This is a genomic window from Botrimarina sp., assembly GCF_040219535.1.
Lineage (GTDB): Bacteria > Planctomycetota > Planctomycetia > Pirellulales > Lacipirellulaceae > Botrimarina.
The window spans coordinates 1-57,671 of the sequence record NZ_JAVJSH010000024.1 but is presented as its reverse complement, the minus strand read 5'-3'; the positions used below and the strand labels follow the sequence as shown (position 1 = coordinate 57,671).

General features: G+C 70.2%; 41 protein-coding genes and 2 rRNA genes (1 of these 43 running past the window's edge). 22 read left to right on the top strand and 21 right to left on the bottom strand.

Features of this window, described 5'->3' with window-relative positions; translation table 11 throughout:
• On the bottom strand, positions 1 to 6,854 hold the 5' portion of the coding sequence (locus RIC11_RS14160) for an SDR family NAD(P)-dependent oxidoreductase (RefSeq protein ID WP_350212389.1). The gene continues 1,894 nt to the left of window position 1, outside the view; the window shows 6,854 of its 8,748 coding nt (coding positions 1-6,854); its start codon is at positions 6,852 to 6,854; its stop codon lies off the left edge, out of view.
• Positions 6,855 to 7,108: 254 nt separating this feature from the next.
• On the opposite strand from RIC11_RS14160, the gene RIC11_RS14155 reads away from it, so the two are divergent.
• Genes RIC11_RS14155 through RIC11_RS14135 form a run of 5 tightly spaced genes read left to right on the top strand, consistent with a single transcriptional unit; the run spans position 7,109 to position 14,974 of the window.
• Complete coding sequence (locus RIC11_RS14155; protein ID WP_350212386.1) at positions 7,109 to 7,870, top strand: 4'-phosphopantetheinyl transferase superfamily protein; 762 nt, start codon at positions 7,109 to 7,111, stop codon at positions 7,868 to 7,870.
• Positions 7,867 to 9,276, top strand: coding sequence for a hypothetical protein (locus RIC11_RS14150; protein WP_350212384.1), 1,410 nt, complete (start codon positions 7,867 to 7,869; stop codon positions 9,274 to 9,276). The genes RIC11_RS14155 and RIC11_RS14150 overlap by 4 nt, the downstream gene beginning before the upstream one ends.
• Before the next feature lie 34 nt (positions 9,277 to 9,310).
• On the top strand, positions 9,311 to 11,620 hold the full coding sequence (locus RIC11_RS14145) for an efflux RND transporter permease subunit (RefSeq protein ID WP_350212382.1): 2,310 nt from the start codon (positions 9,311 to 9,313) through the stop codon (positions 11,618 to 11,620).
• Positions 11,617 to 13,173 carry a hypothetical protein gene (locus tag RIC11_RS14140; protein ID WP_350212380.1) on the top strand — a complete coding sequence of 519 codons (1,557 nt, stop codon included), beginning with the start codon at positions 11,617 to 11,619 and terminating at the stop codon, positions 13,171 to 13,173. The genes RIC11_RS14145 and RIC11_RS14140 overlap by 4 nt, the downstream gene beginning before the upstream one ends.
• Complete coding sequence (locus RIC11_RS14135) at positions 13,148 to 14,974, top strand: hypothetical protein (protein ID WP_350212378.1); 1,827 nt, start codon at positions 13,148 to 13,150, stop codon at positions 14,972 to 14,974. Before RIC11_RS14140 ends, RIC11_RS14135 begins: the two co-directional genes overlap by 26 nt.
• Positions 14,975 to 14,992: 18 nt before the next feature.
• On the opposite strand, the gene RIC11_RS14130 is transcribed toward RIC11_RS14135, so the two are convergent.
• The 4 genes from RIC11_RS14130 to RIC11_RS14115 are packed head-to-tail and all read right to left on the bottom strand — an operon-like array spanning position 14,993 to position 19,496.
• Positions 14,993 to 16,609, bottom strand: a complete 1,617-nt coding sequence (locus RIC11_RS14130) for a DUF1668 domain-containing protein (protein WP_350212376.1) — start codon at positions 16,607 to 16,609, stop codon at positions 14,993 to 14,995.
• A gap of 20 nt (positions 16,610 to 16,629) precedes the next feature.
• On the bottom strand, positions 16,630 to 17,532 hold the full coding sequence (locus tag RIC11_RS14125) for a DUF1559 family PulG-like putative transporter (RefSeq protein ID WP_350212374.1): 903 nt from the start codon (positions 17,530 to 17,532) through the stop codon (positions 16,630 to 16,632).
• Positions 17,529 to 18,785, bottom strand: coding sequence for a hypothetical protein (locus RIC11_RS14120; protein WP_350212372.1), 1,257 nt, complete (start codon positions 18,783 to 18,785; stop codon positions 17,529 to 17,531). Before RIC11_RS14120 ends, RIC11_RS14125 begins: the two co-directional genes overlap by 4 nt.
• Positions 18,786 to 18,824: 39 nt before the next feature.
• Positions 18,825 to 19,496, bottom strand: coding sequence for a hypothetical protein (locus RIC11_RS14115; RefSeq protein ID WP_350212370.1), 672 nt, complete (start codon positions 19,494 to 19,496; stop codon positions 18,825 to 18,827).
• 423 nt (positions 19,497 to 19,919) lie between these two features.
• Between RIC11_RS14115 and hemP the strand changes: the two genes are divergently transcribed.
• Positions 19,920 to 20,129, top strand: a complete 210-nt coding sequence (hemP, locus tag RIC11_RS14110) for a hemin uptake protein HemP (protein ID WP_350212368.1) — start codon at positions 19,920 to 19,922, stop codon at positions 20,127 to 20,129.
• A gap of 41 nt (positions 20,130 to 20,170) precedes the next feature.
• Here the strand turns inward: hemP and RIC11_RS14105 are convergent, their stop codons facing one another.
• Positions 20,171 to 21,409 (bottom strand): acetate/propionate family kinase, encoded by a 1,239-nt coding sequence (locus RIC11_RS14105; RefSeq protein ID WP_350212365.1) that lies wholly within the window; start codon positions 21,407 to 21,409, stop codon positions 20,171 to 20,173.
• Positions 21,406 to 23,508 (bottom strand): phosphate acetyltransferase, encoded by a 2,103-nt coding sequence (gene pta / locus RIC11_RS14100; RefSeq protein ID WP_350212363.1) that lies wholly within the window; start codon positions 23,506 to 23,508, stop codon positions 21,406 to 21,408. The genes RIC11_RS14105 and pta overlap by 4 nt, the downstream gene beginning before the upstream one ends.
• Positions 23,509 to 23,674: 166 nt before the next feature.
• Between pta and RIC11_RS14095 the strand changes: the two genes are divergently transcribed.
• The 3 genes from RIC11_RS14095 to RIC11_RS14085 all read left to right on the top strand — a co-directional run bounded on the left by RIC11_RS14095 (position 23,675) and on the right by RIC11_RS14085 (position 26,093).
• A complete protein-coding gene (locus RIC11_RS14095) occupies positions 23,675 to 24,676 on the top strand; it encodes a sugar phosphate isomerase/epimerase family protein (protein WP_350212361.1) in 1,002 nt (333 codons plus the stop codon).
• Between the two features lie 85 nt (positions 24,677 to 24,761).
• Positions 24,762 to 25,838 carry a Gfo/Idh/MocA family protein gene (locus RIC11_RS14090; RefSeq protein ID WP_350212359.1) on the top strand — a complete coding sequence of 359 codons (1,077 nt, stop codon included), beginning with the start codon at positions 24,762 to 24,764 and terminating at the stop codon, positions 25,836 to 25,838.
• Between the two features lie 63 nt (positions 25,839 to 25,901).
• On the top strand, positions 25,902 to 26,093 hold the full coding sequence (locus tag RIC11_RS14085; RefSeq protein WP_350212357.1) for a hypothetical protein: 192 nt from the start codon (positions 25,902 to 25,904) through the stop codon (positions 26,091 to 26,093).
• Positions 26,094 to 26,157: 64 nt separating this feature from the next.
• On the opposite strand, the gene RIC11_RS14080 is transcribed toward RIC11_RS14085, so the two are convergent.
• Positions 26,158 to 27,867, bottom strand: coding sequence for a divalent metal cation transporter (locus RIC11_RS14080; protein WP_350212355.1), 1,710 nt, complete (start codon positions 27,865 to 27,867; stop codon positions 26,158 to 26,160).
• A gap of 118 nt (positions 27,868 to 27,985) precedes the next feature.
• Here RIC11_RS14080 and RIC11_RS14075 point away from each other — a divergent pair, with 118 nt between their 5' ends.
• The gene (locus RIC11_RS14075) at positions 27,986 to 28,828 is read left to right on the top strand and encodes a sugar phosphate isomerase/epimerase family protein (RefSeq protein WP_350212352.1); all 843 of its coding nucleotides are present in this window, start codon (positions 27,986 to 27,988) and stop codon (positions 28,826 to 28,828) included.
• Positions 28,829 to 28,917: 89 nt separating this feature from the next.
• The gene (locus RIC11_RS14070; RefSeq protein WP_350212350.1) at positions 28,918 to 29,751 is read left to right on the top strand and encodes a substrate-binding domain-containing protein; all 834 of its coding nucleotides are present in this window, start codon (positions 28,918 to 28,920) and stop codon (positions 29,749 to 29,751) included.
• On the opposite strand, the gene RIC11_RS14065 is transcribed toward RIC11_RS14070, so the two are convergent.
• Positions 29,717 to 31,021 (bottom strand): nickel-dependent putative hexonate epimerase, encoded by a 1,305-nt coding sequence (locus tag RIC11_RS14065; protein WP_350212347.1) that lies wholly within the window; start codon positions 31,019 to 31,021, stop codon positions 29,717 to 29,719. The genes RIC11_RS14070 and RIC11_RS14065 overlap by 35 nt on opposite strands.
• Positions 31,022 to 31,160: 139 nt before the next feature.
• Here RIC11_RS14065 and RIC11_RS14060 point away from each other — a divergent pair, with 139 nt between their 5' ends.
• Entirely contained in the window at positions 31,161 to 31,967 is an 807-nt protein-coding gene (locus tag RIC11_RS14060) for an SDR family oxidoreductase (protein WP_350212339.1), read from the top strand.
• Positions 31,968 to 31,971: 4 nt separating this feature from the next.
• On the opposite strand, the gene RIC11_RS14055 is transcribed toward RIC11_RS14060, so the two are convergent.
• The 8 genes from RIC11_RS14055 to RIC11_RS14020 all read right to left on the bottom strand — a co-directional run bounded on the left by RIC11_RS14055 (position 31,972) and on the right by RIC11_RS14020 (position 40,690).
• A complete protein-coding gene (locus RIC11_RS14055; protein WP_350212337.1) occupies positions 31,972 to 32,403 on the bottom strand; it encodes a TadE/TadG family type IV pilus assembly protein in 432 nt (143 codons plus the stop codon).
• A gap of 46 nt (positions 32,404 to 32,449) precedes the next feature.
• Positions 32,450 to 33,616, bottom strand: a complete 1,167-nt coding sequence (locus RIC11_RS14050) for a pilus assembly protein TadG-related protein (protein ID WP_350212335.1) — start codon at positions 33,614 to 33,616, stop codon at positions 32,450 to 32,452.
• 82 nt (positions 33,617 to 33,698) lie between these two features.
• Complete coding sequence (locus tag RIC11_RS14045) at positions 33,699 to 34,343, bottom strand: hypothetical protein (protein WP_350212333.1); 645 nt, start codon at positions 34,341 to 34,343, stop codon at positions 33,699 to 33,701.
• Between the two features lie 156 nt (positions 34,344 to 34,499).
• Entirely contained in the window at positions 34,500 to 34,976 is a 477-nt protein-coding gene (locus tag RIC11_RS14040) for a hypothetical protein (RefSeq protein WP_350212331.1), read from the bottom strand.
• Between the two features lie 187 nt (positions 34,977 to 35,163).
• Positions 35,164 to 36,612, bottom strand: a complete 1,449-nt coding sequence (locus tag RIC11_RS14035) for a Gfo/Idh/MocA family protein (protein WP_350212329.1) — start codon at positions 36,610 to 36,612, stop codon at positions 35,164 to 35,166.
• A 186-nt stretch (positions 36,613 to 36,798) separates the two neighbouring features.
• Positions 36,799 to 38,295 (bottom strand): DnaA ATPase domain-containing protein, encoded by a 1,497-nt coding sequence (locus tag RIC11_RS14030; protein ID WP_350212327.1) that lies wholly within the window; start codon positions 38,293 to 38,295, stop codon positions 36,799 to 36,801.
• 458 nt (positions 38,296 to 38,753) lie between these two features.
• Positions 38,754 to 39,695, bottom strand: coding sequence for a GNAT family N-acetyltransferase (locus RIC11_RS14025; RefSeq protein WP_350212325.1), 942 nt, complete (start codon positions 39,693 to 39,695; stop codon positions 38,754 to 38,756).
• 23 nt (positions 39,696 to 39,718) lie between these two features.
• Positions 39,719 to 40,690 (bottom strand): DUF6690 family protein, encoded by a 972-nt coding sequence (locus tag RIC11_RS14020; protein WP_350212323.1) that lies wholly within the window; start codon positions 40,688 to 40,690, stop codon positions 39,719 to 39,721.
• A gap of 164 nt (positions 40,691 to 40,854) precedes the next feature.
• Between RIC11_RS14020 and RIC11_RS14015 the strand changes: the two genes are divergently transcribed.
• The 7 genes from RIC11_RS14015 to RIC11_RS13985 all read left to right on the top strand — a co-directional run bounded on the left by RIC11_RS14015 (position 40,855) and on the right by RIC11_RS13985 (position 49,850).
• Positions 40,855 to 42,084, top strand: a complete 1,230-nt coding sequence (locus tag RIC11_RS14015; protein ID WP_350212321.1) for a THUMP-like domain-containing protein — start codon at positions 40,855 to 40,857, stop codon at positions 42,082 to 42,084.
• 54 nt (positions 42,085 to 42,138) lie between these two features.
• Complete coding sequence (locus tag RIC11_RS14010) at positions 42,139 to 43,002, top strand: sugar phosphate isomerase/epimerase family protein (protein WP_350212319.1); 864 nt, start codon at positions 42,139 to 42,141, stop codon at positions 43,000 to 43,002.
• A complete protein-coding gene (locus tag RIC11_RS14005; protein WP_350212317.1) occupies positions 42,986 to 43,915 on the top strand; it encodes a UbiA family prenyltransferase in 930 nt (309 codons plus the stop codon). Before RIC11_RS14010 ends, RIC11_RS14005 begins: the two co-directional genes overlap by 17 nt.
• Before the next feature lie 927 nt (positions 43,916 to 44,842).
• Positions 44,843 to 46,093: a hypothetical protein gene (locus tag RIC11_RS14000; protein WP_350212315.1), complete on the top strand. Its 1,251-nt coding sequence runs from the start codon at positions 44,843 to 44,845 to the stop codon at positions 46,091 to 46,093.
• 280 nt (positions 46,094 to 46,373) lie between these two features.
• On the top strand, positions 46,374 to 47,222 hold the full coding sequence (locus tag RIC11_RS13995) for a sugar phosphate isomerase/epimerase family protein (protein WP_350212313.1): 849 nt from the start codon (positions 46,374 to 46,376) through the stop codon (positions 47,220 to 47,222).
• A 65-nt stretch (positions 47,223 to 47,287) separates the two neighbouring features.
• A complete protein-coding gene (locus tag RIC11_RS13990) occupies positions 47,288 to 48,661 on the top strand; it encodes an alkaline phosphatase family protein (RefSeq protein ID WP_350212310.1) in 1,374 nt (457 codons plus the stop codon).
• A gap of 136 nt (positions 48,662 to 48,797) precedes the next feature.
• The gene (locus tag RIC11_RS13985) at positions 48,798 to 49,850 is read left to right on the top strand and encodes a RelA/SpoT-related domain-containing protein (protein WP_350212308.1); all 1,053 of its coding nucleotides are present in this window, start codon (positions 48,798 to 48,800) and stop codon (positions 49,848 to 49,850) included.
• Positions 49,851 to 49,933: 83 nt separating this feature from the next.
• Here RIC11_RS13985 and RIC11_RS13980 read toward each other — a convergent pair whose 3' ends face one another.
• Together RIC11_RS13980 and RIC11_RS13975 are read right to left on the bottom strand one after the other, a co-directional pair.
• Complete coding sequence (locus tag RIC11_RS13980; RefSeq protein ID WP_350212306.1) at positions 49,934 to 51,820, bottom strand: sodium:solute symporter; 1,887 nt, start codon at positions 51,818 to 51,820, stop codon at positions 49,934 to 49,936.
• A gap of 87 nt (positions 51,821 to 51,907) precedes the next feature.
• A complete protein-coding gene (locus tag RIC11_RS13975; protein WP_350212304.1) occupies positions 51,908 to 52,459 on the bottom strand; it encodes an ATP-dependent zinc protease family protein in 552 nt (183 codons plus the stop codon).
• Between the two features lie 299 nt (positions 52,460 to 52,758).
• Between RIC11_RS13975 and RIC11_RS13970 the strand changes: the two genes are divergently transcribed.
• The 3 genes from RIC11_RS13970 (at position 52,759) to RIC11_RS13960 (ending at position 55,987) form a co-directional block, all read left to right on the top strand.
• Complete coding sequence (locus tag RIC11_RS13970; protein ID WP_350212302.1) at positions 52,759 to 54,363, top strand: 7TM domain-containing protein; 1,605 nt, start codon at positions 52,759 to 52,761, stop codon at positions 54,361 to 54,363.
• Positions 54,364 to 54,413: 50 nt separating this feature from the next.
• Positions 54,414 to 55,415 (top strand): alpha-L-glutamate ligase-like protein, encoded by a 1,002-nt coding sequence (locus RIC11_RS13965; protein ID WP_350212300.1) that lies wholly within the window; start codon positions 54,414 to 54,416, stop codon positions 55,413 to 55,415.
• Between the two features lie 368 nt (positions 55,416 to 55,783).
• Positions 55,784 to 55,987, top strand: a complete 204-nt coding sequence (locus RIC11_RS13960; protein ID WP_350212298.1) for a hypothetical protein — start codon at positions 55,784 to 55,786, stop codon at positions 55,985 to 55,987.
• 164 nt (positions 55,988 to 56,151) lie between these two features.
• Here the strand turns inward: RIC11_RS13960 and rrf are convergent.
• Positions 56,152 to 56,260, bottom strand: a 5S ribosomal RNA gene (rrf, locus tag RIC11_RS13955).
• Between the two features lie 182 nt (positions 56,261 to 56,442).
• Positions 56,443 to 57,671 (bottom strand): 23S ribosomal RNA (locus RIC11_RS13950); the annotation flags it as partial.

The following is a 57,671-nucleotide window of genomic DNA, read 5'->3' as shown; positions in this document are numbered from 1 at the left end:
TCGTAGGCGGCCTCGACCTCATCGCAGGGGCCGGTGGCCTCCGCGATGACGGCCTCGGCGAGCGCCTCGGGGGGCACGTCCGCCGGGGCGTCGACGACCTTTACCCGGAGCCTATCGCGCTGTGCGCCGCCGTGCTCGGAGTGGACCGCCTTGAGCACGCCGGCGAGGCCGGCGCCTTCGATGGCGTCGGCCCCGCTGTTGAAGCCGAAGTCGCCGCCCAGCGACGTGACCCCGACGACCACGCTCTGGGAAAGCACGCCTTCAGTGCTCGCGCGCTTCAGCCAAGCGCTGAGCAGCCGGTAGGGCCCGATGAGGCCGATCTCGGACCGCTCGCGCCAAACCCCGGTGTCGTCGACGCGGCGGGCGGCCTCGTCGCGCGGCGAGAGCAAGAACACGTGGGTCGGCGGCCGCCCGCGGAACGCGCGGTCGACGATCCGCTCGGCCTGGGCGTTGTCTTGCGTGCCGTCGAGGCGGCGGTGGTGGGCGACGCTCACCCCCGCACGACGGAGCCGCTTGGCGAGCGCGTCGGCGTCGGGGTTGTCGCCGACAACCAGCGCCCTGCCGGTGATCCGGGCCGGGTCGCCCGGGTTGGCGGGGCCGTCGACCAGCCGGAGCGCCATGCGGCGGATCGCGGCGTCGGCGGCGGTTTCTCCTCCGCCGTCGCCGTCGCGGTCTGCGGCGTGGTCCGAAGCGGTGTCCACAGCGGCGTGCGTAGCGCTGCCGGGCGCGGGCTGGGCGGGGCGTGCGGGCCGCGGAGCGTCGGCGGGCTGCGCTTCGGGCGTGCGGTCGACGTAGAAGATGTTGTAAACGTCGCGACCGATGAGGAGCGTCTCGACCGAGCGGTCGCCGGCGGTGAGCTCGTCGAGGGCGTGGCGCACGCCGTCGGCCGGCGAGATCGACGACAGCTTGCCGAGCACCGAGTTGCCCGCCGACTCGGGCCGAGCGGCCATGCCGACCTCGGCCCAGGGGCCCCAGTCGAAGCACGTGACCGCGCACCCGGGGCGATCGCGTTGCAGCCGCGCGAGGAGCTTCGCGAGCAGCTCGTTGGCCATCGCGTAGTCGGCCTGGCCGGGGCAGCCGACGCGTCCGGTCACCGACCCAAAGCCGATGAAGTGCGTCAGCGGGTCGTCGCGCGTGAGCTCGATCAGCGAAGCGGCCGCGGCCGCTTTCACCGCGATCGTTCGTGCGACGACCGCCGGGTCCTTGGTCTCCAGCCGCGTCGAGACCTCCACGCCCGCGCCATGCAGCACGCCGGTGATCGGCCCGCTGCGGGCGCGGATCTCGTCGAGGGTCTTACGCAGCGCGTCGTGGTGGCTCACGTCGCAGGCGTGGTAGGTCGACTCGATCCCGGCGAGCTCTAGCTGGCGGAGCGACTCGGCGAACTCGATCGCGCGCGACGCGCTGCGCCACGCGGCGTGGGGCGACTCGCCGGCCGACTTGGCGCGTTGCATGACCTGTTTGGCGAGCGCTTTGGTCTGCGACGGATCGAGGCCGAGCCACTCCGGCGGGCAGTCGGGCGCGGGGCTGCTGCCGATCAGGCACAGCCGCAGGCCGTAGCGCTCAGCGATCTCTCGCGCGACCAGCGCGGTGATGCCCCGCGCGCCGCCGGTGACGACCCACGTTCCCCGCGGCGCCTGCCGTGATGCGGCGGGCGAAGCCGCGACCGCCACGGGGCGGACGACGAAGCGTCGCTCGCCCGCGTAGCCGACTTCCAGTTCGTACGGCGCGGGGCGCTGGGCCTCGGCGAGCAGCAGCTCGGCGACGCGCTCGGGCGGTTGCTCGCCGGAGAAGTCGACGAGCGTCGTTTGGAACGCGAAGTCGGTCGGCACGCCGGCCTCGTGGACGAGCGCCTTGCCGAGCGCGGCGATCGCCGCGCCCTCGACGCTCGGCGCCTGGCCGCTGAAGCCGAAATCGCCGCCCAGGCGCGTCGCGGCCAGGACTCGGCCCTTGGCGAGCAGGTCGGCTTGTTTGATCCGCTGCAGCCACCGCCCGGCGATAGCGAGGGGCGCCTCCATGCCGGCGGGCTGGCGTTCGGCCCAGCCGGTTCGCCCGTCGCCGACGACGGCCCGGTCGTCCATCGCGGTCATCAGGCAGAGCGTGGTCGGCGGGCTGTCGCCGATCAGGCGGTCGAGCTCCGCCAACGCCGGTTCGACCGCTTGGTAGTTCTCCAGCCGGAGGGGCTCTCCGCCTAGTCGCTGGATGTGCTGGCAGAGGGCCGCCGCGACGGGATTGTCGCCGACGACCAGGTAACGGCCTTCCAGCCGCTCGAGTGGCTGCTGAGGTTCGAGTGGCTTCTCGAGCACGTGGGGCAGGAAGCGTTCGCAGCTCCGGCCGGGTTCGGCTGTGGCCCGGCAACGCCGGCGGAAGTCGTTGGCGTCGATCGTGCGGAAGCGGCTCGGGTCGACCTGGCCCGGCTGCGTCGGCCGCTGGGCGCGCTGGCGCATGTGGGGGGGCGGCTTGGCGGCGTCGCGGACCGGGAGCGAATGCTCGATGGCCGCCAACACCGACGCCGCGCCCCGCCCCGCGTCGAGCCGCTCGCAGTAAGCGAGCAGCGCTTCCTCGGCCACTCCCGCCCCCGCGGCGATGGCCCGCACCGCGGTGGTTTGCTTGTCCGAGAGCGTGCCGATCGGCGGCGAGTCGCCGCGGCGCGCGACGAACCGACGCAGCCGCTGGCGGATCGCGTCGCGGCGCTGGCGGCCCCATGCCTGGAGGCTGCCGTCGACGGGGGCCGCAGTCGGTGGGGCGTGAGTGGTCGCCGCTGGATCGTCGAGGCGATAGCCGTTCGCCTCCAAGCACGCCCGGACCGCGAGCAGCTGCGCGACGCCCTCCTGCCGCGGCTGGTCCGCGGCGATCGCGATGGCGCGTTGGGCCCGGGGGCGCCTGGCGTGCAGACCGGTCAGCACGTTGCGGGGGCCGCACTCGACCAACGCGGTCACGCCGTCGTCGAGCAGGCGCGACACGAGCTCGACGTAGCGCACCTGCTCGGTGAGCTGCGCCACGAGGTTCTCTGTCACCTCGCTCGGGCTCTGCACGTACTCGCCCGACACGCTGCTCAGCAGCGGGACGGTGGGCGCCGACGTGGCGATGCCCGCCAAGCCCTCGGCCAACGGCGCCCGGACGTCGGCCAGCAGCGGCGTGTGGAACGGCCGGTTGACCGCCAGTCGTTTGGTCGCGATCCCTTCGTCCCGGAGCAGCCGCTCCGCTAACTCGACGCCGCGGGGCGTGCCGCCGATGACGGTTTGGTCAGGCGCGTTCGCGTTGGCGACGAACGCCTGCCCGTCGGTCCGGTCGCACACACGCTGGGCGACGCCCGCGTCGGCCGCCGCGGAGAGCATCCCGCCCGCGATGTGGGAGCACGCGCAGATGGCGTCGCAGCGGGCCTTGGTCGCCCGCGCCGCCTCGCGGAACGTCCACGCGCCGGCGGCGTACAGAGCGGCGAACTCGCCGAAGCTGTGCCCGGCCACACGGTCGGGGCGCACGCCGATCGCTGCCAGGCTCCGCAGCACGATCGTGTCCGCTACCAGCAGCGAGAGCTGCGTCCGGAACACGTCGACGCCGAGCTGCTCGGCGCCCTCGATCGAGAGGTCGGACCAGCACGGGTAACCGAGCTCGGCGAGTGTCGAGTCGAGTTCTTCGACGATCCGTTGCGCCGGCTCGAAGCCTTGCACCAGTGAGCCGAGCATGCCGCCGTGCTGCGAGCCTTGCCCCGGGAAGAGGAAGGCGATCTGAGCGGGCTGGGCCGTCGGCGGCGCGTAGAAGACGCCTTTTCGCGCCAGGGGGTCGGCTGGCGCCGCCGCGTCGCTCGACGCGAACAGTTGGAGCTTGTCCGCCAGCTCGGCGGGCGAAGCGGCCACGACCGCCAGGCGATGCCCGCGCGTCGGCTCACCCCACGCGCTGTGGCTTTCGTAGGCGGCCGACGGATCCGCGGCGGCCGAGTTCGCCAGCCCGACCAGCGCGTCGCGGCTCGGTGCTTCGAGCCGCACGATCCGCCACGGGAGGCTGGCCTCGCGCCATGCGAGCGACGGGCGTCCCGTCGACGAGGCTGGCTCCTCGGACGACGCGACCCGCTGGCCCCGCTCCACCACCAAGTGGTAAGCCGAGCCGCACGAGTCCCAAGCCGACACGCCGGCCAGCAGGGGCGCCCCCGGCTGCGGCTCGGGCAACCGCGCGGGCTGACGGAGCGCGGCGAGCCGCTCGTCGATCGGCTCGGCGAGGCCCGGCTGGGCCAGCGCGGTCTTCTCGTCGAGCTGCGTGATCGCCCGCAGCAGCGAAGCGGCGCCCGACGCGCCGCCGAGCGAGCCGAACTGAGTCGACGCCACGCCGAGCCGGGGCCCGCGGCCGTAGGCGGCCTCGGTAGCGGCGAGCTCCTCGCGGACGACGTGTTGCGGCGCCGCGGAGAGTTCGACCAGCGCGACGCCGTCGCTCTTGACCTGCGTGCCCCGCCACGCGCGCCGGATCGCTTGGTCGAACGCGTCGCGCGGAGCGGCGGCGAACCCGGCGCCGACGCCGTGGATCACCGCGCGGATCGGATCGCCGTCGCGCTGCGCGTCGGCCAGGCGCTTCATGACCAGGACCGCGGCCCCTTCGCCGGGCGCCTGGCCGCTGCAGCGACGGTCGAGCGTCGAGGCGAGGGCGTGGGGGGCCGGGTCGTCGGGAGCCATGCCGCCGGGGGCGAGCGGTTCAGGAGCCAGGTCGCCGGTCTCGCGGATCCGCTGGTAGGTCGTCGGGCCCATAGCGCGGCTGCCGATCGCGCACAGGACCATCGAGCAAGACCGCTCACGCAGCGCGTTCGCTGCTTGGGCGACCGCCGCGAGGGCGACCGTGTCGCCGCTGTCGATCGTGGTGGCGCCACCGCCCAGGTCGAGGGTTTTGGTCAGGCGGCTGCAAAGCGAGCTGGGCGTGAAGCTGCCGGTGTCGTCGAGCAAAGCAGGCATCCGCTCCAGCACGGCCGCTACGAACGCGTCGAGCGCGGCTTCGCCTTCGGCGTCGGCGAGCAGGCCGCGCTCGTTGAGAACGCCGCGCAACTCCCGCCGCAGGTGGGGCAGGCGGAAGCCGACGCTCAGTTGCGAAGAGAAATCCGATTCGAACCGGGCCCCGACCACCACGCCCGTGTTCGCCCGATCGAGCCGGTCGTCGGTGTAGCCGGCGTGGGCGAGCGCGGCGTCGCAGCAATCCAGGAGCATGAACTGCAGCGGGTTGGCCGTGGCGAGGGCCTTCGGTGCGATACGCCGCTTGCGCCAGTCGTACTCGAATCCCTCGACGTAGCCGCCGCGCACCGCGCGGAGCGACCCATCGCCGGCGCCCGCTCGCAAGCGAGCCTCGGGCGTGGGGCCGGTGGCGTCGGCCCCGATAGCCATCAGGTCGGCCAGCGCGCTCCAGGTTCTGGCGCCCGGCGCGAGGGCGCCGATGCCGACGACGGCGACCGGCTCGTGAGCCGGCTCCGGCGGCGGTGCGGCCGTGCGCCGCGGCTGGGGCTCGTACTCGGTCAAGACGACGTGCGCGTTCAACCCGCCGATGCCGAACGCGTTGACCGCCGCCGTCAGGGGCCGCCCCTCGGGGTCTTCCGGGAGCGGCGTGTTCTCGGTCGGCACGCGCAGCCCCGCGGCGCGCCAATCGACGTGCCGGTTGAGCGGCTCGCACGCGATCTGCATCGGCGCGGTGCGGTGCTCGAGCACCAGCGCCGCCTTGACCAGTCCGGCCAGTCCCGCCGGTTCGAGCACGTGCCCGATGTTCGCCTTGACGCTGCCCAGCAGCAGCGGCCCGCGCGACCGGTCTCGCCCGCCGAACGCGGCGGCGATCGCTTCGAGTTCGGTCTGGTCGCCTCGTGCGGTGGACGTCGCGTGGGCTTCTAGGTAGGCGACCCGATTGCGGTCCACGCCCCCCCGATAGGCCCGGTCCATCGCCAGGACCTGCCCTTCCATGCGGGGCGCCCACAGGCTCTTGCCTCGGCCATCGGACGAGACGCCGATCCCGCTAACAACACAGCGGATCGGGTCGCCGTCCGCCAGGGCGCGGTCGAGCGTCTTGACGAGGATTGCCACGTAGCCCTCGGCCGAGACAAGGCCGTCGGCGTCGTCGCAGAAGGGCCGGCTCTGGCCCGACTCGGACCCGGCTTGAGCCGATGAAAAGATCAGCAACCCGTCGGACGAGCAGAACGACGCGCCGCCGACGACCGCCATGTCGATCGCCCCCAGGCGCAGGTCGGCCGCCGCCAGGGCGAGCGCCTTGAGCGACGAGCTGCAGGCGGCGTCGAGCACCATCGACGGCCCCGTCAGGCCGAGCGACTCCGAGACCGCGTTGGCCGTCGCGTGGAACGCCACGCCCAGCGTGGCGCCGGCTCGGATACGCGGCCGGCCGCGGCGAACCCGCCCGGCCAACTCGGCCACGACGGCGTTTGTCTCGGCGCCCAGGCGGCTCGTGATCGCCGGGACGTCGTGCACGCAATCGGCGGCCACGTCGGCGAGCGACGAGAACGCGATCTCGGTCGCCAACCGACCCGAGGCGTTGTTGCCCAGGTAGACGCCCGTGTTGCGCGGCGTCAGGGCAAACGGGTCGAGCCCCGCGTGGCGACAAGCCTCCGCGGCGACTTGGCACATCGCCAAGTGCCCGACGTCCACGTGCGGCATCAACCGCGCGGGGAAGTTGCACCGCGACGGGTCGAACGCCGGGTAGTCGACGGTCCCGGCCGTGTCGATGTAGGTCTTGCCGAGCTGGTTCTTACGCGGGTCGAAATAGAGGTCGCGGTCGAGTCGATCCGGACCCAGCTTCCCGATCGCGCACCGCCCTTCGACCAGCAGCCTCCAGTACGCTTCCAAGCCGTCCGCCCCCGGCAGCCGGCAGGCCATGCCGATCACTGCAAGAGGCTGTTGGGAAACCGAACCGGTATCCATAGAGGTCAGGCAGAATAGCTTGGAGGACGCTCTTCGCCGGCTTGGCTCAGCGACCGAACGCGGCCGCTTGGACGGCTGCCCGGCGCCGCTTCAACCAAGCCGAACGGGGGGGCGCCAGCATGCGAGAAAGGGAAATCTAGACAGATAGGGGCGAGTGGTATAGCGTGCCTGGGCGAATTGCGGAGAAAAGGCTGACTTTTCCAACAGCGGTTTTAAAGGTGACAAGCAGCGAACCGAGCGAGGCGGGGTTCCGCGCCGAAGTCCGCCTCGTCGATGGCGGCGAGGTCGCGATCGGCCGCTACGCCCTGCCCGCCGCCGCACAGCTCGGCCCGCTCGTCGACCAATGGCTGAGCCCCGAGGAAGCGAGCGTGCTCGGGCGCCTCCGCAGCCCGGTCGCGGCCCGGGCGTGGCTCGGCGGCCGTGTCGCGATCAAACAAGCGCTGGTTTGGTGCGGGCGAGTCGACGTCGCGGATGCCCATCGGGTCTCGATACGCTCGAGGACGAGCGGCGGAAAGCGCGACCGCCCTACGGCGTGGCTCGACGCGACGCCGCTCGAGGCGTCGCTGTCGCTCACGCACGATGAGCAAATGGCGATCGCCGCGATCGGCGCCGGGTCGGCCACCGTCGGAGTCGACACGGTCCGGATCGCCGACGCGACCGCCTCGGTCGAAGCCGCCTGGTTCACGCCGGCCGAAAAGCGGTTGTGCTCGGGCCGTCGGACGCGACGGGCCATCGTCTGGGCCGTGAAAGAGGCCGCTTACAAAGCGATTCAACGCGGAGAACCCTTCCGGCCTCTGCGGCTGGAGGCTTCGCTCGAAGCCCACGGTCATTGGCGCTGCGCCTGCGATACCGGAGAACGGATGCCCGTCGACGTTTGGCGACCCGGCCCGGGCCGAGTCGCTGCGTTGGCGAGGGCCCGCCCGGCCGACGCGGCGGCCCCTCGGCCCCGTGAAACGCTACTCGCCGCAGGCGATCGATGAACCGACGCGCCGCGAGCCCCCTGCCCTTGCCGTTGACTCCGTTCGAAGCCTACATGGTGCGGGACGACCGGCCGGGCTACCCGATGGTGTTCCCGTTTGGGTTTCGTTTCCGTGGCGAGATCCAGCGCGCGGCGCTCCAAGCGGCTTGGTCCGACACCGTGGCCGAGGAGCCGCTGCTCTCGGCTCGTGTCGAACGGCGGCACAGCGGCTGGCGGTGGGTCGAAGCAAACGAGCCCCCGCCGCTCCAGTGGCGCGACCTCCCAGAAGCCCCGCCCGATGGCCGAGGGCGCGTGCCTGTCCAGCCGATCGACCTGCGGACGGGCCCGGCGGCGCGGCTCGTGGTCGAAGCGGCCCCGGGCGGCGCGACCGTCATCGGCTACTTCCACCACGCAGCGGCCGACGGCCTCGGCGCGAAGCGCGTGCTCTGCGACCTGTTCGCGCGGTACGGGCAAATCACCGGCGACCCCGAGGGCCTGCAAACGCCGCCGCCCGACCCGGCCAAGCTGGCCCGGAGGGCCGACGTGCGTGTCGCTCCGCCCGAGCCGGTGTCGTCGCTTCAGGTGGCGAAGACTCTCGGCGCCGAGACTTACAAGTGGCTCGCGCGACGCCCGCAGCCGCTCGCGTCGGCACGCGCGATCGAGCCGGGCGGGACGAGCGTGACGCTGTGGCGCCGGCTTCCCGAGGGGGTGCTCCCTGCGTTGAGGGGTCGGGCGGCCGACCTCGGCGTGACCGTCAACGACTTGCTCTTGCGCGACCTGCTCCGGCTGCTCGCCGAGCGGATCTCTGCGAGTGGCGCCGGCCCGGGCAGTTGGCTGCGGGTGCTGGTTCCGACCGACCTGCGGCGGCGATGGCACGCCGGCTGCCCGGCGGCCAACATCTTTGGGTACGCGTTCCTCACACGCAGCCTCTCGCAATGCGGCCCGAGCAGACACGCACTGCTGGGGGACGGATCGCTGGAGGACGGATTGCTGACGGGAATTTCCGAAGAGATGCGTACGGTCAAGTACTGGTCGCTCGGCACGATCTTCCTCGATGCTCTGAAGCTATTCCACGCGGTCCCCGGCCTCTTGGCGGCGACCGCGTCGCCACGCTTGTGCCACGCGACCAGCGTGCTGTCGAACGTGGGGGCGTTGCACGTGGGAGTGCGGCAGGCTCGCTTCCGCCGCGACCGGACGATCCGCGTCGGGGGACTCGTCTTGCAAGACGTGTTCGCGGCGCCGCCGGTGCGTCCCGGCACGGCGGCGAGCTTCTTAGTCGCCTTGCACGCGGGCGGCTTCAATCTCTGCATGGGCTTCGACCCGAACGCGCTCGCCGACGACGAGGCGAACGGGCTGCTCGACGCCTACGCGGAGCGCCTCCGCGCGACGGCGGGCTCGGGCGCCGCCGCCCACCGGGCGATCGCCTGACCGCCTCTCGTTTGTCCCTCATCAGCCGCGGGTGATGCCGGAAACTCCCCCAAAAGCCGCCGACGCGCCCGACCCCGGCATCGCGCTTGGCCGCGTGCGGTGGCTGCTCCGCCGTCGGTGGCTGATCGTCGCGTTGCTGCTGGTGAGCCTGCCGCCGGCGATCTACGGGGCGGCCGGCGCGTGGTCGAGCATCCGCAACGACGTCAACGACTGGCTCCCGGAGCACCTGCCGGCGACCCAGAGCCTGATGCGGTTTGTGCGGCTGTTCGGCAGCGACGAGCTGCTGATGATCAGCTGGGACGGGGCGTCGCTGGACGACCCGCGCCTGGCCGAATTCCGGCGGGAGCTGCTCCGGCCGGAGCCCTCGGCGGAGGGACCCGCGCCGCTGTTCCGCAGCGTGCTGACCGGCGCCGAGATGCTCGCTTTCTACCAGTCGGCGCCGCTGTCGATGGACCGCCCCGCGGCGCTCGACCGGATGCGCCGCTGGATCCTCGCGCCGGACTCGGAAGAAACGTGCCTGGTCGCGTTCGTTTCGCGGCGCGGGGTCGAGGACCGCGAGGCCGCGGTCGACCTGGTCTACGACACGGCCGACCGGGTCGACGGATTGTCGCGCGCCGACCTGATCGTCGCCGGGCCGACCATCGACAGCGTGGCGATCGACCGGGCCAGCCGGCGGAATCTGGGTGCGTTGAACCTGGCATCGTTCGGGGTCTGCCTGTTGATCCTCGTGCTTTGTCAGCGTCACTGGCGCGTCGCGGGGCTGGTCTTCTCGGTGGCGCTCTTCAACGAGCTGGTGTCGATGGCGATGATCTACTTCATCGGCGGCCACCTCGACTCCGTGCTGCTGCTCGCGGCGAACCTGACGTTCGTGTTGTCGATCTCGGTCGGCGTGCACCTGGTGAACTACTACCGCGACGCGCTCCGCACCCACCCCGTCGCCGACGCGCCCGCCTGGGCGTTGAGCGTTGCGCTCAAGCCGACGGTGCTGGCGACGCTAACCACGGCGATCGGGCTCGCGTCGCTCCAGATCAGCGAGACGCGTCCCATCTCGCGATTCGGGTTCTTCGGCGCGTTGTCGGTCGTCGTCGCGGCGACGAGCACCATGATCCTCGTCGCCGCGCACTTCGCGATCTGGCCCCTCAAGGCCGACCAGGCCCGCCCGCAGCACGGCCGCGGGGTCGAGTCGATCGTCGCCGCGCTGCACAAGGGGAGGTGGGCCATCTTGCTAGCGACGCTCGTCGGGCTTCTCGCCGGCGGCGTCGGCGTGCAGCGGCTGAAGACCTCGGTGGGGCTGCACGAGCTGATCGCCGCGGACGACCGGGTCGTGCTCGACTACGAGCGGCTCGAAGAGAAGATCGGCCCGCTCACGCCGCTCGAGGTGGTGCTCGTCACGCCCAGCGTCGACGCGCGGGGGATGCTCGAGCAGTTCCGCGCGGTCGCCGCCGTGCACGACGCGCTTTCCGGGCTCGACCCCGGGTTCGCCGTGATCAGCACACGCACCTTCTCGCCCCCTCCCCCGCCCCCGAGCGGCGGGTTGCTGCAGGCGGCGAAGTCGGCGGTTTTTCGCCGAACGTTGCTCGAGAACCAGGACCGCCTGGCCGAGCTCGGCTTCCTGCTGGTCACCCCGGAACACCACTACTGGCGGGTCACGGTTCGGTGCCCCGCGACACGCAGCCTCGACTTCGGACCGATCATCCAAAGCGTGGAGTCGACCGTCGAATCAGTCGTTGCTGAGCACGCCGATGCAGCGGTGTCCGAGGTCTTGGTCGGCGGCGGCGTGCCCCTTGTTCACCAGACCCAGCAGCAGATGCTCCGCGACCTGATCGACAGCTTCGGCTTGGCCTTCGGGCTGGTCGGCGTGACGCTGATGGGCATCTTCCGCAGCTTCGCGTGCGGGTTGATCGGGATGATCCCAAACCTTCTGCCGTGTGCGCTGGCCTTCGGCGGGATGGGGTTCTTGGGGATACCGGTGGAGCTCGGAACGATCCTCACCGCGAGCGCTGCGCTGGGCATCGCCGTGGACGACACGATGCACTTCGTCACCTGGTTCCGACACGCCGGCACGGCCGGCGGGGGCGCCGCGGCGGCCGATATCGCCGAAGCCTACCGCCGCTGCGCGCCGGCGATGGTCCAAACCACCCTCGTGACGGGGCTGGGGCTGCTCGTGTTCTACTTCAGCGGGTTTTTGCCGATCTCGAAGTTCGGCCTCTGCATGTTCTCGCTGCTCGCGCTGGCCCTGATGGCCGACTTGGTTGTCTTGCCCGCTATCCTGTTGACCCCCCTGGGCCGGGCGTTCTCCCGCCCCCCTGACCGAGTCGACGAACGACGCGTTACCGACCCATGATCCGAACCTCAGCAATAGCCCTGGCGTGCCTCGCGTCGGCGGCCGCGCACGGCGAGTCTCCCGGCGACTGGCGTCTGGTGTCCGGCGCACGGGTGACCGACGTGCGCGCCGCTTTGGCCGCCTACCGAGCTGACGAGCCATCGGCGCCAGACTTGGCCGAGCAGTTCGGCGTGGACGCCCAAACGCTCGGCCGTTTAGCCAATGGCCGCGCCGAACGGCTCGAATTCGTTGGGCCGGCGGGCCAATCGGCCGGCGTGATGCGTGTGGCCCTGAGCGGCGACGGGCCTGCCAACCAGTTGCTCCAAGCAGAGGGACCGATCGTTCCCCTGCCCGGTCGCGCCGACCGCTTCGGCATGCGGCGCGACGGCTGGCTGTACCTCGGCGCCCATCGCGAACCGATAGCCGCGGCCGCGAGGGTCGAAGCAATCGGAATCTCGGAATGCTTGTCGCGCGCCCTCCCGCCCATCGAGCAGGAGACCGACGGCTGGTCGACGGCCTTCTGGGCCGACCTGTGGACGGGCCTGGAGAGGCTCGCCGCAGGGCCGACCGCTAGCGAGCGGCAACGCGAAGCCCTCGCCCACGCTCTGCGACACGGGCTCACTTCGATCGAAGCGGTTGCCGGCGCGGCCCGCTTCCCCGAGGGCGACCTAGCGACCGGGTCGGCGTTCGTGCTCGCCCCCAAGCCGCGCCCGCACTCGCTCGCCCTCCTCACGACCTCACCAACCGACGACCTGGCCGCGCCCGCTTGGCTCGCCGGAGCGGCTGAAGAGATCGTCTTGCTGCACGCCGACGTGCCGGCCGCGTTCCGCCGCATGGACCGGGTGTTCGACGACCTGCTGGCCGAAGGGATCGACGGCACCTACCGCGAACTCCTCACCGACTTGGCCGACGAGCAGGGATTGGGCGTCGATCTGGAGTCGGACCTGTACCCGCTGCTCGGCCCGAGGGTGTTCATCGCCCGGGGGCCCTACACGACCGACGCCCAGGGCCGCTCGCAAGCGCCGGCCCTGTTCGTGTTCCAGACCGACCACGCCGACGACGTCGCGCAAGTTTTCCGGCGGCTGATGGCGCCCGACGAGGGGGTGACGTTCCTCGAATGGCCCGGCCGGGGCGAGGGGTGGCGCGTCGACTCCGACGAGGGGCCGCAGCCCTGCCTGGCCACGGTCGACGGCTTCGCGGTGTACGCGACCGACGTCGGTTTGCTCGACAGCGCAATCGACGAGCCCTCTCGGGAGAAACGCGAGCGCTACGAGCAACTGAACTTGCGGCTCCGAGGCCTTGCCGGGCGCCACCGCCCGTCGATCGCGGTCGTGCGGCTCGCCAAGGCGTCGGACCTGGCGGGATCCGCACGCGCGGCGCAGCGGCACGCCGCCGAGGCCTTCTTCGAGGGCCCGGCGTTGCTCGAGGGCTACCGCCATGAGGGGCCGCTCGCGCTGCTCCAATCAATCACCAACTCGATCGCCGACCCGATTATCTTGGGGTTCGAAGCGACCGACGGATGGGAATTTCGCGCCGCAGGGACCCTCGATGCCGACCCCACGACGAGCAACTAGAGCCGCCGCGCTGTGGTCGCTGCTGCTGACTTCCGCGCTATCAGCCCCAGCCTTCGGCCATCCGATCCCGACCGGAGCGGAGGTCGCGCAGCAGGACTTCACCCCGGCGACCGATGAGGCGGTTGAACGGTCGATCACCGAGCTCCGGCAAGCGATGCGGCGCGTCGCCGACGTGACGGGGGGCGAGACCGCCCGCGGCGCGGCGTGGCGGACCTACTTGGAATGGGACCACCTGGACGACCGGCTCTCCCCGGCCGGCTTGGGCGAGCCGCACCTGTGGTTGCGCGCGTTGCGGATCGCTTCGGGCCCCGGGCCGGGGTTCGACTCGAAGGAGTTTGCCGCTTACCGCGACGCGCTGCGGCGCCTTGCTGCGCTGGCGCGGGTCCGGTCCGCTAGCGACCCGCATTCCGCTCACGCCGAAACGCTCGCGCGGCTCTCTGCCGCGCTGGGCGACGCGGAGAGCGTCGCGGACCACCGCCGCGTGCGACGCGCGGTGGCGGAACTAGCGGGGACCGGCCAGGCCGCCACCCTCCGTCAGCAATTGCAAGCGGCCTATGCGGATTCCAACCTGATCGTTGTCGTTCCCAGAGAGGCCCTCTCGAGCCTCAGCCGGACCACCGTAGAGACCCATCCCGTGCGGATGACGGTCGACGGCGCCGACGTGCGCGGCGTGGCGACGACCACGGTCCGCGCGACGCTCGACGCGCCGCCCAGCGCAAGCGGCGTGCGCCTCGCCGTGAGCCTGCAAGGGGTGAGCCGGTCGAGGACCACCGCTTACCGTGACGGCGTCGCCACGCAGAACGCCGGCGTGTTTCGGTACGGCTCCAGCGCAGCCGTGCTGCTCGACGCGAACGGGCTGACGGTCTCGCCCCTCACAACGTCGGGCCAACTCGACAGCCAACTGCTCCGCGTGTGCTCATCGCGGCGAGGCCTCCGGGCCCTGTTCCAGCGCCGAATCGCGCGGCGGCGCCAACCGATCGCCCGCTACGACGCCCAGCGACAGTCGATCGCCCAAGCCGACGCGGCGGGCGAGGCCTGGCTCCACCAGACGCTCCAGCAGGCGCGGGAACGGGTCTCGGCCGAGGTCCTCCGGCCCCTCCGCGCGCGCGACGTCGAGTTGGCTGTCAACGAGTGCCGCACGACGCCAACGCTCGTGCGACTCGGGTGCAGGGTCGCCGCGCCCGGTCGCTTGGCGGTGAACGGAACCCTCGGGGCGCGAGCGATTGGCGATCTCCCCACGCTGCACGTGCACGAGTCGGCGTTGACCAGCGTCGTCGCGCCGGCGTTCGTCGGCCGCGTCGCCCCGCTTCGGGTGGCGCTTAAAGAGCTGTTCGGCGGCGCCGGCGCAAGCGCCGAGCCGGGCGGGGCGCCGCGCGAGGTCGTCGCGACCTTCGATCCGGACAACCCGGTAGAGATCCAGATCGACGACGACACGCTCGCCGTCGTGCTGCGTTTGGATCGCATCGAGATGAGCGGATCGCGGTACGCGGGCATGGAATTACGGCTGGGGTACACAATCAGCGACAGCCCCAGCGGAGTCGGGCTGCGCGCGGCGCCACCCGAGGTGCTGGCGGCCGAGCGGGCCGACGGGACCCGGCCCCGCCTGGGCATCCGCGATTTCGCGCTGCGGCGGGTGCTCACCAACACCGCCGAGCGTGATCAGCCGCCGTCGATCGACGCGCAGGAGCTGCTCGACCGCCTGTGGCCCGACGCGGGCCTGTCGGTCGCGGCCCTCCGCGCGGGCGCGGGGTGGCTCGGCGTGGCGGTCGAGGCCGAGTCGCTGGGCGCCCCCGGCGCCTAGCCGCCGCCGTGCGGCCGCTCAGTTAGAACTCGGTGAGACAACGAGCCGCTCGATCGACCCGGTGTGACCCAGGTCGGGCGAAGCGCCGGCCACGGCGAGCAGGTTGCCCCGGCCGTCGGGGGTCAGCTGGTGGAAGAACCGCCGGGTGGCGAACTCGGCGACCTCGCTCCAAGACTGACGGTCCTCGCCGAGCCGGTAGAGCACGCCCCCCATGCCGCCCGCGTAGAGCGTCGCGTCGAGGTTCCACGCGGAGAGCCCGAAGCCGTGGAACGCCTGGCCGGGGAACGCGGGCCCCTCGGACCACGAGGAGGTGGCCGGGTCGTAGAAGTAGACCTGCTTGGAGAGGTCGCCGTCGTCCGTCATGCCACAGAGCACGGCCACACGCCCGTCGACGTGGCTGAGCGCCAGCGCGCGGCGCTTGAAGGGCGACTCCGGGAGCTCGCGCCACTGGCCCTCGCTGCCGCCGAGGTCGTACGCCAGCGCCGACCCCAGCCACTCGCCGTCGCTCGCGCCCGACAAGGTCCAGCCGCCGACGACATAGAGCGTGTCCCCGACCACGACGGCGTTGTGCGAGGACCGCGGGCTGGGGAGGCCCGGTAGGCCCGACCACTGCCTGGTCTGTGGGTCGTACACGGCGAACTCTTCGACCGAGTAGAGCGCTTCCTCCTCGCCCGCGGCGTTGCGGGCGTGGAGGCCACCGACGCGGTAGACCTTCCCGTTGTGGGCGACCAGCGGCAGCCCCTGCAGGGGCGTCGCCATGGGGAGTTCCTCCCAGCCGCCGGTCCCGTCGACGCGGATGCGGCGGAAGTGGTTCGACAGGTTGTCGCGCGAGTGGTCGTGGGCCTGGCCGATGTGGCCGCCGTAGACATACAGCCAGCCGTCGAGCACCACCGCGCCGAAGCTGGCGACCGCCTCCGGCACGGGGGGAAGGGCCGACACGGCTCGGGCTGCCTCTGGATCGTAGTTGAACGTGGCGGTGAGCACGCTCGTCGACGACGTGTACCGGGCGCCGTCGTACTCGCCCGAAGCGGACGGGTCGACGCGCATCGTGGTCAGGCCGTTGAGCCCGTCGTGAACCGCGGCCATCGGGAACCGGGCGACGCCCTCTTCGTCGGTGGTCGCCGTGACGCCCTCGCCGCCGGCCTCGCCCGTGAGCATCACTTCTTGGTCGCTCAGGCCGGCGCCGTCCATCAGCACGCGGACGGCGAGCTTTTCGCCCTCGACGCGGAGCGTCGCCGCGAGCCCGGTCTGGCCCTGGGGCTCGGCGGGCCACGCCTCGGGGTTCTCGGCTGGGAAATGCTGGGCGGAGTACACGAGCTTGGTCCCGTTGTAGAGCCCGTAGGTGATGGCCGCACGGAGCACGCCGCGTGGCTCGATCGCCTCGTCGGCCTCGAGTCCGACGAAGCCGTCCGTTTCGAGTGGCTCCATCGCGACCCGCTTGGCCGGCGCGTCGATCGCGTCCTGCCACACCTGGGCGGCGGCGATCGCCTCGGGCAGGTGGTAGTCGCGGTCGGCAAGGCCCTCGCCGAAGTGCAGCCGGGGCGTGGCGTCGTCGGTCACGTAGAGCCACGGCGCGTGGGCCCACGCGTGCGCGGACGCCGCGAGCGCGATGACGGTCAATAAGCAACGGGACATTCGGATACCTTCGCTGTGGGCTACAAACCGGCGGAAAACTCGGCGACCTCCGCCCCGGCGCGGGTCACCAGCGCGCGACGCACGCGGGGGTCGGAGTCGGTCGAAAGGAATTGTACGGAACCGTCGAGCAACACGAAGTTGACCCCCTCGGGGTGGTCGCTGCGGAACGTCCGCAGCGAGGCCGAGGGCGCCCACTGGCGGTTGTTGTTGAACAGCTTCGGCGTGCTGTCGGCCATGTGGCCCCAGGCCAACACCCAATACCCCTGGGCCCAAGCGAACGCGCCGCCCTGGCCGGGGGCGGCCGGCTTGTCGACGCTCGGCAGGCGCTCCTTGTCGCCGAACGGGTAGTTGATCTCCCCCGCTAGCAAGGTCTTCGACGCGCCGTCGGTGATGTCCGACAGGCGCAGGTCGTACGGCTTCGTGGCGTCGACGTTGTCGAACGCGCCGTCGTTGATAAACGGCGTGTAGCTCGTTCTCGTCGAGATCAGGTAGCTGCCGTAGCCGTAGGGCTGGCCCTCGCCCGAGGGGCCCGCCGTCGGCGGCAGCATCGAGGGGCACACGTACACGGCGATCGCGCTGGTCGTCACGCCGCGGTTGACGGGGTCCGAGATCGGTCGAGAGATGTCGTACGTCGCGTAGAGCGCGGACTCCTCCAGGTAGGGCAGCAGCAAGACCAGCGTGCTGCCGTGGTCTTCGGTCGCGTGCACCGCGCCGGCCTTTGGGGGCGGCAGGCGGTGGTGGGCGTCGTGGTAGAGCGTCGTCGCGACGCCGAGCTGGCGGAGGTTGCTCCGGCACAGGCACCGGCGGGCGGTCTCGCGCGCCGCTTGCACCGCGGGGAGCAACAGGGCGAGCAGGATGCCGACGATCGCGATGACCACCAGCAACTCGACCAGGGTGAAAGCGGCCCGAGCCTTGCTGTTCATGGTCGCCCCCTCCGCGAACTGGTGAACCCAAGCGGGCCGGCGAGAACCCAACCAGCCAAAGCGGCCAAGAGCGTGGCCGCGCCGCGCGGCTCGGGCGCCGCCACCGCGGCCGACGCCCCGGGCTGCGCGTCGCGCCAGACCGTGTAGTCCGCCGCGTCGACGAGGCCGTCGCGGTTGCCGTCGGCGCCCACGCCGGGCGGCGCCGCCACCTGCCCATAGGCGCTGGCCCACGCCGCGTAGTCTGCGCCGGTGATGTCGCCGTCGGCGTTGTAATCGCCCGCGACCGGCAGCACGCTGACGTCGAGCGTGAGAGTGGGCGCCTCGCCGCCGGCGAACACGCCGACCGACTCCTTGGTGTACCACTGCGGGTACGCCCCACCGCCGGGAGCGCCTTGCTCACCGGCCGGGTGGAGCGACGAGAGAAAGAAACCCACGGCGCCTTCGGCGAGCGACCGCCGCAGGTAGTCCCCGACGCCCGGCTGGCTCAGGTCGATGTCAAAAGTGAACGTCGTGTCGTTCGCGATCGGATCGCCCTCTCCGAGGCTGGCGGCGCCAATCGCCCAAGGCGTCGCAGCGAAGGGATCGGTCTGGCCGCCCGGCGCGGTCGCGCTGAAGCCGCCGGTCGGGTTGTTCGACACGTCGGCGAAGCCGCCGGCCGCGTCGCCGACGATCGGGTACGCCACGTAGCCGCCGTCCGTCGCGGAGTAAACCGGCGTGGCTTCATTGAAGCCCTGGCCCCCAGCGGCGGCGCCGAGGGCGAACCCCTCGTAGCCGTCGCGGAAGCCCACGCCGAACAGCTCCATCGGCTGCTGGGAGTCGATCCCCTGCCCGAGCGCGTCGGCTAGAAGCCCCTCGGGAGTGACCGCTTGTCCGCTGTACGGGAGCGTGCCGGTGCTCCCGCTTTGGACCCGCGCCGTGACCCGCGCCGCGTGGACGACGTAGCGGCTCGGGTCCAGCCCCGCGGCGACCCGGCCGCTCGTCTGGAAAGCCACCAACAACGACCCAAGCCGGGCGGGCGCTCGCTGGTCGCTGAGCTGGAACGCCGTCGCGTCGCTGTCGACCGACATACCGCCGAAGCTCGGCGCCAGCACGCGCGACCCGCCGCCGAAGCCATTCACGTAGGCCCACGTGTCGAGCGCCGGCTCGCTCCAGTGGGCCTCCTCCCCGCAGCAGACCGCCGCCGACACGACGGCGCCGCCGATGACGAGCGCCGGCAGCCGCCGGGGGGTGGTTCCTCCAACCGCTTTGCTCATTGCATTCCCATCTAGAAGTCTGCGGGCGGCGGGCCTATCTCAACGGGGGCGAAGCGCGGCGCCGATCAACGCGGCGCCTAGCGCGAGCACGCCCGAGGTCGGCTCGGGCGTAGCGATCGCGTCGTCCGCGGCGTAGCCGGTTGGTGACCAGACGGCGTCGATCACGAAGCGGTCGAACGAGGTGAAGCTCATCGGGCCGCTCGCCATCGAAAAGCCGAGCGCCTCGCCGACGCCGGGCAACTCGTACTTCACGAACAACTGCCCCGCGCCGGCCGCGTTGACGGTTTGGAGGACCGTCTTCGGCGCGACGCCGGCGATCGGGCCGAACTGGATGCCGACGCCCCAGTCGCCGAACAGCGTGATGGCTTGGACGATCACCGTGGTGAAGCCGTTTCCGTCGGCGCCCTCGGCGACGAACGACACGTCTTCCGCCACCGAGCCGCCGCCGGAGTAGTAGTTCAGGCTCCCCGACTGGTGGTCCTCGCCGTTGGTCGTGACGAACGATCCGGACCCGGAGCCGATGTCCGGCGTCGCGTCATCGATGACCGCCGCCCCCGGCGCGCCGAACGTGTCCCAGCCCAGGTGGGTCGAAGAGTCGCCGCCGCGGAACGAGGGCACAAACAGGTCGGTCGCCGTGGCGAGGTCGAAGGTCTCTGCCGGCGCCTGGCAGGCGAGCAAAGCGGCCACGAGCAGGGTGAGTAGGCATCGCATCGAGTCGGTTCTTTCCCTTCGCCATCATCGCAATGGCGCTAGTTGGTCGGCGGCTCCACAACACGCGGAGCTTGGTGGGGTAAACGCACGGCCCGCAGGCCGGCGTGAGAGAGACCGCCCAGCACTGGGGGGGGCGGCTCACGAGAACAGCTGGGCCTCCTGTGGGGTCGCGCAGGCACGGAGTGGGCTTGGCGTCGCGCGGGTCCCCCGCGGCGACGACACAGCTCCCGTTGGCTGGCGATGACCCCCCTCCAGGCGGCTCAAAATCGAGCGCCCCGGAGGCGGCCTAGCTGGCGAAGGGATGCGACTCGTGTAAGAATCGCTGGCATCTTGTGTTGCGACTGAGTCGCAGGAGCGTTAAGTTACCGACACAGGGATTAAACGCAACCCCACCTGCATAAAAATTTCCGAGAGTCCAGCAGCGTGCCAAATCCCCCGCAAATTGCGATCGAAAACTGCGGGCCCACCTGCGTGCCGGTGAAGCCGGCCAACTGCCCGACCGGGGCGACCCTCGCGCGCAGCGTCACGTCGAAGGACCTGTTCGGCGAAGCCCGGATCGTGTTCATCCAGCACGGCGGCGAGCAGTACCGACTCATCGTGACGAAGAACGACAAGCTGATCCTGCAGAAGTAGGCGCTTCGGCCCATCGTCTGCTGGTCGCGCGGCGACGCGCTTTAGCCAGCCGCGGCGACCGCTTCGCGGGCGATTTGCAGCTCTTCGTTCGCCTGCACGACGAGCACCGCGGTAGGGCTCGTGTTGCTTTGGATCGCCCTGTCGCCGGAGGCCGCCTCGTTCGCCGCGGCGTCGAGTTCAACGCCGAACACCGCCAGGCGCTCGCAGACGCCGCGCCGGACCGTCGCGCTGTTCTCCCCGACGCCCGCCGTGAACACCAAGGCGTCCAAGCGCCCCAATGCGGTCGCGTAGGCCCCGACGAACGAAGCCGCTCGGTACGTGTACATGTCCAGCGCGAGCGCGGCGTCGGAGTCGCCCTCGGCGGCGCGTTGCTCGATCTGACGCATGTCGGCCGTCCCGGCCAAGCCGGCCAAGCCGCTTTCGCGGTTGAGCAGCCGGTCGACGTCGTCGGCGCTCCGGCCCAGTTCGCGTTGCAGGTACAGCACCACGCCGGGGTCGAGGTTCCCGCAGCGCGTCGCCATGACGAGCCCTTCCAGTGGCGTGAGGCCCATCGACGTGTCGATCGAGCGCCCCCCGTCGACCGCGCAGGCGCTGGCGCCGGCGCCGAGGTGGAGGACGACGGTCTTCAGTTCTTGCAGCGGGCGGCCGATCAACTCGGCCGCGCGACGGCTCGCCCAGCGGTGCGACGAGCCGTGGAACCCATAGCGCCGCACGCCGTGCTCGGCGCAGAGCTTGGCCGGCAGCGCGTAGCGAGCCGCGTGGGGCGGCATCGTGTGGTGGAAGGCCGTGTCGAACACCGCCACGTGCCGCGCGTCGGCGAAGCGACGGCGCGCCTCGGCGACGCCGATCAGGTTGGGCGGGTTGTGCAGCGGGGCGAGCGGGCTCAGCCGGTCGATCTGCTCGATCGACTCCTCGTCGAGCACCGCCGGTTCGCGAAACCGCTCGCCGCCGTGAACAAAGCGGTGGGCGACGATGTCGGGCCCCTCGCCGCCGAGCAGGCCGCTCGCCAGCAGTCGCTCGCAGGCCGCCTCCACCGCGGCGGAGTGCCCGCCGGCGTCGATCGAGCGGCTCTCGGTGTCCTGGCCGGGAGTGGCGAAGCGGAGCGTCGCGTCGCTCGAGCCAATCGGTTCCACCGCGCCGCGGCACAGCTCGATCTCTTCGGGCCACTGCAGCAGCCGGAACTTAAGCGACGAGCTCCCGCAGTTGAAAACCAGCACGCGCTTCCGCGGCGGCGGGGCGGCGTCGCTCGGGGCGTGCGGCGGTTGCGGCGATCGGGTCACGCGTCCTGGGCCTGGATAGCGGTGATAGCGACGGTGTTGACGATGTCGGCCACGGTGCAGCCGCGGCTCAGGTCGTTGACGGGCTTCTTGAGCCCCTGTAGCACGGGGCCGATCGCCACCGCGCCGGCCGACCTTTGCACGGCCTTGTAGGTGTTGTTACCCGAATCGAGGTCGGGGAACACGAAAACGGTCGCGTGGCCGGCGACCTGGCTGCCGGGCAGCTTGGTCTTGGCCACCGACGCGTCGACCGCCGCGTCGTACTGGATCGGGCCCTCGATCGACAGGTCGGGCCGCCGCTCGCGCGCCAGGCGGGTCGCTTCGCGCACCTTCTCGACGGCCTCCCCCTCGCCGGACGCGCCGGTCGAGTAAGAGAGCATCGCCACCCGCGGCTCGACGCCGAAGCGCCGGGCGGTCTCGGCGGAGCTGATCGCGATGTCGGCCAGCTGCTCGGGGTTCGGGTCGGGGTTCACCGCGCAGTCGCCGTAGACCAGCACCCGGTCGGGCAAGCACATCAGGAACACGCTCGACACGATCGAGCATCCCTCCACCGTGCGGATGATCTGCAGCGCCGGCCGGATCGTCTGGGCCGTCGTGTGCGCGGCCCCAGAGACCATGCCGTGGGCGTCGCCGAGTTGGACCATCATCGTGCCGAAGTAGTTGACCTCGGCAAGCTGGTCGTACGCCGCCTCGGGCGTGACGCCCTTGTGCTTGCGGAGCCGGTTGAGCTCGTCGGCGTACCGCTGCCGGTCGGCCGACTCGGCCGGGTCGATGACTTCCGCCTGCGACAGGTCAAGTCCCAACGCGGCGGCGCGGGCCTTGATCGCCGGAGCCGGCCCCAGCAGCACGAGCTTCGCCACGCGGCGCTCGATCAACTCGGCCGCGGCGCGGAGCACGCGGTCGTCGGTCCCCTCGGGCAGCACGATGGTCTTCTCGGCGCGGCGCGCGCGGTCGATGAGGTCGTACTCGAACATCAGCGGGGTGACCCGCCCCGAGCGGCTCACCGCGATCCGCTCGGCGAGCAGGTCGCCATCGACGCTCCGCTCGAACGCGCCCAGCGCGGCCGCGATCTTGCGGGCGTTCTCCGGCTCGATCAGGGGCCGCACCCTCTGAACGGCGGTGGCCGCGTTGTACGTGTCGCCCTCGACAAGCAGCACCGGCGGGAGACACTCCCGCATCCCCTTCAGCAGCCGCTCGACGACCGGCGAGGGCTCCAGGCCCCCCGACAGCAACACGGCGGCGACTTTGGGGAACCCGTCGGAGATCAGCGTGCACGCGGCACCCAGCAGGATGTCGGAGCGGTCCCCCGGCGTGATCACCAGGCAGCCGTCGGTTACACGCTCGAGCCAATTCGGCAGCTGCATCGCCGCGACCAGCGTCGAGGCGACGTCGCGCTGGGCCGTGTCGCCCGGGTCGTGCAACCAGCGAGCGCCGACCGCTTCGGCGATCTGCGACAGCGTGGGCCGCGCGAGCGACGGCTCTTCGGGGACCACGAACAGCGGGCAGCCGTCGATCCCGCCACAACCGACCGAGCCGCTGTCGAGCTCGCTGCGGACGGCGGCGACCTCGGCGCTGTCGACACGGTTCAGGATCGCGGCGATGACGACGTCGCCCTGCTCGGAGAACGCCGCCAGCGCCGACCTGAGCGACCGCACGACCTCCCCGGCGCGCTTCCCAACCCCGCTGCCCACCACCAGCGCGGGGCAGCCCAGGTGGACCGCCAGCCGGGCGTTGAAGTCGAATTCGAACGCCGCGCCGGCGCTCGTGTAGTCGGTCCCCTCGCAGAGGACGAAGTCGGACTCCGCCGCGAGGCGGCGGAACCGGTCCAGCACCCGCTTGAGTAGCTCGTCTTCGTCGCCCTCGGAAAGCAGCCGCTCGGCCGTCGCGCGGTCCACCCCGCCCATCTGCTCGATCGGCGCGGCCAGGCGGTACCGCTGGCGGGCCAGGCGCAGGCGGCGGTCGGTGGCGGGGTCGCCGTCGTGGATCGGCCGGAAGTACGCCAGCCGCTCGACCCGCCGCGACAACAGCTCCATCACGCCGAGCACCACCAGCGACTTGCCGCTCTGCGGCTCCCAGGCGGCGACATACGCGGCGTTCGACACAGGGGGTTTCCAAAGAACGGGGTGCGAGGGGTCCGCCGCGTATTGTCACCGGTTGCGGCCGGCGCCTCTAGGCAGGTCGGTAGGCGCACGGGGCCCGATCCCGCAGACTGCTCGCATCCGGCGACGACCCGGTCGGCCCAACCTAGTCCTCCAACCCACGAGCCCGATGCCCGCCCCGCCGATCCTGCTGAGCGGCTTCGCCGACGAGGCGTCCGCCTCCAAGCGTCTGGAAGAGCAACTCGCCGCGATGGCCGCTCTGGGGCTCCGCCGCTGCACGCTGCGGTTCGTCGACGTCGGCTCGGGCGTGAAGAACGTCATGGAGTTGTCCGCGCGCGAGGTGTCCGCCGTGGTCAAGGCGCTGGGCGACTTCGGGCTGCAGGTGGCGACCCTCGGCTCGCCGATCGGTAAGGTCAAGCTCCGCGACGTCGACGACGGCACGAACAACCGCTACGTGCCGTTTCAGAAGTACCTGAAGTCCGATGTCGCGAAGGCCTGCGACCTGGCCTCCGCGCTCGGCACCCGCTTGGTGCGGGGGTTCTCGTTCTACCACCCCAAAGGGACCGCGCCCGAGGAGCACCTCGACGCGGTGGTCGAGCAGCTCGGCCAGATCGCCGAGGCCTGCGCCGCGCAGGACCTGGTGTTCGGCCTCGAGGTCGAGGCGAACCTCGTCGGGCAGACGGGCCACCTGCTGCGGCAGATCCACAGGAAGGTCGGCCACCCGGCGCTGGTGCTCATCTACGACGTGGGCAACCTGCTGACCCAGGGCTACTCGCCCGACGAGACCTTCACCGAGTACGAGGCGATGAAGCCCGGCCTCGGCTGGATCCACATCAAGGACTACCGCCCGCTGAAGACCGACAGCCGCGGCGGCCACATCGACGAGGAGGCCCTCTCCGACTACCGGCCGGTCGGCCGCGGGAGCGGCGTGTACGAGCGCGTGCTGCGCGACGTGGCCGAGGACGGCGCGGGCCTGCTGCGACGGTCGAAGAAGATTGGCCTGCCGGGCGTGCTGCTCGACCTCGAGCCCCACGTGCGCGGCGGCGGCCAGTTCGGCGGCTTCAGCGGCCCCGACGGGATGGGCGTCGCGCTGCGGTCGCTGTGCGACCTGCTAGGCTACCTGGGCCTCGGCCACGACATCAAAACCGCCGACGACCTGCTCAAAACCTGAGCGACCCCGCCGTGCCATGCAGGCGTCGCGTCAGCGGCCTGCCTCCTCAACACGACACGAGTCCCACGACACGAGCGATCCGATCATGACCAAGCACCGCATCGGGATTGTCGGCGTCGGCGCGATCGCCGGCATGCACGCTCTGGCAATCCGCGACCTCGAGAACGCCGAGCTGGTTGCTTTCTCTAACGGCACCGAGCCCCGGATGAGCGACTTCCAGAAGGAGCACGGCGGCCAGGCCTTCGACACGTTCCAGGAGATGCTCGACTCGGGCCTCTGCGACGTGGTCACCATCTGCACGCCCAGCGGCGCGCACCTGGAGCCTTCCGTGGCGGCGCTGGAGCGCGGCGTGCACGTGCTGTGCGAGAAGCCCCTCGAGATCAACCTCGAGCGTGCGGGGAAGATGATCGCCGCCGAGAGCGCGTCGTCGGCGACGCTCGGCGGGATCTTCCCGCAGCGGTTCAGCCCGGTCGTCCAGGCCGTGCACGCGGCGGCCGCCGGCGGTCGGCTCGGCACGCTGGCCGCGGCCAACGCGTACGTCCCCTGGTGGCGCCCCGACTCGTACTACGGGCCCAACCGCTGGCAGGGCACCAAGCAGCTCGACGGCGGCGGCGCGCTCATCAACCAGTCGATCCACGCGATCGACACCGTCCTGTGGCTGGCGGCCGCCGCCGGGGCCGGCGCCCCGGTCGAGGCCTTCGGCTATTCCGGCATGCTCTGCCACGACCCCCAGCACATCGAGACCGAGGACTGCGCCGCGGCCGCCGTGCGGTTCGAGAGCGGCGCGATGGGCGTCGTGTTCGGCACGACCGCCATGTGGCCCGGCGGCGCGATGCGGTTCCACCTCGGCGGCCGCGACGGCACGATCGAGCTGCACGAGAAAGAGCTCGTGACCTTCGCGTTCCGCGACGAGCGGGCCGAAGACAAGCAACTGCTCGAAAGGTATGGCAAGGCGGTCGGCGCCGGCGGCGCCGCCGACCCGATGGCGATCGACTACTCGAACCACACCCGGAACCTCGCCGACTTCTTGGCCGCCATCGACGAGGGCCGCCCGTCGTCGGTCAGCGCGGCCGAAGCGTGGAAGGCGCTGGCGCTGATCCGGGCGGTCTACGAATCGGCCCAGAGCGGCCAGCCGGTGAAGGTAAAACCCGCGCCGGTGTGAGCGAAGCGAAGCCTCGCCGCCGCTACCGACTCGGACCGATCCCGCTTCCTTGACGCGCCCCCCATGATCCCTCTAGCGGAAGCCGTTACGAACTCCGTCGCGCGGTCGGGCATCGGGCTCGGCGCGGCGATCGCGGTCGTTTGCTCGTGGGAGCGGAACCGCTCGATTCTCTGGGCGATCCTGGCGGGCCTGCTCTCTTGGTTCTACGTGATCTACTTCGCGATCACCCGCCGGCCGGACGAGCGGAAGCCCTAGCGCCTTGCCGGCACGCGTCCCCCCCGCCCGATCCCCGACAGGGAAGCCGGCGCGGTAGCCTGCGTCAATCGGCGGCCGGCAGCGGCTTGTCGCCCTTGCGGCGGAACACCAGCGCCAACAGGATCAGCGCCGCCGCGCACCCGGAGCCCAACAGCGGCGCCTTGTTGCCGATGCTCACGCACGCGCCGATCGTGGCCAGCAGCACGGCGAGACCGAGCACGAGATTGATCGTGACGCGCCAGCCGCCGGTCGGCGTGGCGGCGCCGAGCACGCGGCGGTTGTTCATCAGCATGATGAACGTCACGTAGGCGATCGGCAGCAAGACCATGCCGAAGACTGAGGTCGGCACCGCGAGGTAGAACATGGCCTTCGTCCACACGAAGGGGGCGATCGCGCCGAACACCAGCGGCACGAGCGCGCCGGCGAAGTGGAGCTTGCCCCGGTGCGGCGCGCCGAGCACCTCGGTGACCACGTACCCGTTGATGAGCATCAGCACCACGATGGTCGACAGCGCCATAGCGAGAACGCCGATGCCGAACACGTACTGGGCGAACTCGTCGCCGACCAGCGGCTGGAGCGCCTCGGCGAGGTCGTCCGAGTCGCGTTCGACGAGGATCGCCGCCATCCGCTTGTCGGCGTCGGGCAGCGCCGCGCGCCGCTGGGCGATCGCGCCGTCTTGCTTCCAAGCGGCCACGTCCCCGACGCCGTGCTCGGAGGCCAGCCGTTGGTCCAGCAGGTCGAGGTAGGCCGCCGCCGCCTTGCCGCTAGCGACCTCGCCGGCCGCTGCGGGCGTCGGCTCGGTGGCGACGAGCGCCTCGTTGTAGCGGCCGTGGAACTGGGCGGCCGAGGCCATCACCACGCAACTGGTCGCGATCAAGAAGGGCACGAAGAGCCCGATCGACAGGTCGTACACCGCCAGCCCCCGGAAACTGCGGTCCCAGCCCCGGTCCAGCAGCGAGTTCGGGAGCAAGAAGGTCATGTTGATGCCGACCGCCGTCGCGGCGGCGGTGAGCATCACGTCGGTGCGTTTGCCTTGGATCAGGTCGACCCAGAATCCAGAGGCCTCGCCGGTGGCCGCGATCCCGTCGCGCAACGCCGCGGGCGGAGCGGAGATCGTTTGCCAGTCGGGGAGGAAGCCCGCGAGCACGGCGCCCCAGTCGATCCCCCCTTCGGCCACGCCCGAGAGCTTCACGACGACGCCGATAAAGCTCAGCACGATCACGCCCACAAGCAGCTTGAGCACGGCTTCGAAGACCTTCATTCCGCTGCCGCCGCGCTCGTAGGAGATGATCGTCAGCAGCGCGACAACCGCGATCCCGGCCACCGCGATCTGCTTCCCCGTGCCGCCGGCTAGGACCTCGGGCAGCAGGTTCTGCTGCAGCGCGGCGGTCCCCAACGCGAACTGCGGCAAGCACCACACGACGTTCGCCATCAGCGTGGCGATCGCCCACGCCCAGCCGAGCACCGGGTTCACCTCGTCGACGACCAACCGGAACGGGCGGCGGCCCGTCGACAGCGTGACGTAAGCGATCGCGGCCAGCATCGCCACGCCCATCAGCATCGCCAGCGGCTGCAGCCACATCAGGCCGTAGCCCGCCAGCACGCCCAAGTACAGCCCGCCCGCCAACGAGCCGCCGCCCAGCGTGATCGCGCTCTGCAGCCACCCGGGCCCCGACAAACGCGTGTACGTGGCCGCCTTGGCGAGGGGGCCTTTGCCGGCGACCGATTCGACCGCGCGGCGGTCTCGCTCTAGACGCGTCGACTCTTCTGACATGCTCAGCAACAGTGGGGGACAAGGGCGCAAAGACGAGAAAGCGTTACACTAAGCGACCGCCGCCCGGAACGCTAGGAACGCCCAACCGCCCGTTTGTCGCCGCCCCATTCGCCGCCCCATGAAGTTCGCGATCTGCAACGAGACGTTCCAAGACCTACCCCTCGCCGAGGGTTTCGCTCTGGCCGGGCAGATCGGTTACGAGGGGATCGAGCTCGCCCCCTTCACGCTTGGCGACCCCGCCGCGGCCGGCGGCCGCGAGTTGCACGACATCCGCGACCTCTCCGCCAGCCGCCGCAAAGAGATCCGCGCCGCGGCCGACGACGCGGGGCTCGAGGTGGTCGGGCTGCACTGGTTGCTCGCCAAGACCGAGGGCCTGCACCTGACCACGCCCGACCCGCCGGTGCTCCACGCCACGGCCGAGTACCTCTGCGCGCTGGCGGAGTGCTGCGGCGACCTGGGCGGCCGCGTTCTCGTGCTGGGGTCTCCGCAACAACGCAACCTGCAGCCCGGCGTGACCCGGGAACAAGCGACCGACAACGCCGCCGAGGTGCTGCGGGCCGTCACGCCGGTTTGCGAAGACCGCGGGGTGGTCTTGGCGCTGGAGCCGCTGGGGCCCGCCGAGGGGGACTTCCTCAACACGGCCGCCGAGGCGATCGCCCTGGCCGAGCGCGTCGACTCGCCCGCGTGCCGCCTGCACCTGGACGTCAAAGCGATGGCGAGCGAGCCACGCGCCATCGAGGACGTCATCCGCCAGAGCATCGCCTGGACCGAGCACTTCCACGCCAACGACCCGAACCTGCTCGGCCCGGGCATGGGCGAGGTCGACTTCGGCTCGGTCGCCCGCACGCTCCAAGAGACCCTCTACGACAAGTGGGTGTCGGTCGAGGTGTTCCGCTACGAGCCCTCCGGCGAAGCGATCGCGCGGCAGAGCCTGGCGAACCTCAGGTCGGCGTTCGCATGAGCGGCCGGCGCCGCGCCGAGCGCGGGGCGGCGTCCGCCCGGGTGCTCGTTCTTATTGGCGTCTTGGCAGTCGCAATCGGCTTGGCGAGGGTGGCCAGCGACCGTGCCGATTTCGGCCCACGCAAGAAGCCGCTGGTCGTTTATTGTGCGGCCGGCCTCCGGACCGCTGTCGAGCAAGTCCTCGCGCGGTACGAAGCCGACCGCGGCGAGACCACCGCCTTGCAACTAGGGCCCAGCGGCGCCCTCGAGGCTCAGATCCGCCTGTCCGGCAAAGGCGACCTTTACCTGCCGGCGGCGGCCGAGCCCTTCTTGTCGCGGCTGCAGAGCGACGGACTCGTCGGCGACGTGCTCCCCATCGCCCGGATGCGGCTGGTGCTCGCCTACTCGCCGCGGGTCGCGGAGCGGCCGCGTTCGATCTCCGAACTGCTGGATTCGTCCCTCGACGTGGGCGTGTGCAACGTCCAGGCAGCGGCTGGGCTGAAGACCAAGGAAGCGCTCGCGGCGGTCGGGCTCTGGGACCGGCTGGAACGCTCGGCGACCGCCTCGCTGCCGACGGTCACCGAGCTGGCCGAGGCCGTTCGCGACGGTGGCCGGCTCGAGGCCGGGATCGTTTGGGACACCACCGCCCGCCAGTTCGGCCTGCCGCTGGTGGAGCCACCCGAGTTGGCCGAGGCCCACGCCATCGTCGGCGTCGGCGTGCTTTCTAGCAGCTCCGATCCGTCGGCTGCTCAGCGGCTGGCGCGCTACCTGGCCGCGCCGGACGGGGGGCGGCCGATGTTCGCGGAGCACGGGTTCGCCGGACTCCGGCCGCGGCGAGAGGAAGCCACTCCCGCGCGAGCCTCGCTCCATCCGACGGGGCTCAATCCGACGGGGCTCAATCCGCCGGGGCTCAAGCCGTCCACAGGCCCAGCGCCGGGTTCTTGACGAAGTAGAACGGCCGGCCGTCGTCGGCGTCGTGCCAGCCGTCGCGGGTTTCGGGCGTGATCTTGAAGGCGGCGACGGCTTGGTCGTGGTCGGCCCAGTCGTATCCCGCACCGGTGACCTCCTCCCGCGACAAGCCGCTGCCGGTCGCGTACGTGACCCGGAAGCGCCCCTCCGTGGAGCCGTGGATCAGGTGGGCCGCGGCCGAGAGGTTCGTCTTCAATTCGGCGTCGGCCTCCAGCGCGGCGAGCGTGGCGGGCGTGCCGCGGTAGCCGTGTTTGCGGATCAGGCGGTCGATCTGGGCGTCTTCGCCGAAGGTGTCGACGGCCGGCGCGAGCACGATCAGCTCGCCGCCGTCGGCCATCGCCTTGCGTGTGCGGTAGATCGCCTTGTTGCCGAGCCAGGTCGACGTGAACTCCTCCGGATCGAGCCAAACCACGGCGCGCTCGATCGGCCGATCGACGCGGGTGATGTTCTTCTCGGCCGCGATCGCCGCCGCCCAGGTGAAGCACGCTTTGCCCTCGCCGGCGGCGACCGCCGAGAGCGCGGGGCCTTGCTGCGTGTCTTCGACGACGGTCAGCACGAACCTCACGTCGGCGCGGGGCCGCACGTGGTCGTAGAAGCCCTCGTCCACCAGCCGCCGGACCGGCGTGTCGGCGACGCCCAGCACGTTCTCGATCCCGCAAACCGCGCCCAAGAAATGCGACTGGTGCAGCATCGCGCCGCCGCCGGCGCCGATGCAGACGTTCTTCGAGTGGTTCGCGAAGCCGATCACCTCGTGCGGCACGACCTGGCCGATCGACAACACGAGGTCGTGCTCGCCCGACACGATCCGACGGTTGACCGCCACCTCGACCGCGTCCGTCATCCGCCCGCCGGACAGCTCGGCGAGCCGCTCGCCGGGGATCACGCCGACCGGCGAGAGGTCGTTCCGCCAGTCGTGCGGCAAGAAACGATCCAGCGGGACCGTGTCCCCGAACATCATCCGCAGCTGGTGGGGCTTCATCGGGTGGTGCGTGCCCAGCGCGGGCATCACGTCGACCGCGACTCGATCGCCGAGCGCCTCGTACAGCCGCGCCGTGATTTTTCCCGCCTGCGAGTGCAGCCGCGTGTGGTCGGGCGGCAGCAGCAACAGGCGCTCGACGCCCGGCTTTAGCACCCACTGGTCGGCGATCCGCTCGACGGCGTCTTGCAGGTCGCAATCGGACAGGCACGCGCCGGGCTGGCGGTCGGCGAGCAGCGAGGGGCGGTCGGCGGGGGCGGTGTCGGCCATGGGCTGGCGCGGGGGCGATGAGCTGTGGGGGGAGCGGCGCCGCGGGGCGGTGGCGTCGTCGCTCGATTGCGTACAGACTATCCGCTTTCGGCCGCGATGGGTAAGCGCCGGGCGCCGCTAGTCTGAGGGAGTCTCCGGGATGTCATCGAATTTTGATCTCGCTTCACGGGTCGCGGTCGTCGTTGGGGGGACCGGCACGCTCGGCGGCGCGATGGCCCACGCCCTGGGCGCCGCCGGCGCGAAGGTGGCCGTGTGCGGCCGCAACGCCGAGCGCGGCGGAGAGCGGGTCGCGGAGCTCGAGAAGGCCGGCGTGACCGCTGGGTTCTTCCCGGTCGACGCGCTCGACGCGGGCTCCGTGGCCGAAGCCGCCGAGCAGATCGAGTCGGACCTCGGCCCCGTGCACGCCCTGGTGAACGCGGCCGGCGGCAACCGGCCCGACGCCACCCTCGCCCCCGGCGCCGACTTCTGCGACCTGTCGCAGCAGGCGTGGCGCGACGTGTTCGACCTGAACCTCGTCGGCGGGTCGCTGCTGCCGAGCCAGGCGTTCGGCCGCGCGATGGTCCGGCGCGGCGCCGGGTCGATCATCAACATCGCGTCGATGAGCGGCATGATCCCGCTGTCGCGCGTGGTAGCGTACAGCGCGGCCAAGGCGGCCGTCCTGAACCTCACTCAGTTCTTGGCCCGCGAATGGGCCGAGAAGGGGGTGCGCGTGAACGCCATCAGCCCCGGCTTCTTCCCCGCCGACCAGAACCGCCGCCTGCTGATGAACGACGACGGCTCCTACACGGAGCGCGGCGAGCAGATCATCAACCACACCCCGATGCGGCGGTTCGGCCGCGCCGAGGAGCTCGGCGGGGCCGTCGTGTGGCTCGCGTCGGACGGGGCATCGTTCGTGACCGGCCAGAACATCGTGGTCGACGGCGGCTTCTCGTCGACGACGATTTAGCGGCTCACTTGAAGCCCTCTTTGCGCATCACGCTCTGGGCCTCGAGCGTCGTGCCGGACAGGAACCACGGCGTCGGGCTCCACGACACGTCCGCGAAGTCGACCGACAGCCGCACGGTGATCAGGTCGCCCGCCTCGGCGGTGGTCGGGTCGGGCGCGACCGACGCCGCGACGCCCGGCACCGACGCGCCGGCCGCGTAGTTGACGGCGGCCGTCTGCGCGCTGCTGCCGGTGCCGGTCAGCGTGGCCGCTTCCCGGGCGCCAACCCGCGACGCGTTCACCAGCACCTGCTGGACCATCAACGCCCGGCCGATCTCGATGCAGCCCAGCACCATCATGAAGAACAGCGGGGCGACGATCGCGAACTCCACGGCCGCGGCGCCGGTGCGCTGTTGGGCCGGCGGGCGGCGGCGCCGGATTGGGGGTTGGGCAGCCATGGCGGACTCGGTGGCGAGTTAGGTGCGGGGCGTGAGCCGCGGCGGGTTACTGGATGAGGACAACCGGCGAGAACACGAAGTTGCTGGAGCCGGCCTTCCCGGACTGGATCACTCCCTCGGAGAGCACCGGCGCCATCTGGATGGTCACGTGCTTCTTCTTCATCGGGCCGGTGAGCTTGACGTCCATGATGCGGATGCCCTGCCAGCGGACGATCGTGTAGATCGCGTTGTTCCCGGGCCCGTTCACCTCGCGGAAGATCGGGATCACCCGCGGCTCGCCGCGGATGGCCGCCAACTCGTCTTTGACGCCCGCGCTGATGCCGGTGTCGCCGTTGAGCGTGAGCTCGCCGTTGTGGTCGAGCGCCAGGGGTTTGCCCAGCGCGGCGAGGTCGCCGTCGCTCACGCCCTGGAGGATCTGGCGGGCGATGTCGTTCGTGCTGTTGTTCGACCCGCCGATGTCGACGGTGCCGCGGTTGCCGGGCGAGCCGGTATCCTGCGGGTAGAGATTCACCTCGGGCTTGCCGTCGGGGCCGGGGTAGACCAGGCCGGACGACTCGTCGTAGGTCCACGAGTCGTCGCCGGCGCCGGCCAGCCACGCGTCGTGCGTCGGCACGTCGAGCGTGAACGGGAGCAGGTCGAGATTCTTCCCGCTCGAGGGCGCCTCGAAGCCGCCCACGTCGCGGACGAGGCCGGCCATGGCCTCCGCCTCGAGCGACGTGCTGTGCAAGCCGAACACGGCCGCGAAGAACAGCGGCGCTTCGCCGTTGAGGGTTCCGTCGCGGCGGATCTTCACCTTCGCGACGTTGAAGAGATCTCGGTAGGCGGTGTCCATCTGCGCGGGGTTCCTCAGGTCGGGCACGTAGCCGAAGACCAGGTCGCCCGTCGCCGAGTTGCCGCTGTTCTGGTTGATCTCCGGCGGGAGGTTGGCCACCTCGTTGCCCGACGCGACCGACGCCGCCGAGGCCCGGCCCGACACGTCGCAGTCAATCTGCGCCTCGCCGTCGGCCAGCTTCTGCGCGTACTCCCACACGGCCGCCATCGCGGCCGCGTCGGCGGTGCGCTGCATCTCCTCCTTGACCGACAGCAGGTACCCGATGTCGACGCTGAAGGCCACCATGCCCAGCATCACGATCGAGAAGAAAGCGGCCAGCACCGTGACCGTGCCACGGCGCCCGGCGGGGCCGCGCCGGTGGGCTTTGAAGGGGGTGACCATGTCGGCCTCGGAGGTGAGAGATGCAGGGCGGTTCTAGGGCGGCAAGAGCGGTCGTTCCGTACGCGGGGGCTGGGGGTCCTTCTTACGGATCGAGGTCGGCGTCGATGTCGATCGGGGCGACCATCTCGTTGAATTCCTCCTCGCCGGCGAACCGCCACTGGAGTTTCTCGAGAATCAACGAAGACACGCGGTTGCCGGCGTAGCCGATCCCGCTCTCGGTTAGAGAGACCGCCGGCAGGTACGCGTTGAGCCGATCGACCCCCGCGTCGACCCGCAGCCGCAGGTCGCCGCTCGCAGCGAACGACCCCCAAGACTGCGAAGTACCGTCGAGCACCTCGAACACGACCTCGCCGCCATCGATCGACATCCGCTGCTTCCACCTGACGGTCTCGCCGTCGTGGTGCAGCGGCGACGTCGTCGGCGCGTTCGCGTGGTCGGATGCGGTGTCGCCGGTCCAGTGCTGCACCTGCACCCCGCCGGCGCCGAACTCCGGCGACGACCAGTGGTTGAGCGCGACGATGAAGTAGTCGGTCTCCGTGTCGCCGGTCGGCGACATGACCATCGTCACCTGCGGCGCGCTGATGTTCGTCTCGGGGCCGCCCACCGACAGCGACCAGTGCTCGATGATCTCGACCACGTCGGCCCCATGGGCCGAGGCCGCCGTCGCGAGCAGTGCGACCGGCAGCACGAGGAAGTGCGCGACACACGCGAGGGGCGACCTGGCCATCGAGGCTCTCCCGATAAGGGGCGGACCCGCAGCCGCAGAGTAGCGATGAGGAGCGGCGGTCCCACCGGGGTGGGCTCGCCCGCGTCGGGCAGGCGGCGGGTGCGCCCTGCCTAATTGAAACCGTAGCTCGCTCCCGAGGAGCGGGCCGGCGGATTCCTAGATTTCTTGCCCACGCTCGTCGGCGCCGCGCGTCGGCGGCGCGCTCCCGATCGGCGCGTTCTCGATCCGCGCCTGCATCGCGTTGAAGGCGTCGGCGAACTCTTGCCAGTAATCGCCGTCGCGGAACCGCAGGGTCTCGACCGTCTCGCCCGCGGCGACGCGCCGCATCGACTCGCGCAGGCGGACCATCGGGCCCGCGAAGCGGTGGGTGAAGCGCACGAGGTCGTACAACACGATCGGCAAGAGCAACCCGGACACGACGACCGAGATCACCAGGCAGGTCAGCACGCCGCGCAGCAGCTCCGGCGACCTCACCAACGCCCCCACGCCGGGGGCGAGGAACACCCACCCGATGACCGTCAGCATCGCGACGACCGTCACGCTCACGGCCCAGTACCGCGCCGCGCGCGCGATGAGGGCGCCTTGGACCTTGCGATCGACGTACAAACGCTTCCGCAGATGCCGCTTGGACACGACTGCATCCTCGGGGGTTGGAGTGCCTCGGCCGCCCGCCGCCCGAGCGGCGGGGCCCGCAGATGCAAGCGTAGCTCACCGCCCGAGGGCGGCAGCCGACGCCGGGCCGCTGCGGCGCAGCCCCTTCCAACAACCTTCCCGATTCACGAGCGCGGCGCAGCGGCGCCGCTGTCGCGGCAAGCCGAGTTCAGCTCTCGATCTCGTAGCCCTTGCGGTACTCCCGCTCGAGGAGCTCGTCGGCCTTCGGGTCGTCGACGAACCGCTCGCTGACCGGGTCGAAGGTGAGCTTGCGGCCCAGCCGGAGGGCGATGTTCGACACGTGGCACACCGTCAGGTTGCGGTGGTGCGACGCGACGTCGGAGATCGGCTTCTCGCGGGTCTTCACGCACTGCATGAAGTTCTTCATGTGGGCGCCGCCCCGCGCTTCGTGCGACTCGTCGTCGGAGAGCTTGGCCGGATCGACCGAGTCCCCCAGGAACTCCTCGAAGACCGACTCGGGGAGCGGGTTCTCCTTAAGCTCCTCGGCCGGCTTGCCCGTCAGCTTGCCGCGGTTGACAAAGAACCGACCGTCCTCGCACTCGAACATGATGCCGTTGCCGAAGTCGAGCCGCTGGGAGTAGTCGACGATGTCGAGCTCGACGCCGTCCTCGAAGACGATGTGCACGTCGAAGTTCGTCGCCGTGTTGAAGCGGTCGTCGTCCTTCGGGTACCCGTTCTCGTCCATCTCGATGGGGTGGCTCACGCGGCGCGGCTCGATCGTGTAGCGACCGATCGACGCGTCCGACTTGTCGAGGGCCCACATGCCGATGTCCACGTGGTGCGCGCCCCAGTCGGTGAGCTTGCCGCCGGCGTACTCGTACCACCAGCGGAAGTGCGCGTGGCACCGGCTGTAGGGGTGCTCGCTCCCGTAGCCGCCCTCCGGCAGGGAGGGCGCCTCGCGGTAGTCGGCCCACGGAGCGGGGCCGAGCCAGCGGTTCCAGTTCAGCTCGCCCGGGGGGCCGACCATCGGCAGCGGGTCGCAGCTCGGCGAGTCGTTGATGCCGCAGGTCACCCGCTTCACCTTGCCGACCCGCTCGGCCCGCGCCAACGCGACCGCCGTCTGGAACTGGCCGCCCGACCGCTGCTGCGTGCCCACCTGCATGACCCGCTTCGTCCGGTCCAGGGCCGCCAAGATACGCCGGCCCTCGGCCACGTGGTGCGTGAGCGGCTTCTCGCAGTAGACGTCCTTGCCGGCCAGGAGCGCCTCGATCGCGATCTTCGTGTGCCAGTGGTCGGGCGTGGCGATGACGACCACGTCGATGTCCGACCGGTCCAAGATACGGCGGTAGTCCTCGCACAGGTCGTACCGCGGCGCCGCCACACCGTGCGACTCGTACGCGCTGTCGAGCTTGCCGGCCGCGTTGCGGAGCTGCCGGCCGTCGACGTCGCACAGGGCGGCCGCGGGGCCGAACCGGATGGCGTCGGTCACCAGGCTCTCGTAGCGGATCCCCGTCCCGATGAACGCGCACACCGGCCGCTCGTTCGCGCTCTTGTAGCCGCTCGCCCAACCCGTCCGTGTGGTCGCGAGCGCCGCGGCCGCTGCGGACGTCTGAAGGAATTGGCGGCGGGTCGCGGTGGGAGCTTGATGCTTTGCCATAGGTCGGATTGCGCTGAGGCCTGGGTCTCTCTTAAGTCGCGGAAAAGGCGGCGTCGGCCGCTTCGGTGCGGGGCGTCGCCCCACACCTACGATCGCTCGCCGGCGCACCGAAGAAAAGGCCCCTCCGGGCGAAACCCGCCCAAATCGCGCGCCGGTAGCTGTTCTTTATGGCGCCCCGCGACGCGGCTAGGCGCTGCGGAGTGCCGCTTCGACCCGACGGATCGTTTCCCCCAAGTCCCCCACGGAGAGTCGTGTCGGGGTGGGCGAGGCCAACAACCGCTCGACGCGGCGGTGGGCCGAGATCACCGTGCTGTGGCTCTTCCGCCCGAAGTGGTCGCCGATCTCGCTCCACGCCGCGCCGGTCATTTTCCGGGCGAGCCACATGGCGAGCATCCGCGGCTCGGTAACGGACTTGGTCCGCTTGTCCGAGCGGAGCGTCCTGGCGTCGACGCCGAACACGCCGCAAACGGCGCGCTGGATGTCGCCCAGCCGCACCGGCGGAGTCGACAAGCGGTTGGAGTCGTCCGCCACTTGTTCCGCTAGGCGTTCGTCGAGCGGCAGGCCGAGGGTCTGGTGCAGCAGGGCCATCCGGTTGACCGCGCCGCGTGCTTCGCGGCCACCGCCGATCAGCCGGCACGCCAGGGCCTTGGCCGCGTGTGGCGGGAGGTCCAGCCCGGCCCCTTCGGCCGCGCGGCGCACGAGCTCTTCGCGGACGCTCGGGTGCGGCATCGTCAGCTCGACGGGCAGCCCGCCCGCCAGCCGCGAAGCCAACTCGGGGCCCAGGTCGCGCAGCTCGCCGGGGCCCCGGTCGGCCGCCATCACGACGGTCCCCCCGCGCTCGGCGTACGCGTCGACCGTTTGGCGGAACTCCTCGATCGTGCGGGCTTTGCCGGCGAGGTGCTGCAAGTCGTCGACCAGCAGCCACTGGCCCTCGGCGTACCGCGTGCGGAAGGCGGCCATGCCGTCGCCGCGCGCCGCCTCGACGAAGCCGCGGAGGAATTGCTCGGCGCCGATCGCCACGACCCGCCGCCGCCGCCGGCGTCCCGCTTCGGCGAGCGCACGGAGCAGGTGCGACTTGCCGACGCCGGCCGGCCCCCACAGCAGCGTCGGGCTCGGCACGGGCCCGCCAGCCAAGAGCCGGCGGCAAAGGTGCGTCGCGGCCGCGTTGCACGGCCCCTCGACCCATCCTGCCAACGCTTCGGGCCGCGACTGGGCCGCAGCGGCTGACTGGTGTGCGGCGGACTGGCGTGCGGTGGCCTCCGGCGGCGCGGCCGGCGGTTGGGCTTCCTCTCGGGCAAGCGGGGCCTGCCGTTGTGGGGAGCCCTTCCGCACAGCAAGGCCTTCGCCCACTTTGCCGAGAGATGTCGCGGCAGCGGGCTCGAGCCCGGGCGACGCCGGCTGGTCACGCAGCGCGACCGCGAAGTCGACCACCGAGGCCTCGTTCAGCGTCAGGCGCGCCGTCGCCTGGAGGTCTTCTAGGAACTGCTTGCGGACGAGGCCCAACTCGAACGCCGACGGCGCGGTGAGCCGGACTTTCGGAGGATTCCCTTCGTCCGGTTGTTCCACGGCGATCCCGACCGTTCCTTCGAACCAAGTTGCAAAGCGGTGCTCGCCGATCCGGCGTCGCAAACCTTCGCGGTACTGATCTCGCAACGCCGCGACGCTTTCGCAAACGCCTTCCATGCATCGCCTTCCGTGTGCTTTTCCTACACCACCCCGTTGCGCCCGGCCAAGGGCCTGACGCAATGTCCCCGCGTCCGCTCGGGCGCGCTCGCAGCCGGAGCGGTCGGCAGTTGCCGTCTTGGCAATCGTCGACCGCATGACCGCGCGGCCTCGGCGTAGGAGCCTAGCCACGCCATGGGCTGCAAGAAACCGGCGGCGAGACCGGGCGGAGTCGCCCGCCCCGCCATTCGATAAACGCATCCCGGCGAGCTGCCGGGGCGCCTCGTTTCACCCGAGGGGGCTGATTCTAGAGCCGACAGCACTGCTGTCAAACGCGCGGCGAACGACGGGGGATAACCGATCGCTCGCGCGGCCTTAACCGGACTTTAATCCGAACGCCGCTAGTCAAATGGCGTTGTCGACAACGCGATTCGCTCCGCCGACGTGGAGTGCAAAGCGCTGCGTCGGCGCCCGGTGACTCACCGTCGCTCGGCGCTACGCACGAGGACCAACCGCTGCGTCCAAGCGACGAAGCCGGCCGCTTCGTACACGCGTTTCGCCGGCGTGTTCGCTCGGTCCACCGCGACCATCAAGTGCTCCGCGCCGATCGCGGCCGCGCGTCGCACCGCCTCGGCCACCAGCGCCTTGCCGAGGCCCCTGCCCCGCCCCCGGCGCGACAGCCCCATGTAGACCAGTTCCGCTTGGTCCGATGCCGGGTGCTCGGCAAGGATCAACACGCCGACGTCGCCTTGGGCGTCGGCAGCGACGAGCCAGTTCTCCGGGTCGTAGCTCCCCGTCGCGCGGTAGCCCGTGAGCACGTCGTCCAGGCGCCGGGCCTCGCCCAAGCCGGGGCAGTCGAGGCTCTCTTCGTAGGTCTGCTGGACAACCCGCTTGAGCCGCTCGTAGCCGGCCTCGCTGAGCGACTCGAACCGCAGCTCGGCGCCGTCGCTGCGGAGCGACTCGCTGCCGGAGGGCAGGCTCCGGCCCAGGTACTCGAGCGTCGCGATTCGGCGGAAGCCGGCCGCCGCCAACGAAGCGCAGCGGGGGTCGGCCTCGTCCTCCAACAGCGCCTGAATCAGGCCGACTCCGGCGGCGTCGCACGCGTCGGTCACGACCCTGAGCATCCGGACCTCGTCGGCGGTCGCGCCCTCGGGTCGGCGCGTCCGCCATTCGGGTGGCCAGAGGGCCGCAATCTTGCCAGGCGACGGCTGCGCCCATGCGGCGGCTGCCAAGCGGCCTCGCCGCTCCAGTACGACGAGGCCATCCAGCGGCCCGAGCGGATGGCTCTGAGGGCGCCCGACAGCGTCTAGCAATTGGCCGCGGTTCTCGGCCGGCAGCGACCGCAGCGCAAGCGCGATCGCGGCGTGCTGCTCGTCGACAGCCGCCACTCGGACGCGCGACGCCGAGCTCTCCGCGGGCATTGCAGCAGGCTACCGCCGCGCGGCTAGCCCGGCCAGCGGAAGCGGTCTCGGTAGCCGTCGAGCGGCTTCACGTCGCGGGGCGGGGCCTCGGCCGGCGCGCCGAACTCCGGCAGCTTCGGTGTGGGTGGCCCGCTGGCCTTCGCGGCGCCATCGGCGGCCGCTTCCGTGGCCGGCTCGTTGGCCGGCTCGGCAGAGGGCGCCGCGTCGGGAACCACGGTGCGAGCCGGGAAGACCGCGTCGGGCTGCCCCGGACCGGGCGCCGTCGCCGCGTCGGCGCCGGCGGCGCCCGGAGGCTGGAACCTCGGGATAAGCGATGAAGCCGAGTAGGGGCTGCCGGGACGCGTCGCTTCGAACGCGACGTCGAAGCTCTCGTGCGGCGAGGCGCCCCAAAGCACCCCCTCGGGCCGCGTGCGCAGCTCTCCCTTGAGCCGGTCGCCATCGAACGCCTGATAGAGCTGCTCGCCCGGCGCGGCCGACGTGCGGGGCGCCATGCCAAACGCCGTTGTCGCCAGGTAGACCAGGCGGCTCGTGTCGGCCGTGCGGCCCTTCAGGCGTATCTTCTGCAGCGTGCCGGCGTTGTCGAAGTAGTACGACACCGCCCCGGCCACGTCGGTCATCCCGGCGCCGGTCACGATCGGCACGCGGACTCCGAAAAGTTGCGGGTCCGACAGCCCGGTCGATTTGCGGTCCCAGTGCGTGTAGACCCAATTCTTCGTGATGTTCCAGTTCAGCGCGTCGGCCAGCGAGATCCCCGCCGGCCCCGTCAACGACGCGTGCCGGCCGTAGATCTTCCCACCGGGCCCCTCGGGCGGCGGGGCGACGGGCGGGGTGAGGTCGAACTCGGCCGGGGCGGCTTGCTCGGCGGCGGCCTCGGCGCCGGGCTGCGCCGAAGGCCCCCACGGGTTGCCCAGCGAGTCGGGTCCTTGCGACAACACGTAGGGCCCCCCCACGGCCGCGCCGAGCACCCCCGCAAGAGCTAGCGGGCGAAGGGACACGGCAGGGCACTCCGGGGATGGCGGGCAACGAGGGGCGGCGCAGCGCTGCGCTTCTGCGTTCATCCTCGGCGCCGGCCGCCCGGCGGCTTGCGTTGACGGCTTGCTCCCCCTACCGACCGGACAAGCGCCGCAGCGACCTCAGACCGTTCGACCCGGAAAAGCCGTTGAGTCCCATCGAGCAGCACGCCCCGTGGCTGACCGGCGACGCCGCGGCGGCGCTGCTGCAAGAGTTGGCCGGGGCCGAGGCGACCGTCGCCGCGGTGGCCGCCATGCGGAAACGCCTGACCGACGACGCCCCGGCCGACGCGCCCCAAGCCGCCGGCCGCGCGGCCGCCCTCTTCGAGCTGGTGGAGCTCCGCAGCCGCGCGGCCCGCAAGTTCACCCGCGCGGCCGGCATGTACTTCACTCGCAAGGCGCTGGCCCAAGCCACCGACGAGTGGGTCGCTCGCTACAAAGCGCGGCGGTTCGCCGGGTGCTCGCGGGTCGTCGACCTCTGCTGCGGCGCCGGGGGCGACTTGATCGGCCTGGCCGGGGCGGCGACCGAAGCGGCCGGCGTCGACGCCGACCCGGTGCTCGCCGCGATGGCCGAGCGGAACGCCGCCGTGTACGGGTTCTCGGCCCGCGTCAGCCGCCAGTCCCTCGGCGCCGACGACCCCCCCGACGCCGACGCGTGGCACGCCGACCCCGACCGCCGGCCCGCCGGCCGCCGCACCAGCCAGCCCGACCGCCACGAGCCGCCGCTCGAGGTCCTCGCCGCTTGGCGGCGCTCGGTCGGCGACATGGCCGTTAAGTTCGCCCCCGCGGCGCGGCTGCCCGACGAGTGGCTCGCCGAGACCGAAGCGGAGTGGATCAGCCGCGGCGGCGAGTGCCGGCAGTTGGTCGTGTGGGCCGGCCGGCTCGCGTCGGCGCCCGGCCGCCGGCGAGCGACCCGCCTGTTCGGTGGACCGAACTCCCCGGCGGCCGAGCCGGCCACGCTCGTCGGAACCGCCGGCCTGCCCACGCCGACCGCCGATCGCCTCGGCGACTGGATCGTCGATCCCGATCCGGCGGTGCTTGCGGCCGACCTGCGCGGCTCGCTCGCCGAGCGGCACGGCTTGGCCGGCGCGCTCGGCGGCAGCGCTTACCTGACCGGCGACCGCGACCCTCAAGACCCCCTCGCGCCGGCCTTCCGTGTGCTCGAGGTCCTGCCGCTCAAGCCCAAGCTGCTCTCGGGCTGGCTGGCCGAGCGTGGGGTGGGCCGGCTGGAGATCAAGTGCCGCGGCGTCGACGTGCGGCCCGAGTCGCTGCGGCAGAAGCTGCGCTTGCGCGGCTCGGAGGAGCTGACGCTGCTCGTGCTGAGCGGCGGGGCCGGCCGTCCCCAGGTAGTCGCGGCCGAGCGGCCCGGTCACAATTAGCGGCCCGCGCGGTCCTCGCCAACGCCCGACCCTCGCCCCAGCAGGCCCCCCGCCTTGCGCCTCGCTTTCAGCACCAACGCTTACCTCAGCTTCCCGGTCGACGAAGCGCTGCGGCGGGTCGCGCAGGCCGGGTACGCGGGGGTCGAGCTGCTGGCCGACGTGCCGCACGCTTGGCCGGCCGGGCTGCTCGACGTGCAGAAGCAAGCCATCCGCGACTCGCTCGACGCGACCGGCCTGGCGATCTCCAACATCAACGCGTTCATGATGAACGCCGTGGCCGACCCGCGGCAGCCGTACTGGCGGCCCAGTTGGACCGAGCCCGACCCGCACTACCGGGCCATCCGCCGCGAGCACACCAAGCGATCCCTCCAGCTCGCCGCCGACCTCGGCGCGCCGCACATCACGACCGAGCCCGGCGGGCCGCTCGACGACTTCCCCACGCGGCGGGCCGCGCTGGAGTGCTTCTACGCGGAGCTGATGCCCTGCGTGGAGCTGGCCGAGGAACTCGGCGTGGGGCTCTTGATCGAGCCGGAGCCCGACCTGCTGATCGAGCGCTTCGACGAGTACCTCGAGTTCGTCGACCGGATCGACTCGCCACGGGTCGGCCTCAACTTCGACATCGGCCACGCCTACTGCGTCGGCGAGGACCCGCAAGACTGGGTCGCGAAGATGGCGCCGCACACGGTCCACTACCACCTCGAGGACATCGCCGCCACGCGGGTCCACCAGCACCTGATCCCCGGCCACGGCGCGATCGACTTCGCCGCCACGCTGCGTGAGATCGCCGCCACCGCTTACGACGGCTTCCTCACGGTCGAGCTCTACCCGTACGGCGACCAGCCCGACGCGGCGGCCGCCGAGGCGTTCGCCTTTCTGACCCCGCTGGTAGAAGAGGCCCGCCTTGGCCGAAACGGCTGACCAGCCCCCGGCGGCGCGGCCCGGCCGGCGAGCGGTCGCGATGGGCTACGCCCGGCTGCTGCGGCTCTCGAACGCGCCGACCGCCGTGGCCGACGTGTGGATGGGCCACGCCGTGGCGACCGGCTACCTGGAGCCGAGTTGGTTCGTGGTGCTCACCTCGTGCGCAACGCTCTGCCTGTACTCCGGCGGCATGGCTATGAACGATGTGGTCGACGCGGCCCGCGACGCGGCCGAGGACCGCGGCCGGCCGATCGCCCAGGGGCTCGTTTCCCGCTGCTCGGCCAAACGCTTGGCCACGTGGCTCCTCGCCGGCGGCGTCGGCCTGGCCGCGCTGGCCCACCCGCTGGCTGGGGTGGTCGCCGCGGTGCTGGTGGCCGCGATCGCCGCTTACAACAGCCCGCTGAAGCGCACCCCGCTCGGGCCGCTGCTGATGGGCCTCTGCCGCGCGCTGAACGGCGTCATGGGGATGGCCGTCGAGCTCAACCGCGGCGCGGTGCTGAGCGTGGCGCCCGGCGTGCTCGTTTATACGTGTGGGTTCACCCTGTTCGCGCGCGACGAGTCGCTCGGCGGCCGGCGCACGCAGCTTGCGGCCGGGTGGCTGGTGTCGCTGGCGGGCTTGGTGTGGCTCACGCTCGCTCCTTATTTTCTGGATGGCCCCACGCCGGTGGTCACGTGGCTCGGCGGCTGGCTGCTGTGGGGCGTGACCACGCTGATGGCCCTCCGCGGCATGACCGCCGGCCTGATCCGGCCTACCCCGAAGCTGATCGGCCGCGGCGTGGGGATCGCGATCCGCGGGCTGCTGCTGATCGACGTGGCCCTGGCGACCACCTACGCGGGCCCGTCGGTCGGCCTGGCGGTGCTCTGCCTGCTGCCGATCGCGTCGGTGCTGGCCCTGCGGGTCCCATCGACGTAGCCCGCCGGCGAGCGAGGCGCCGACCCGTGATCGCTCGCCGCCGACAGACATTCCATCCGGGTTTTCCGTGAGTGCAGTTCCCTCGGCTCGGGCTCGACAAGAGGGGGCCGCCCCACCCGCTTCCGCCGTCGCGTCGATCCCATCGGAGGGCGAGGACCGACGCGACGGCGAAAACGGGAGGGGCTGACCAAGCTGTCTTCTGAGGGCGTGATTCTGGATCGGCAGGTCTCGCTCGAGCCCCGTCGTCGTCGCCCTCGCGTCGGCCGTCACCCCTAGGCAGCGGTCGATGCGAGGGCGGCGGCGTCGGGGCGACCCCCCCGTTGTTGTTGTCCGAGTTGAGGTCCGAAATACGCACTTGTTCGAGGTGACCCACGGAGAACGAGGACGGACCGAAAAAGCCACCTGCGGCGCCGACTTTCGGTTTGAAACAAACGCGACACGCCGAAAAACGCGTTGTCACGCTATTTCGTGTCCAAAACGACCTTAAGCGCCTGCAAGGCAACGAGTTAGCGAAGCGTTACAGGTTGGCCATCTGAGCCAAGGTGTAACGAAACGCCGCCGGCATGCGCAAGCGTGTACGGCCTCCGGAGCGGGCTCGGCGCCTTGAGCCCCAGAACGAACCCCGCATTGTGGCCGCCGAACCACGGCGCAACGGCGGATTTGGCCACGCCGGCGTGAGCGGCCTGCTCCGCCTAGCGACGCGTCGCCATGCTCACCCAACAAGCGGATGGCATGCTGCGTTGCGAAGCGGTTTCACGTGCTCATCCTCTGCGAGGGTGAGCACGGCGCGTGGCTAATTCCCGCGATTCGAGGTTTTGACATGGGTAGGCGTCCTGCTTACCCTGCACCGCGCTCTGAAAGAGCCGTCAGGAACACCGAGAACAGCCGAGGGGCCTATCGCCTACGATCCTTCTATTGAGTCGCCTCATGACCTTCACCCGATGCTTCCTGGCCGCCGCGGCCCTTCTTCTCACGATCCCCGCTCAGGCGATCGCTCTGATCGAAACCTTGCCGCGTAGTCCCTTCGGGATCGGCGGCACGGCGCCCGCCACCGTGACTTACTTCAGCCAGCCCTTCTCGCTGAAGCAGGACGTCACAAACTTTCAGTTGGACCTCTACGCGGGCACGTTCGAGACCGTCCAGACCAACTACATCATCAGCAACCAGATCGGGCCGGGCACGACGCAGGCGAACATCATCGCCGAGTCGAGCCTGCCGTCGCAGAGCTTCGCCGCGGGTGTGATCACCCAGAGCGGCACGCTGACGACGGTTTTCGACCCCTCGGAAGTGCCCTCGATCGCCGCGGGCGACTACTGGCTGACGCTGGCCATCGAGCGGCCCTTCTCCGGGACCGGGTGGACCTTCCAATACAGCAACGTGAACCCGGCCGACAACGAGTTCGCCACGATCCCCGGCGGCATCCTCCAGGCCCGCGACAGCGTGCCCGCTTTCCAGGTCGGCGACGCCAACCGCGACGACCCCGAGGCCAGCGTGTTCGAGTTGTTCTCGCCGCAGGCGATCCGCATGCGGATCTCGGGCGATGTCGTGACCGACCGCCCATCGGTCCCGATCCCGGGCGGCAACGAGGGCTTCTTCGACTTCCAGCCGCCGGCGATCGACGGCGTGGGCGTGACGGTCGGCGACCTCGGGGCCGACCACGGCGTCGATTCGCAGTCGATCGGCGGCAGCGAGAACACCGAGGTCAGCAGCCTTAGCCGCACGTTCCGGTTCGACACGAGCGAAGGCGCCGACCCGGTCGACATCTACCTGCACGCCGCGCTCGACGGCCGGTTGCTCGCCGACAACTTCAGCGAGGCCTCGGCCGAGGCGCTGCTGCAGATCCTCGACTCCGACGGCGAGGTCATCTCGGAGGACCGCGCGTTCGTCGAGGTCGAGGCCCTCGGGGGCGTGTTCAAAGAGGCCGACGTGTTCGAGACGCTGACCACGGCGGCCTCGCTCACGCCGGGCGTCGATTACACGATCTTTAGCCGGCTCACGCTGCACACCCGCGCGGGGCTCGACGGCGCGGCCCGCGCGTTCTTCGCCGACACGTTCGAGTACGTGATCAGCGGCGAATCGGCGAACCCGTTCGCGCGGATCCCCGAGCCCGCGTCGGCCGCGCTGCTGGGCATGGCGGCCGCGCCGCTCTGCCGCCGGCGCCGCGTGGCCTGCTGTTGACCTCCGGGCCGGGCGCCATTCTCACCCGCGTAGCGGATGAACGGGCTGCGTGGCGATGCGGGTTCACTGCTCATCCCCTGTCGGGTGTGAGCACGGCGTCCAACCTCGCCTATTAACGCAACTAGCGTAGCGGCGCGGAATGGTAGGAGCGAGCACCTACCCTACGTTGCCCCCGCCCGGTCGACTGGCGTGGCTAGGGTTGAGAGAATCGAGGGCCATCTGGGCTTTCGGTCCAGCTGCGGTCCGCCCTGCCTGCCAGCTCTCCCCTGCCCTACCGCCCGTGCTGCTCGGCTACAACACCAACGGCTTCGCCCACCACGACCCCGAGGACGCGATGCGCGTGCTCGCGGAGATCGGGTACCGGGCCGTCGCGGTGACGATCGACCACGGCGTGATCAACCCGCGCGACCCCCGGCTCGGGGACCAGGCGGGGCGGCTGCGGCGGCTGGCGAAGAAGCTGGGGCTCACGCTGGTCGTCGAGACCGGCGCGCGGTTCTTGCTCGACCCCTGGACCAAGCACGAGCCGACGCTCGTGTCGCCCGACCCGGAGCGCCGCGCGCAGCGCGTCGCGTACTTGCAGCAGGCGGTCGACACGGCGCGGGAGGTCGGCGCGGTCTGCACGTCGGCCTGGTCGGGCGTCGTGCACGACGGGGCCCACGCCGAGGAGGCATGGAACCGGCTCGTGCCGGCGCTCGCGGAGGTGCTCGCCTACGCCGACCGCGGCGGCATGCCGGTCGCCTTCGAGCCCGAGCCGGGGATGCTCGTCGACACGCTGTCGGCTTACCGAGAGCTGAAAGAGCGTCTGCTGGCGGCCGGCGCGACGGTCGAGGCGCTGCGGCTGACGGTCGACGTCGGCCACCTGCACTGCCTCGACGAGACGCCCATCGCCGATCAGATCGAGCGCCACGCCAGCGAGATCGCCAACGTGCACCTGGAGGACATGATCCGCGGCGTGCACCGGCACCTGCCGCTGGGCGAAGGGGAGATCGACTTCCCGCCGGTGCTTGCGGCGCTGGAGAAGCACTGCCCCGGGGTCCCGGTCTGCGTCGAACTAAGCCGCCAAAGCCACGAGGCGCCGCAAGCGGCGCGGACCGCGTACGATTTCCTAGCCCCGCTAGTTCGAGCGTAGCGAGTCGCGAGGCGCGAGTTGCGAGTTGCTGCCTGCCTACTGCCCTCTGCCTACTGCCTACTCCCATGCCCGACCAAGTCGCCCTCCTCTCTGTGCCCGGCCTCCGTGAGCGGGACCTTGCGCACATGCCGCGGCTGACCGAGCTGGCCGCGGCGGGAGACCGCGCGCCGCTGGTGGCCAGCCCCCCGGCGGTCACCTGGCCGGTGCAGGCGAACATGATGACCGGCCTGCCGCCGAGCGAGCACGGCGTGGTCGCGAACGGCTACTACTGGCGCGACGGGCGCGACGGCAAGCCGCGCTGCGAGCTGCCGTACGACGGGGTGGAGATGTGGACCGCTTGGAACTCGGTGGTCCAGCGGCCGCAGATCTGGGACCGGCTGCGGGAGCACGACGCGTCGCTCACGTCGGCCGTGTGGTTCTCGCTGCTCGCCAAGGGGTGCGGCGCCGAGCACGCGTGTATCCCCGCGCCGATCCACAACCCGGACGGCAGCGAGACCATGTGGTGCCACACGAAGCCCGAGAGCCAGTACCAGGAGCTGATCGACGAGCTAGGGCACTTCCCGCTGCAGCACTTCTGGGGGCCGATGGCGAACATCCAGGGGAGCCGCTGGATCGTGTCGTCGCTGCTGTGGCTCGCCGCGCGAGAGAAGCCGGCGTTTACTTACTGTTACCTGCCGCACCTGGACTACGCCGCGCAGAAGCACGGCCCCGACTCGCCCGAGGCGATCGCCGCGCTCGGGGAGCTGGACATCGAGATCGGCCGCTTGGCCGACGGCGTCGCCGCCGCTTGGGGCGACGCGCCGCTGTGGCTGGTCGCTTCGGAGTACGCGATCGGCGAGGTCTCGCACGCGAGCTTCCCGAACCGCGCGCTCCGCGAGGCGGGCTTGCTGGAGGTCCGCACCGACGACGACGGCCGCGAGCGGATCGACTTCGCCGCCACGCCCGCCTGGGTGCTCGTCGACCACCAGGTCGGGCACGTGTTCGTGCGCGACCGCGACGCGGGCGTCATCGCGAAGGCGGCGGACGTGCTCGGCTCGCTCGAGGGGATCGCCGAGGTGTGGGACGCGCAGGAGCAAGAGCGGCAGGGCGTGCGGCACGAGCGGTCGGGCGACCTGGTGCTGATCTCCGAGGGGCACAGCTGGCAGGCGTACTACTGGTGGCTCGACGACGCGCTGGCCCCGCGCTTCGCGCGGACGATCGACATCCACAACAAGCCGGGGTACGACGCGTGCGAGCAGTTCTGGCTGCCCGAGCTGGCCAAGGAGCACGGCGCAGGCGTGCCGCTCGACGCGTCGCTCGTGAGGGGCTCGCACGGCGCCCCGCCGCGGACCGAAGCGCAACGCGGCGTGCTGCTCAGCAGCCGCAAGGGGACTTTCATCGAGCAGCCGACGGCCGACGTCGACGTGTGCGAGATCGTGCTGCGGCAGTTTGGGGTGTGAGCGCCGCCGAATGGCACTTCTTACGAGGCTTCGGAAGCACACCTGTGTTTGGAGCGAACCGTCACCGCCGCCCCGCAGTCAAACATGAAACGCTCGACACCGTCCCCACCTCGATGTCTTTGACGACTGATGCCCGATGGAATGGCCGACACCTCGTTATTCACGCAACTCCGTGAACCGCGCCGGAAGGCTGCTCGCATTCGGTCCGCGGGGCGACGCGAGCGCAATCTCCGAAGCTTTGGATGCCCTCGCAAACTGGCGGGCATGCCATGGGTATCCGATCAATACCTTTCAGGCAACTCTGCGATCCAAGCTGACTCGTCTATCTTGTGACTACCTTGTAGTGCAACGACTCAAACGTACGCCTTCGATCCTTGAGAAGCTGCGGAGATACCCTTCGATGAAACTCGCCCGCATGCAAGACATTGGAGGTCTTAGAGCCGTCGTTGAGACGGTTGACCATGCCGAGCGACTGCGTGCCGATTACAGAGAGTCGCGGTTCGCACATGAGTTGGTAGCCGACACTGACTACATCGCGGAGCCAAAAGCTTCGGGGTACCGCGGTTTTCACTTGGTCTACAAGTACTGCGGTCGGAAAACCGCTGCTTACGACGGCCTACAAGTGGAATTGCAGATTCGGACGAGGATTCAACACGCTTGGGCGACCGCCGTTGAGGTGGCCGGAACGTTCTTGAACCAAAGCCTCAAGTCCTCCGAGGGGCCAGGCGAATGGCTCGACTTCTTCGAGCTCGCGTCCGCCGGCCTCGCAAGCCTGGAAGGCTCCCCTCTGCCAAGGAGGTTTCTGAAGTATTCGGTCCCGCAGTTAAAATCGATGATCAGAACGGAAGAGGAAAGACTAAGCATCAGTGAAAAGCTGGGTGCATTCCGCATCGCGTTCAACGCAATATCCGAAGATCCACATCGAGGCAGCTATTTCTTGATCGTACTAGACCCTGAGCTTAAGGAAGTGAGCGTGACTACTTACGCGAAGAGCCGACTTGAGGAAGCTTCACGCGACTACGCATATACTGAACGAGAAATCTCTGAGGGGACTGCTAGCCAAGCTGTACTTGTAGCGGCGACTTCCATTGAGCAGCTTCGGAGAGCTTACCCGAACTATTTTCTTGACACCCGAGACTTTCTCGATCTGCTCAGTCGATTTTCACTAGGTCGAGGGATCGCGATCTGATACACGAATGCCGCTCAGACAACAGCGGCCGCGGCGTCGCGATCCTACGCATCGGGCGTGTGAGATTCCAAGGCCAAGCGTGCCTACCCGCTGAAGTACACGTACGCCGCAATGATCAGCCCCATCACCACGACCGAGGCGACCACGTCCGGCGTGCCCCAGCTCGCGCGGCTCTCGCGCTTGTGCTCTTCGGTCAGCGAGCCGTAGGTGAGGCCGCTGAGTTGTTCTCGGTCGGGCTCGGCGGTGGCCAGGCTCACCGCGACAATCACCGCCGCGCTGACCGCGGTGATCAGCAGGCTGAAGTACTGGAAGTAGATCTTGCTCGTGATCCACAGCAGCGAGCCCTCGGCGTACGCGAAGCCCTCCGGCGCGATCTTGGGGTAGGTGTCGACCGCCAAGCGGAACAGCCCGAGCAAGAAGCCGACCAGCAGCGCCGCCAGGCACCCCGGGCCGTTCGCGCGGCGCCAGAAGATCCCCACGAAGAACACCACGAAGATCGGCGGCGCGAGGTACCCCTGCACGCTCTGCAGGAAGTCGTACAGCCCGCGGTCGGCGTTCTTGATGATCGGGATCCACAGCAGGCCGATCAGCACGGCGACGATCGTCGCGATGCGCCCGACGCGCACGAGCGTTCGCTCGGAGGCCTCCGGGTAGCGTGTCTTGTAGAGGTCGATCGTGACCAGCGTGCTCGACGCGTTGAACACGCCCGCCAGCGAGCTCATCAGCGCCGACAGCAGGCCCGCGACGACCAAACCGCGGATGCCCACGGGCAGCACCGTTTGCACCATCAGCGGGAAGGCCGACTGCGCTTCGAGGCGGTCGACGGTTCCCTGCTCGGTGATCAGCGGGTTGAGCGTTTCGTACGAGCCGGTCCGCGCCAGCGCGAGGCAGATCATGCCCGGGATGATGAAGATGAAGACCGGCAGCAGCTTCAGCAGCGCGGCGAAGATCGTGCCGCGGCGGGCCTCGGTCTCGTTCTCGGCCCCCAGGGCCCGCTGCACGATGTATTGGTCGGTGCACCAGTACCAGAGGCCGATGATCGGCGCGCAGAAGAGCATGCCGAACCACGGGTAGTTGTCGTTGAAGTACCACGCCTGCCGGGTGAGCTCGCCGGCGGGGGAGCGTTCCTCGACGGGCGTCCAGGTGACGGCCAGGCCCTCGGGCACCAGCGGCTTCCAGAGGTTGAACATCTCCGGGTCGAGCGAGTCGCGGAACGCGGCCCAGCCGCCGAGCTCCTTGAGGCCGAAGTACGTCACCAGCGCCGAGCCGGCGACCAGCACGACCGTCTGCAGGGTCTCCGTGTAGGCGACCGCGCGGAAGCCGCCGAGGACCGTGTACGCGCCGGTAAAGGCGAGCACCAGCAGCGAGCCGCACCAGAAGCTGTCGAGCGGCCCGAACCGGACCTCCGGCAGCACGGCCGAGAACACAGCGCCACCGGCGAAGATGCCCACGGCGATCTTCGTGACGATGTACGCGACCAGCGAGATGATGCTCAGCGTGTACCGGGCGGCGGGGGAGTACCTCCGCTCGAGGAACTCCGGCATCGTGAAGACCCGGCTCCGCAGATAGAACGGGACCAGCACCCAGCCGAGCACCAGCAGGCACCACGCGTGCAGCTCGTAGTGGGCGAGGGCGACGCCGTCGGTCGCGCCGCTGCCGGCCAGGCCCACGAGGTGCTCCGAGCCGATGTTCGACGCGAAGATCGAAGCGCCGACGACGAACCACCCGAGGCTGTGGCCCGCCAGGAAGTAGTCCTCGGAAGTTTCGTTCCGCTTGCGGACCGCCCACAGCGACAGCCCCACGAGCACCGCGAAGTAAGCGGCGATGATCGCCCAGTCGAGACCCTGCACGCGTTTGCTCGATTGTAGAGAGAAGCCGATCGACCCGGCGGCCGCGGCGTCCGCCCACTCGGCCCGGTCGGGGGCCGTGCGTCGGGCGCCGGGGCCGACCTCGTGCAGCAAGTTAACCACGCGGCCGGGCGCCGGCAACCGCGCGGAGCGACCCTTATTGAGCCGCTACTGGGCCGCCGCTGCTGGGCCGCCGCTATTGGGCCGCCGCTATTGGGCCGCCGCCGCGGGCGAGTCGCTCGGGGCGTCGACGGCCTCGGGGCGCGTGAGTTCTTGCTCGACGTCCACCAAGAAGCGGCCACGCAGGAAGTTCCGGCCGATCAGCAGCGGGTGGTCCATGTGCGACCGGTCGTTGAGCGACACCCGAACGCGGCGTTTGACATCGCCGTAGCGGAGGGTCATCCAGACCTTGTACCGCCGGTCCGTCTCTTCGGACGTCTTGACGCGGACGGTCGTGGCGATCGTCGACTCGATCCGGGCCTTCTTCCCTTCCGCGGTGACGATCGTGAAGCTCACCTTCTTGTCGATGTTGTCGCGCATGTCGTCGCCGGGGTCCTCGACTTCCACGTCCTCCGCGTGGATCGAGCAGCTGGTCGCCCCCGTGTCGATCCGCGCGACGAACTCCAGGCCGGTCTGCACCTCGGAGACGATCGCCTTCGCGCCGATGACCCGCTTCTCACGGGCGGCGCTCTGGGTGTCCTTGCCGGCGGCCATCGCCGGTGAGATCGCCAGCAGCACGGCGATGGCGATCAGTACGGCCACGCGGGCAGTCGCGGTTAGCACTCGAGGGAGCATAGAGGGGAGGCGCCGGGGGCGGGGGGGGGACGGGGTGGTTGTGTAACAGGCAAGGCCGGTACAAACGGGCGCCGCGTGCGGCGCGGCGGTTTGCAGCGAGTCTACCGCTTGGGGTAGCCACGTAAACATGGCGCCGGGTACGAGCTATAGTCTACGCGAACCCCAGACTTGCGGAGCCCACCGACGGTCGAGGCGGACATCCGCCGGCAAGCCAGGCCCGTGACCCGCCTAATTTTACTCCTAGATTCGGCCCCGAGAGGCTCCCCTTGAGCAGCCGGACGCTCAGTCAGCTCGCCGTCGTCGCATTGCTCGTAATCGGTGTAACCGGTGCGTACCTGCGGTACTCTGCCAGGCAGGCCGAGAGGCTGGCCCGCGAAGACAGCCGCTGGCAATTGACGTACGACGTCACCTTCAAGGCGCCCACCGACGCTACGGCTGTCCACATGGCGTTGCCGGTCTCGAACGACCACATCAAGATCCGCCCCGACGATGAGGAGTTCATCACCGGCGACCTGATCCAAGAGGTCCTTGTCCGGAAGCCAAGCGGCACGAGGGAACTGATCGTCAGGACCGACCGCTTCCGCCAGCAACCGCTGCACGCCACGGCCGAGTTCGTCATCCGACTACGCCCAAGCGGCGGCTGGGGCGAGCCGCAACCGATCTCCCTCTCCGGCGACGCCCGCGCCCGCTACCTGCAGGGCGAGCCGACGATCTTCCCGAAGAGCAGCCAGAGGATCCGCGCGTTGCTGAGCCGCGCGAATTCGGAGGTCAGCGCCGACAACCAGGCCGAGCTGCTGCAGTGGATCTTCAATTTCTGCTCGCGGACGCTCCGCCCGGCGCCCGAAAACCACAGCGACGACGTGCTCGGCGTCGAGCAGGACCGGATGGCGACCCCTCTGGGCCGCGTGCGGATGATGGTCACCCTGTGCCGCGCCGCGGGCATGCCCGCCCGGGTCGTCACGGGCTTTGTCGTGCGGCAGGGGTCGGAGGTGCAGCCCATCCACTGGGTCGAGGTGTTCCGCGACTTCGGTTGGCAGCCCTACGACCCGGAGAACGGCTACGCCCGGAGGCTACCGGACACGTACCTCGCCGCCCGCTTGGGCGGGGAGCACGTCGTTTACACCGAGCGGTCCGACCTCGCGCCGGAGTCGGCCGAGGAGCTCTCCGCGCAGTTCTCTCTTGTGCGGCTGGACCCGGACGACCGGCTGCTCGACCAAGAACACCGCCGGCCGACCCAGGTGCTGGACCTCACGCGGCTGCCGGTCGACATGCACCAAACGCTGGCGCTGCTGCTCTTGCTGCCCCTCGGGGCGCTGATCACGGCGTTCTTCCGCAACATCGTGGGCGTGCCGACGTTCGGCACGTTCGCCCCCGCGCTGTTCGCGGTCAGCTTCATCTACGCCGACTGGGGCTCGGGCCTGGTGATCCTCGCGGTGGTGTTCGTCACCGGGTTGATCGGCCGCACGCTGGTCAACCGGCTGCAGCTGCTGATGGTCCCTCGGCTGAGCATCATCCTGACGCTGATCATCCTCTGCGTGGTGTTCGGGGTGTCGGCCCTGCAGTACTTCGACTTCGCCCCGAGCGCCAAGGCCGCGTTGCTGCCGCTGGTGATCGTGACGATCTTGATCGAGCGGTTCTACGTGACGATCGAGGAAGACGGCGCCGGGTACGCTGCCCAGTTGGCCGCCGGCACGCTGGCCGTCGGCGCCGCTTGCTACTTCGTGCTCAGCTGGAACGAGGTGGGCCGCCTGGTCTTCGCCTACCCGGAGCTGCACCTGGTCACGATCGCCCTGTTCGTGGCGATCGGGCGGTACGCGGGCTACCGGGTCATCGAGCTGTGGCGCTTCCGCGACCTCGTCCAAAACCGCTAGACCGGCCACGCCCACCGCGCCGCCCCACCGCGCCGCCCAACCGTTCCACGATGCCACGCAACTTCGTTTGGCCCTCCGAATTACGCGAAGCCGGGATCCTCGGGATCAACCGGCGGAACCTGGACTACATCCTGAGGTCCAACCCGCGGCGGCATTACCCGCGGGTCGACAACAAGCTGATCACCAAGAAGTTCTGCGAAGAGCACGGCATCCCCGTGCCCGAGACCTACGGCGTGCTGCGGTCGCACGGCGAGATCTCGCGCTTCCCCGAGATTGTCAGCACCCACAGCGACTTCGTCGTGAAGCCCGCTTGCGGCGCGGCGGGCCGCGGCGTGCTGGTGATCGCCGAGCGGGTCGGCGACGTCTACGTGAAGCCGGGAGGCCGCTCGCTGCACTGGAACGAGGTCCGCTACTACCTCTCGACGGTGATCTCCGGGCTGCACTCGCTCGGCGCGCGGCTCGACTACGCGATCATCGAGCAACGCATCGTCACCCACCCGACGCTCGACAAGGTCTCGGTCGAGGGCACGCCCGACGTGCGCGTCATCCTCTACCGGGGCGTGCCCGTCATGGCGATGCTGCGGCTGCCGACCCACGCGTCGGGCGGCCGCGCCAACCTCCACCAGGGGGCGATCGCCGCGGCGGTGAACCTCGGCTCCGGGCGCACCTACGGCGGCGTGTGCCAGAACCGGGTCGTCGACCGGCACCCGGACACCCACGAGCCGATCGCGGGGATCGCGCTGCCCGACTGGCGAGGATTGCTCGACGCCGCGATGCGGCTGGGCGACGCGCTGGAGCTCGGCTACCTCGGGGTCGACTTTGTGATCGACGCTCAACTGGGTCCGGTCGTGCTGGAAGCGAACGCGCGGCCCGGCCTGGCGATCCAGGTCGCCAACCGCACCGGGCTTTGGCCCAGGCTGGCGGAGATCGAGAAGCTCCCCCCCGAGCGGGTCCAGGGCGACGCGCGGTGGGCGTTGATCGACGAGCTCTCCCGCCCCGAACCGGGCGCCAACGAAAGCGGCTTGCCGCCGCCCGACTACGCTGTGAAGTGAAGGGGGCTGTGAAGTGAAGGGGGCGGTGAGGGCGGGGAGACGCTTCCGCGAGGGCGGGGAGCCGACTCTGCGTGACCTAGACTCATTTCAGCGGGGGGTCCCCGCGTAGATCCCGCCTCGCCATGTAGATCCCAACGGACATGACCTCCGCCGCACCAATGACTCCCGTCGCGCCGATCGACCCGGTTGCCGTGGCCGGCCCCGCCGCTGCGCCGCCAACGGGCCCCGCCGCCCTATCGGGGGCTCCCTCGGCGGCTGCCCCGGTCGCCGCGGGCGACCGCACCCCTGCTCCATCGCCCGACGGGGGCCCCGACTGGGGGGAGGTTTTCCGGCGCTGGCCTGCGGAGATCCCCAAGCGGGGCGTCGTCGTGACGAAGCTGAACGAGGCGTCGCCGTTCAGGGGCTTCATGATCAACGGCGAGTTCGTGCTGTTCGAGCGGAGCAGCCCGGACGCGCTCGGCGCACGGTTCCTGGTGCTGCCTTGCAGCGAGATCGCGACGCTGAAGTACACCGACCCGCTGAAGCAGTCGGCGTTCGAGGCGGCCGGCTTCCGGGGCACGCTGTCGCAGTGACGCCGTGGCTGGCCGTGGCGCCGTGGCCGTGAGTCGCCACCGCGGAGGCCGGCGCGCGCCTTCGCTGAGAGGAGGGCGCCGCCGGCCGGCCGCCGGAGAGCGGCTTGCGGCCTGCGTCGGCGCATAAAAAAACCCTCTTGGGCGGGGCCCAAGAGGGTTTTAAAAACTGGCGATACCTACTTTCGCACTGGTAGGCACTATCATCGGCTCCGGAAGCTTGACTACTGTGTTCGGAATGGGAACAGGTATTTCCTTCCGGATATGGTCGCCAGAAAGCCGTCGGCGGCGGTGAGACCGCCGACGCCTCGTCCAGATGACTGGACGCGTTGTGCTTTGACGTTTGTCCGTGCGACACAACGTGTCGCGTGACGTGGCTCGAGCAAGAGTGACGGCGAGGTTGCTGATAGGATCAGCAACCCGCGCGTGACCTTCGACGCTTGAAGCGTTTGATTAATGTGGTCAAGCGTTCGTCCGTTAGTACCGGTCAGCTGAACACGTTACCGTGCTTACACATCCGGCCTATCAACCTGGTCGTCTCCCAGGGGACTTTCGGTCTTTGACCTACGAAACCTAATCTTGAGGCGGGCTTCACGCTTAGATGCCTTCAGCGTTTATCCTTTCCGTCCTTAGCTATCCTGCCGTGCCGCTAGCGCGACAACAGGAACACCAGAGGGACGTCCTTCTAAATCCTCTCGTACTAAAGAAGAACCCTCGCAAGTTTCGTGCGCCCACAGTAGATAGGGACCGACCTGTCTCACGACGGTCTGAACCCAGCTCACGTACCACTTTCATTGGCGAACAGCCAAACCCTTGGGAGCTTCTCCACCCCCAGGATGTGATGAGCCGACATCGAGGTGCCAAACCGCTCCGCCGCTATGGACGCTCGGGAGCGATAAGCCTGTTATCCCCGGAGTACCTTTTATCTGTTGAGCGATGGCCCTTCCATGCGGGACCACCGGATCACTAAGCCCTACTTTCGTACCTGCTCGACTTATGAGTCTCGCAGTTTAGCACCCTTCTACCTTTACGCTCGATGCCCGATTGCCAACCGGGCTGAGGGTACCAATTGGGCTCCTCCGTTACTCTTTAGGAGGAGACCGCCCCAGTCAAACTGCCCAACTGACACTGTCCGCTGCCTGGTTTCACAGGAATCAGCGTTAGAACTAAAGCATGCAAAGGGTGGTATTTCACCAACGGCTCCCCCCGAACTGGCGTCCGGGGTTCGAAGCCTCCCACCTATCCTACACAGTACATACCACAGCCCAATATCAGCCTACAGTAAAGGTTCACGGGGTCTTTCCGTCTAGCTGCGGGAACGTGGCATCTTCACCACGACTACAATTTCACCGGGTCACTGGTTGAGACAGTATTCCTCTCGTTACGCCTTTCATGCAGGTCGGAACTTACCCGACAAGGAACTTCGCTACCTTAGGACCGTCATAGTTACGGCCGCCGTTTACTGGGGCTTCGGTCAGAAGCGTGAACCTCTTACCTTAACCTACCAGCACCGGGCAGGCGTCAGTCTCTATACATCCACTTGCGTGTTAGCAGAGACCTGTGTTTTTGATAAACAGTCGGAGGAACCGATTTACTGTGGCCCACTCGCGTGGGCATCCCTTATCGCGAACTTACGGGATCATTTTGCAGAGTTCCTTAACCAGTGTTCTCCCGAGCGCCTTAGACT

Coding starts and splice junctions, on each gene's coding strand:
- RIC11_RS14150 (WP_350212384.1), top strand. CDS start 7,867: ATGAACCGACGCGCCGCGAGCCCCCTGCCCTTGCCGTTGACTCCGTTC.
- RIC11_RS14145 (WP_350212382.1), top strand. CDS start 9,311: ATGCCGGAAACTCCCCCAAAAGCCGCCGACGCGCCCGACCCCGGCATC.
- RIC11_RS14140 (WP_350212380.1), top strand. CDS start 11,617: ATGATCCGAACCTCAGCAATAGCCCTGGCGTGCCTCGCGTCGGCGGCC.
- RIC11_RS14135 (WP_350212378.1), top strand. CDS start 13,148: ATGCCGACCCCACGACGAGCAACTAGAGCCGCCGCGCTGTGGTCGCTG.
- RIC11_RS14130 (WP_350212376.1), bottom strand. CDS start 16,609: ATGTCCCGTTGCTTATTGACCGTCATCGCGCTCGCGGCGTCCGCGCAC.
- RIC11_RS14125 (WP_350212374.1), bottom strand. CDS start 17,532: ATGAACAGCAAGGCTCGGGCCGCTTTCACCCTGGTCGAGTTGCTGGTG.
- RIC11_RS14120 (WP_350212372.1), bottom strand. CDS start 18,785: ATGAGCAAAGCGGTTGGAGGAACCACCCCCCGGCGGCTGCCGGCGCTC.
- RIC11_RS14115 (WP_350212370.1), bottom strand. CDS start 19,496: ATGCGATGCCTACTCACCCTGCTCGTGGCCGCTTTGCTCGCCTGCCAG.
- RIC11_RS14095 (WP_350212361.1), top strand. CDS start 23,675: ATGCCCGCCCCGCCGATCCTGCTGAGCGGCTTCGCCGACGAGGCGTCC.
- RIC11_RS14090 (WP_350212359.1), top strand. CDS start 24,762: ATGACCAAGCACCGCATCGGGATTGTCGGCGTCGGCGCGATCGCCGGC.
- RIC11_RS14085 (WP_350212357.1), top strand. CDS start 25,902: ATGATCCCTCTAGCGGAAGCCGTTACGAACTCCGTCGCGCGGTCGGGC.
- RIC11_RS14080 (WP_350212355.1), bottom strand. CDS start 27,867: ATGTCAGAAGAGTCGACGCGTCTAGAGCGAGACCGCCGCGCGGTCGAA.
- RIC11_RS14075 (WP_350212352.1), top strand. CDS start 27,986: ATGAAGTTCGCGATCTGCAACGAGACGTTCCAAGACCTACCCCTCGCC.
- RIC11_RS14065 (WP_350212347.1), bottom strand. CDS start 31,021: ATGGCCGACACCGCCCCCGCCGACCGCCCCTCGCTGCTCGCCGACCGC.
- RIC11_RS14060 (WP_350212339.1), top strand. CDS start 31,161: ATGTCATCGAATTTTGATCTCGCTTCACGGGTCGCGGTCGTCGTTGGG.
- RIC11_RS14055 (WP_350212337.1), bottom strand. CDS start 32,403: ATGGCTGCCCAACCCCCAATCCGGCGCCGCCGCCCGCCGGCCCAACAG.
- RIC11_RS14050 (WP_350212335.1), bottom strand. CDS start 33,616: ATGGTCACCCCCTTCAAAGCCCACCGGCGCGGCCCCGCCGGGCGCCGT.
- RIC11_RS14045 (WP_350212333.1), bottom strand. CDS start 34,343: ATGGCCAGGTCGCCCCTCGCGTGTGTCGCGCACTTCCTCGTGCTGCCG.
- RIC11_RS14035 (WP_350212329.1), bottom strand. CDS start 36,612: ATGGCAAAGCATCAAGCTCCCACCGCGACCCGCCGCCAATTCCTTCAG.
- RIC11_RS14030 (WP_350212327.1), bottom strand. CDS start 38,295: ATGGAAGGCGTTTGCGAAAGCGTCGCGGCGTTGCGAGATCAGTACCGC.
- RIC11_RS14025 (WP_350212325.1), bottom strand. CDS start 39,695: ATGCCCGCGGAGAGCTCGGCGTCGCGCGTCCGAGTGGCGGCTGTCGAC.
- RIC11_RS14000 (WP_350212315.1), top strand. CDS start 44,843: ATGACCTTCACCCGATGCTTCCTGGCCGCCGCGGCCCTTCTTCTCACG.
- RIC11_RS13990 (WP_350212310.1), top strand. CDS start 47,288: ATGCCCGACCAAGTCGCCCTCCTCTCTGTGCCCGGCCTCCGTGAGCGG.
- RIC11_RS13985 (WP_350212308.1), top strand. CDS start 48,798: ATGGAATGGCCGACACCTCGTTATTCACGCAACTCCGTGAACCGCGCC.
- RIC11_RS13965 (WP_350212300.1), top strand. CDS start 54,414: ATGCCACGCAACTTCGTTTGGCCCTCCGAATTACGCGAAGCCGGGATC.